We start from the raw sequence: 56926 nt of genomic DNA, 5'->3' as shown, positions 1-56926 counted from the left end.
GCGATAGACCGGCGCGGCTACCACCAGCAGGTCAGCCGCTTCGATGGTCTGCAGCGCCTGCTCCACCGCAGGCGCGGCCTCATCGCGCGACAGCGCCTGGCCCAGCGAGCGCGCAATCGGCGCCAGCTCCACCCACTCCACCCGCGCCTGCACCCGCTGCTGCAGCGCATCCAGTAGATGCCGCACCAGCAACGACGTACGCGATGTCGCCGACCCCGTCGGCGAGCCCACCAATGCCACCACGTTCACCACAGAAGACATAGAAACCCCCGCTTTACGAGCTCTTGTAGAGTCGAGCCACGCTCGACTGCCTTACACCTCAGAACCGATAGTTCACCCGCGCATACCACACCGCGCCCACCGTGCTCAGCACATCACCGGTATCCCAGGTGGTTTCAATGCTGGCCACATCGGTGGCACTACGCGCGTACTCGGGCACCTTGCGGGTGCGCTTGTCGAACACGTTGTTCACCCCCAGCGCGGCGCTCCAGCCCGCGCCCAGCTCCACCGCGCCAGAAATGTTGGTCACCAGCACCGGCGGCTGCGTGTAGGCCACGCCGTTGTTCAGACGCTTGATCGGCCCGTAGTAAGTGAAGTCCAGGTTCGAGCGCCAGCGCCCGTTCTGCCAGCCCAGCCCCGCCACCTGGGTGTGCTGCGGGGTGCGGTAGCGCAGCGCGTATTCGCTGGAACGGGTGAGCAGGTTGATGTTGGGCAGGCCCTGCAGCGCGGCCGGAATCGCGCTCACTTTCTGGATGGTGGTGCGGCCCACGTTGGCCGCGTACGTCCAGCGCAGCTTGCCCCACGCCGTGTCCTGGTTCGCCTCCAGGGTCAGCTCCACGCCGCGCGTGCGGGTGTCGCCCACGTTGGTGAAGTAGCTGGCGTAGAACGCATCGCCGGGCAGAATGCTGATGCCGGCCGTGCCCAGCAGCGCGTCAATGGTGTTCTTCTGCGCGGCGGTCAGCACGGTGCCACTGTTGTCGGTGACGCGCGCCGGGTCCTGCGCGTTGTAGCCAATCTGGCTGGACTGCCCCAGCTGCCCGCGGATATCGATCTGGTAGGCATCCACCGCCAGATGGAAGCCCGGGCTCGGGTCCCAGGTCACGCCCAGGCTGTAGTTGGTGGCCTTTTCCGGCTTCAGCGGCGTCGCGCCGAGTGCAACGGCGGCCGGCGAGCCGACCTGCGCCACCAGCGTAGTGCCGCACGGGCAGCTGCCGGTGGCCTGGTAGAACTGCGCACCCAGGCTGGGCGCATGGAAGCCATTGCTGACCGTGGCGCGCACGCCCAGCGCATCGGTGAAGTCGAAGCGCGTGGTCAGCCGCCCGGTGGACACCGTGCCGAAATCAGAGTGGTCTTCCCAACGCGCCGCCGCATCCAGGTACCAGCGCGAGGTGATGTTGGTGGCTGCACCGGCATACACCGCCTTGCTGTTGCGCGTGGCCTTCACCGCATCGGCAGTGGAATAGCCCACGAACGCCGCCGCGCCGAACCCGGTGTACGACTCCCACTGTCCCGCCCCACGCTCGTACTGTTCGTGCTGGTACTCGGCGCCTGCACTCACTTCCAGCGGCGACGCAAAGGCTGCCACCTCGAAGCCACGGCGCAGGTCCAGGTTGGCGATGCCCTGCTGGTAGTCCAGCTTGCCGTCGTAGAAATCGGTGGGCGAGCCAGGGTATGGCAGCGAATAGTTCACCGAATTGCGCGTGTAGGTGCGCACCGTGTTGCGGTTGCCGGTCAGGCTGGCGTCGTAGTCCCAGCCCGCAAGCTGGCCCTTCACCCCGGCCGTGCCGGTGTACTGCTTCTCCTTGGTTTCCAGCACCGGCAGGAAGCCATCGGGAAACACACTCAACACGCCCGGCGCTTTGTAGGTGGTGAAAGTGGTGGCCGGCAGACGGAAGTTCTGGATCGCCTGCGCAGTGCGGTCGCTGGCCGTGGCATTGGCATAGAACTGCGCGCTCTCGCCCAGGCCGTGCCCCACGTTCACCGCGAACGCCTTCAACGCGTAGGACGGCGAACTGAGGATGGTGTTGGCTTCGGCATCGCGCGTGGCCTCGGCCGGGTTCGGCGATGCACCGGCCGGCAGACGATTGTTCGGGCGCAACGCCACCAGGTTGCCGTTGGCATCCACTGCCGGGTAGCTCAGGTAGCCATCGATATAGCGACGGGTGCGAATCGCATGGTGCTGGCGCGTGGTTTCACCTGACAGATTGATGAAGCCATCCTCGCCCCAAGGCAGGCCCACATTGGCGCGCACGCTGATGCGGGTGCCATCGCCATCGAAGCTCTGTCCGCTTTCCACTGAAACATCGCCGCCGTGCGCCTGCGATTTCAGGATCACATTGATCACACCGGTAATGGCGTCCGAACCGTAGATCGCCGACGCGCCATCGCGCAGCACCTCCACATGGTCGATGGCCGACACCGGAATGAGCGCCAGATCGGCCCAGGCATGGCCGGGGTAGCCGCCGCCGTTGGCACCACTCACATAGGCGCTGGCATTGCGGCGTTTGCCGTTCACCAGTACCAGCGTGTAGCCCGGCGACAGATTGCGCAGCTGGTAGCCGCGAATCAGGCTTTCCTGGTCGCTCTGGTAGCCACCAATCTGGCTGAGCGACGGCAGGCTGCGCTGCAGCGCTTCCAGCAGATTGGCCTGGCCGGTGGAGGCCAGATCCTCGGCCGAGATCACATCGATGGGGGTGGAACTGTTCTTCACCGTGCGCGTGCTGGTGCGCGAACCGGTCACCACCACCGCATCCAGTGTGGACGCGGCCAGATTGGCCGAGGTGGCGCTGGCCGTGCTGGCCGGTGCATCAGCATCAGCATCAGCATCGGCGGCGTGGGCAGGTGCAGCGGCCAGCGTGGCCGCGATCAGAACCGCAAGGGTATTCAGGACAGGTGTGTGGGCGGCAGGCATGGGGGCTCTTGGGGGTGGGCCGGAGACACACCTCCATTCAAGAGCCCCCGCCCCCCACGCAACAGGCGAAATCGCGTCACCCAACCGTCATATCGCGCCAGCCACATGACCGCTGGTAATGACCTTACGCAGCCGGGGTCGGATCCCTTTCCGCAGGAAAGGGATCCGACCCCGCACGCAATCCCACACCCCCCACCGGGGTCAGAGCCCTTCCTCCGGAAGGGATCTGACCCCAACTCACTGCACCCGTCCGGGGTCGGATCCCTTTCCGCAGGAAAGGGCTCTGACCCCACACGCCATCCCACACACCCCACCGGGGTCGGATCCCTTTCCGCAGGAAAGGGCTCTGACCCCCCAGCAATCCCACACACCCCACCGGGGTCAGAGCCCTTCCTGTGGAAGGGATCTGACCCCACTGCACCCGTCCGGGGTCGGATCCCTTTCCGCAGGAAAGGGCTCTGACCCCATACGCCATCCCACACACCCCACCGGGATCAGAGCCCTTCCTGCGGAAGGGATCTGACCCCTGGCCCATATGCCGCCGCGGCATCACCACATGCCCGCACACCCCTGCGCGCACCGCCGCGCCTCGCTAGCATCACCCCATGCACAGCGAACCCGCCGCCCCCACTGTTGCCATCGTGGCCTGCCACGGCCAGGGGCTGTTCGAGTTTGGTTGCGCCGTCGGTCTGTTCGCGCCCATCCGCCCGGAACTGGGCGTGGCCTGGTACCGCACCCAGGTCTGCGCCGGCGAACCCGGTGCGCTGCGCATGCTTGGCAACGCGCAGGTGCAGCTGCCCTACACGCTCGATGCGGTGGAAGATGCCGACATCATCGTCATTCCCGGTTGGCGCGAACCCAGCGAGCGGCCGCCACAGGCGCTGCTCGATGCGCTCATCCGTGCTCACGCGCGCGGCGCACGCATCACCAGCATCTGCTCCGGCGCGTTCGTGCTGGCCTGGGCCGGCCTGCTCGATGGCCGCCAGGCCACCACGCACTGGCGGCTGACCGACACCCTCGCCCGCGAATTCCCGCGTGTGCAGGTGCGCGACGACGTGCTCTACGTCGATACCGGCGACATCATCACCTCGGCCGGTTCGGCCACCGGCATGGACATGATGCTGCACATGGTGCGTAAGGATTACGGCGCGCGCGTGGCCAACCTGGTGGCCGAACGCCTGGTGCTGGCACCGTGGCGCGACGCCGAACGCAGCCAGCGGGTCAGCCGGGCCATTCCCAATGGCGAACCTACGCGGCTGGCCAAACTGATGGAATGGATGCGCCGCAATATCCGCGATGCACATTCGCTGGCCAGCCTGGCCGAACAGGCCGCGCTGAGCCAGCGCACCCTGCAGCGGCAGTTCCTGGAAGCCACCGGCCTGTCGCCCATCGATTGGCTCATCCGCGAGCGCGTGGCGTTCGCCCGCGAGCTTCTGGAAACCACCGACCGGCCGTTGCAATGGGTGGCCGAACAGGCCGGGTTCGGTTCGCAGGAATCGTTCCGCCGGCACTTCCGCGGGCTGGTGGATGCCAGCCCGACCGAGTACCGCAGCCAGCATCGTGGGGCGGTCAGTGCGGATCGGCTGGTGGGGTGCTGATCGGGGTGGAAGCCAGTGACGCCTCCAGCCTGGCGGGGGCCCTATCCGCAGCGTAGCCTCGTCGCTGGACCACCAGCACCGCGCTGCACGTTTCGCGTGCACGTGCCGGCGGCCGAATCAGGACAGCAATGTGAGCGAACCAACTTCCACCTTCCGCGCCGATCCGTCCCCTGAGGCGGCCACTGGCAACGCAGCCACCGCCGTGGACGTGCGCATTCGAGAGCAGATCCAAGCAGGTCTGGATGCCGCGAATTCGGGGCATCTGATGCCCGCCGCCGATGTAGAGACCAGGTTCACTGCACGTCGTGCGGCGACCAAACGCCGCCTCGAGGCATTGAAGTAACGAGAGCGCTTGGCGCACGAAAGGCAGCTCTCACCCCTCCCCTCAATGCGACGAAACAAACACCGCCCCCTCCACCGGCGCGGGCAGCGCGAAGCTGCGCCGCATGCGCGCAACCTCAGCTGCAGGCGGCAACCCGAACAGCCGCTTGAACTCGCGGTTGAACTGCGAGGGGTTGGCATAGCCCACCGCCAGCGATGCCGCCTCTGCAGTCATCGCCTGCCGCAGCATCAGCAGCCGCGCCTGGTGCAGCCGGGTGGACTTTACGTACTGCATGGGCGAAGTGCCGGTAATGCTGCGGAAATGCTCGTGGAAGGTGGCCACGCTCATTTCGGCTTCGGCGGCCAGCGCATCCACATCCAGCGCGGTGGCATAGGCGGCGTGGATATGCCGCAGCACCTTGCCGATGCGCCCGAAGCGCCCGCGCATTGCCAACGCTTCGCGCATGGCCGCGCCCTGCGCGCCAGTCAGCACGCGGAAGTACAGCTCGCGCACCAGCGATGGCCCCAGCACATCTGCTTCCAGCGGGTCGGCCAAGGCTTCCAGCAGACGCAGCACGGTGGCCTGCAGGGCGCCCTGCATCGGGCTGGCCATCATGCTCTGCGCAGGCGATTCGCAGCTGCCCGCGCGCTCGCCCAGTTCAATCAGCAGGTCGGCGGCCAACTGCAGGTCCAGGTGCAGGTAGATCGCCAGCAGCGGCGCCTCGGCGGTGGCCTCGGTTTCCATGGTAAACGGCACCGGCACCGACACGGCCAGATAGTGCTGCGCGTCGTACTGGTAGACCTGCCCACCCAGGTAGCCGCGCTTCACGCCCTGGCAGACGATCACGATGCCCGGGTCGTACAGCACCGGCGTGCGCGCCAGTGGCCGGTCCGAACGCAGCAGCCGCACACCCGACAGCGCAGTCAGCGTGTAGCCCTCGTCCGCGGCCAGCGCCTGCAGCAGTTCCACCATGCGCGCCTGTGCCTGCGGCTGGGTCGGCATTTCGCGGGACATTGAGGCCCTCGTAGAAATAGGCAAGAACGGGCGAAACTTAGGCCTGGGCGGTGCCGGGCTCAAGCACTAACGTGCAAGCTCCTTCCCACGAGCCCTCCCCATGACGGCATCCCGCCTCCTCCTCATCACCGGCGTCAGCAGCGGCTTCGGCCGTGCCCTGGCCCAGCAAGCGCTGCTGGCCGGCCACCGCGTGGTCGGCACCGTGCGCAGCGCCGCTGCGTGCAGCGACTTCGAAACCCTCGCCCCCGGCCGTGCGTTCGGGCGCCTGCTGGACGTCACCGATGCACAGGCCATCGACGCGCTGGTCAGCGCTGTTGAAACCGAGATCGGCGCCATCGATGTGCTGGTCAACAACGCCGGCTACGGCCACGAAGGCATCCTGGAAGAATCCACGCTGGACGAACTGCGCAATCAGTTCGAAGTGAACGTGTTCGGCCCGGCCGCGCTGATCAAGGCCGTGCTGCCGCACATGCGCGCGCGCCGCCGTGGCCACATCCTCAACATCACCTCCATGGGCGGCTTCATCACCATGCCCGGCATTGCGTGGTATTGCGGCAGCAAGTTCGCGCTGGAAGGCATCAGCGAAGTGCTGGGCAAGGAAGTGGCCGCGTTCGGCATCCATGTCACGGCGGTGGCGCCCGGTTCGTTCCGCACCGATTGGGCCGGCCGTTCCATGGTGCGTGCACCGCGCACGATCGACGACTACGACGCACTGTTCGACCCCATCCGCAACGCGCGCGAGGCCAAGAGCGGCCAGCAACTGGGCGATCCGGTGAAGGCCGCACAGGCCATGCTGCAGGTAATCGACAGCCCCACCCCGCCCAGCCAGCTGCTGCTGGGCAGCGATGCCCTGCACCTGGTGCGCGGCAAGCTGCAGACCATGGCCCAGCGCATCGACCAGTGGGAGGCGCTGAGCCGGTCCACCGACAGCCCGGTTTGAACTGAATACGGGGCGCCGTTGACATGCAGGCAATTACCTGCCTATTCTCAGCTCCATGGACGGCCCGCGCCGTGGGCCGCCCTCCTACCGGAGGACGCTGAGATGGTCGAAATCGCGCACCGCGTTGGTATCAAGGCACCCGTCGCACAGGTCTACCAGGCCCTGGCCACCCCGCAGGGCGTCGCCGCCTGGTGGACCGAGGAAACTGCCGGCGACCAGCACCCGGGCGGCACGCTGCACCTGCGCTTCACCGCCCATGGCGAAGAACGCGGCGTCATGCAGATGAAGCTGCAGGAACTGCAACCCGACACGCTGGTGCTGTGGGAAGTGCTGGCCGGACCGCCGGAATGGATCGGCACCCACATCCGTTTCGCCCTGCGCCAGGAAGGTGAGTACAGCATCGTGCTGTTCACCCACGAAGGCTGGAGCGAGCGCGTGGAATTCACCCACCACTGCAGCACCAAGTGGGCCCTCTTCCTGATGAGCCTGAAATCCCTGCTGGAAACCGGCATCGGCCAACCCAGCCCACGCGACATCAAGATTGACGAGTGGAACTGACCCACCGCATGGATGCAGACAAGGTTTTCAAAGCCCTGGCCGACCCCACGCGCCGCACCCTGTTGGACCGGCTGTGTGCGCAGAACGGCCAGACCCTGGGCCAATTGTGCGACCACCTGCAGATGACCCGGCAGTCGGCCACCCAACATCTGGACCTGCTGGAAGAAGCCAACCTGATCAGCACCGTGCGCCGTGGCCGCGAAAAACTGCACTTCATCAACCCGGTGCCGCTGCATGACGTCTACGAACGCTGGGTACGCAAGTTCGAGCAGCAGCGGCTGACGCTGCTGCATGACCTGAAACGCGAACTGGAAGGAGAATGACCATGCCCACCGAGGCCACCCGCTTCATCCACGTGATCTACATCGCGTCCACACCGCAGAAGGTGTTCGATGCCATCACCCGCCCGGAGGTCGCGCGCACTTATTGGGGTCACGAAAACGTGTCGGACTGGCAGCCCGGTTCGCGCTGGCAGCATGTGCGCGCCAACGATGCACGCACGGTCGAACTGGTCGGTGAGGTGGTGGAAAGCACCCCACCTTCGCGCCTGGTCATCACCTGGGCGGCGGCATCGCAGGCAGATAATCCTGCCAGCTACAGCCGGGTAACGTTCGATATCGTGCCCTATGAAGACATGGTGCGGCTGACCGTTACCCACGACGAGCTGGAGCCCGGCAGCGGCATGGATACCGGCATCCGCCAGGGCTGGCCGATCGTGCTGTCCAGCCTGAAATCGCTGCTGGAAACCGGCACCGGCCTGGATGTGTTTGCCAAGCCGAAGGGGTGACCCTACGCCGCTACGCCCCCACCACGGCCCCCGCCACGCGGCACACCAGCATCGTGGCGGCCAGCGCCCCGGCGAATGCGAACAGCCAGCTCATCTCGGCGTTGAGCAGTCGCTCACCCGCTTCATCCAACAGACCCGCATCGCGCCGGCGGACCTGACGGTAGAGCAGCAGCATGCAAAGCGCCATCAGTACCAGCAGCGGCAGCCACGCGAACAGCAGCACGTTCAGTTGGCCCGCAAACGCGGGGCTCACGCTGAAACGGCTGACCCAGCTACCGAAGGCGCGCTGGTTGTCCAACGGCAGGAACACAAGCAAGACAAGTGCCATGCCGAGCACGTACAGCGCGGCATGGCGCAGCCGTAGCGACCACGGCCAACGCACATCGGCGTGCGGCGATGCCACGTTGGCGCCCAGTTGCAATGAACCGGGCGTGCGCCCGGCTTCAACCTCGCGCGCGTGATGCCAGAAGCCGCGCTGTATGCCCCGATGCAGCGCGGGTAGCAGCACCACGCCGCAGAACCCCACCAGCACCGTGTTCAGTGCCAGCGCGCCACCGTCCTGCCGGTCGCCGAACAGCAGGGCCAGGCCGAACCACGCGGCAAAGAACACGGTCATGCCGACCACGAACAGCACGGCCGCGACCAACAGGCGGCGCCCTGGCTTCGCGGCCATCCAGGCATGCAGCCCAGTGCTGTACTGCTGGTCCTTCATGGCAACCTCCTGTGGCGCCCTGTTTGCTTCAACGTTGAATCACGTGGACGAACATGCCCACCAGCATCAGCAACGCCACCGCCAAGGCGATATAGGGCGCGGTTGAAAACAGCTTCAGCAGCAGGTCAACGCCCGTGGTGCGCTTGCGCCCGCCAACGTGCTGATCCAGCACGCTGTACAGGCCGGTGAAGCTGGCCTTGTCCTCCTCGTCGGGTGCGTTGAAGTCGCGCCAGGTCAGCAGGCCGCAGTAACGGCCCGTGGCAGAATCCAGCCGCAACACATGGCCGCCCCGGCGGTTGATGAACGGGTAAGCGTTGTAGCTGCGAATTGCCGAGAACGGTGAAGCGAACAGCGTGCGCTCACCCTGGCGGATCGCAATGGCGCCCGGGGACAGCTCTATATCAATCAGGTAGGTGCCATGGCGCACGATCAGGTAGTTCACCCCACCCACCACCGAAAGCGTGGCGATCAGGAAAGCGGTCTGCGCGGATGTATGCTGGATGGCATCGGCGCACGGCACGATGACCGACAGCGGCACCACCACCGCGATCAGATTGATCAGCAGGGTTTTCCAGGCTACCTGTCTTACGGTCAGCGTTTCCATTCGCGGTCCTTCGCTGGTGGGGGAAACGGGGTCGGCGCGAACAACCAGCGGCCGGTGGGGGCATGCTAATCGGAAATGGGGTGACAGGTGCAGGGGCTGGTGGTGACGCCTTTGGCTTGGCCGAACCCGGGGACATCATGCAGCACCCCCTACTCCAGCTCGGGCATGCCGGCCGGGCGCAGACGCCGCATGAGGCTACCCGTCCTATATGGATAGAATCCCATGAAGGCCAACAGCGCGCCCAGGTAGGAAACGATGCCGTTCGTCAACGAGTACATTTCACCGCAGGATGCTGCCAAGTATCGCTTGGCTGAGATAGACGCGAAGTACAGGAGCGGAGGCATCCCTGGGCAGTGGACTGTCGATCACGAGCGCGACATCCATCTTCGATTGATGGCGCGAGGTCGCGAGCCCGAAACCAAACACGAAAGCCTGTGGACGTTCTACTGGAGGGGAGAGCTCCTGACATTGCAAATGGAACTGCTCAAGGTGACGGCAGAACCAGGAGGGCCCGCATGGCTGCACTGGCGACTGGTCCGGCTCAACGGCAGCAACGGGATGCCACCTGCCTTAAGGAAGAATCAAGCCGAGATACTGGAAGATCTAAACATGGCCCTTGTCGCTCATGGAGACGGCGGCGTCTTCTCCGTAAGTTCAGAATGCAGCGTCACTTTGGATTTTGGCGAAGAGTGTGTGCTTTGAGCGCGCCACGGACTGAACTTCGAGAAGTCGAATCTTCCGCCGCCATCGCGCCGCATACAACACGCGCGAGGCCCTGACCGGGCCTGTACCCACGACCTGTGCCAATTCAATCCGACCAAGCCCGAGGCACTCTCAAGGAGCACACGATGCCGTTCGTCAACGAGTACATCTCGCCAGAGGATGCGGCCAGATATCACTTGGCCGAGATTGACGCCAGCTTCAGAAGCGGGGGAATTTCCCGTCAGTGGACCATCGATCGCGAGCAGGACATCTATCTCAGGATCCTGTCGCGAGGCCTTGAGGCGGAGACAAAGCATGAAAGCGTGTGGTCGTTCTACTGGAAAGGAACGCTGCTGACGCTCCGCTTGGACCTGTTGAATGGGAACGGAAAGCCGGGAGAACCAGGGTGGTCGCATTGGCTACTGGTCAGACTGAACGGAACCAATGGCTTGCCACCGACACTTGGCCCATACAAGCAATCGATCAAAGAGAGCCTCAGGCAAGCGCTGGTGGCTTACAAGGACGCGGGGGTACTTTCAGGCAACACCGACTACACCATTACATTGGATGTTAGCGACGAGTGCGCGCTGTAAGCGCACCCTTCAATAGCGCATGTATCCAGTGACAACGGGCGATCACGCCACTGACTGAGGTAACGCCAAACTCTGCCCAACCCAATCAACCAGGCACCGTGTGGGGCGATGGATCGAGTATGAGCATACCCGTGCAAGCATGCTGCCCTTGGCTCGTAGCATTCAGCGGGAGCACCAGCTGGCGATGGAACGGCAGCGAAACCAGGATGGCCCCGGTGGCCGTGTTGGCCCGAGCTTCGGCTAAGTCGTGTGAAGACCTGCCCACGCGCCCTCCTGCCCCCGACTTGTAACCTGAGGCCCTACCAACTGCCTGGGGCGCAGGGTGAACGCAACGATCCGGCGGGTGAACCTGCAACGGCTGATCCTCGCGCTTGCCGCGCTCTCTGCCTTGGTGATGCTGGGCAATGCGGTCTGGGCCAGCTACCAGGTGCAGCGCCAGCAACTGCTTGAAAAGAGCCTGGAAGCCAACCGGGTGTACGCGCACTCGCTGGCGCAGTCCACCCAGCACTTCGTGCTGAACGCACAGCAGCAACTGGCGGTCGGCGCCGAACGTCTCAGCCGCAATGCCGCCCAATCCGCCGCGCACGACGATGAAGTGGAACGGGTCAAGCTGCAGACCGATGCCTTCAACAGCGTCATCTCGGTCAATGCCCAGGGCGTGGTGGTGGGTACCTCACCGGCCCTGCCCGAGCTGCAGGGCAAGGCCCTCACCAGCGCGGCCAACCGGCAGGCGCTGCAGCAGCGGGTGCCGATGGTCAGCGATCCGTTCGTTGCCCACACCGGCAACCTGGTGGTCACCCTGTCCCACCCCGTGTTCAACGCCGACGGCGACTACGCCGGCTACATCACCGCGTCCATCCACCTGCGCGACCCCAACGTGCTGCACAGCCTGCTCGGCACCCATCCCTACGACGATGGCTCGTACCTGTACGTGGTCAGCCGCGATGGCACCGTGCTCTACCACCCCGACCCGGACCGCGTCGGCCAGGCCGCCACCCGCAATGCCGCCGTGGAGGCACTCAGCCAGGGCCGTGCCGGCGCCCTGCACTCGCGCAACCGCCATGGCGTGCCGATGCTGGCCGGCTTCGCGCCCGTGCCCGCGGCCGGTTGGGGCATCGTCGCCCAGCGCCCGACCGATGCTGCCGTGGCCCCCATGGGCAGCCTGACGGCCACGGTGCTGCGCAATGCCGCGCCCCTGGGGCTGCTGACCCTTCTGCTGATCTGGCTGTGCTCGCGGCGCATTGCCTCGCCGTTGCAGGAACTGGCCCGGCACGCACAGGACCAGGATGTCGGCGCCGCCATCACCCAGGTCAAGGCGGTCAATTCCTGGTACCACGAAGCCGCCCAACTCAAGCAGGCCGTGCTGGTCAGCTTCCGCAACCTCAACGAACGTATCGGGCTGCTGGACAAGGCCGCCCTCACCGATCCGCTGACCCAGCTGCTCAACCGGCGTGGACTGGAACGCGCGCTCAGCGCACTGAATGCCTCGGGCGTGCCATTCGGGGTCATCACCCTGGACGTGGACCACTTCAAGGACGTCAACGACCAGCACGGCCACGACACTGGCGACCAAGTGCTGGCCGGCATCGCCCATTGCATGCGGGCCAACGCGCGCCCGCAGGACGTGCTCTGCCGCCTGGGCGGTGAGGAATTCCTCGCCCTGCTGCCCGAGGTCAGCGCAGACGTCGCCCTGCAGGTGGCCGAGCGCCTGCGCAGCGTGATCCAGGCGCACGCCTTCCCCACGGTCGGGCACGTCACCATTTCAGCCGGCGTCAGCCACTACCCCGAAACCCAAGGCGACGCAGACCTGGTCATCCGCCAGGCCGACAAGGCGCTGTACCGCGCCAAGCACGGCGGCCGCAACCGCGCCGTGCTGTACCGGCGTCGCAGCCAGCGGCGCGAAAACCCTTCTTGACGCGATGCTTGCCGTTTCTGCACAACGGCACCGCCCCACACCTGCAACCCTGTCACCACCGCCGTGCCGCCTGCACGGCCCTGATTCGGCTCTATGGCGCCCCTGTTCAACCGGAACACGCACATGGCCCCTACCCGTACCGAAGAACGCATGTCGACGCTGGGCAGCCTGGACGTCCTGGACGACGCCGCGGGCGCCTCGCTGGATCGGCTGACCGACCTGGCGGCGCGCACCTTCCGCACGCCGGTGGCCTTCGTATCGCTCATTGAAGAAGACCGCCAGCGGCTGATATCACGCCAAGGCCTGGACGTGGCCGAATCGCATATCCGCGACTCCATCTGCGCTCACACCATCGGCTCCCCCGCCGGCCAGGTCATCAACGACCTGCGCGTGGATCCGCGTTTTTCCAGCCTGCCGCTGGTGGCCGGGCCGCCGCACCTGCGCTTCTATGCCGGTACGCCACTGGTGGCCGCCAACGGTGTTCCCATCGGTGCGCTGTGCGTGATGGACAGCGTGCCCCGGCAGTTTTCCGCCGATGACCGTCGGCAACTGCAGACGTTGGGCATGGCGGTGATGAACGAACTGGAGCTGCGCACCCTCAGCGGTCGTCGCGATCCGGTCAGTGGCCTGCCCAACCGCCACCAGTTCGCCATCGATTACGCCGCGCGCGCGGTGCGCACGCCGGGCCAGCCGTGCTTCGCGGTCATGATCGACATCCTGGATCTGCCGCGCGCCCACGAGGCCGGCCAGGTGCTGGGCATGGTGCCGCTGGAAGCACTGATCCGCCGTGCGGGCGTGCGCCTCAACCTGGCCCTCGACGGCGTGGCCCAGGTCTACCATGTGGGCGCCACCCGCTTCGCCTTCGTGGTGGAACTGCCCACGCGCGAGGCCATCGAACGCCTGGTTCACCTGCTGCACGACGATCTCATCCGCCCGTTGATGGCGGCATCGGTTCCGCTGGCGCCGCAGTTCCATGCCGGCCTGTGCGAGGCCGCCCTGGGCCGTGACAGTGCCGACGATGTGCTGCGCAAGATGATGATCGCGCTCGGCTCGGCCCTTGCCAGCCAGGTTACCTGCTGCTGGTACTCGCCCAGCCGCGATGAACGCCTGCAGCGCAGCTACCGGCTGGCCACCGACGGCCAGCGGGCACTGCAGCAGGACCAGTTCCACCTGGTCTACCAGCCGCGCTTCCGCGCGCATGATCTTGCCCCGGTTGCGGCCGAAGTGCTGTTGCGCTGGAACCACCCGCAGCTGGGCGCAGTCAGCCCGGCCGAGTTCATTCCCGTATTCGAGCGCACCACGCTGATGGATGGCGTTACCGCCTGGGTACTGGAACACGCCTTCAGCCAGCTGGCGCAATGGCGGCGCGAAGGCCTCAGCCTCACCCTGTCCATCAACCTGTCCGCGCGCGATGTGTCCCGCAAGGGCATGGCCGATGCCTTCATTTCCGCGCTGCTGTGCAAGGGGCTGTCCTGCAGCGATGTGGAAATCGAGATCACCGAAGGCGAATGGCTGCGTGCCGATTCGCTGCCCGGCGAACAACTGCAGCAGCTGGCCGCGGCCGGCGTGCGCGTGGCCATCGATGATTTCGGCAGTGGCTACAGCAACTTCGGCTACCTCACCGAACTGCCCATCCACACCATCAAGCTGGACAAGTCGATGATCGACGACCTGCCCACCGATATGCGCGCCCAGTTGAAGGTGCAGGCAGTCATCAGCCTGGCCCACGGCCTGGGTTACAACACCGTGGGCGAAGGCGCCGAGACGCCGGAACAGGTGGCCCTGCTGCAGGCCTATGGCTGCGATGAGATCCAGGGGTTTGCCCTGTCCCGCCCGATCAGCGCGGCAGATCTGGCCCAGCAGCTGGACGCGGCGCCCTACGTCCAGACCTGACACCCGGGGGCACATGCCCAGCAGAAGCTGAATGTGCGCCTCGGCCTTCATCTGCCGCGCACACAACCGGGCATTCCGGCACGGCATTATTGCCGCGCATCAGCAGCGCCCCTTCCACCGGAATTCCCTTGCAGCCGCATTCCCCTTTGGCCGGTCAACCGGCCCCGTTGTCGCATGACTTTTTCGAATTCCTGGCCGTACGCGCGGGTGAGCAGTGGTTTGCCGTGGACGTGCAGGCCGCTGTCGAAATTCGTGGCCCTGAAACCTTCAGCCGTGCAGGCGGCAAAGGCCGCCCAACCCTTACCGTGCGCGAAGAAGCACTGAGGGTGGTCGACCTGCGTCGGCTGAGCGGGCTGAGTGCGTTCGAGTCCGCCTGCCCGGCAATGCTGCTGGTGCAGGCAAGCGCAGAAGTGCTGGCCTTGGCCGTGGACGAAGTGGGCGAGATCGAAAGCGTCCCCCGCGAGCGGGTGCGGGCGGTCAATCCGCTGGGGTTTGTGTTCTGCAGCCAGAGCATTGCGATGCCCGACAACGGCCAGATTCCGCTGATCGACCCGGTGTTGTTGATTGCCGCGTGATCGCGCCGCCGGGCATGGCCCGGCGCTACCCCACCGTGCCCGCGACGCCCTCCGGTAGCGCCGGGCCATGCCCGGCGAATTACACCGCGTCCAGAATAATCCGCGGCAACCGCACAATCGCCCGCGAAAACACCGCCGGCGCATCCATGCCGCGCGCCACCACAAGCGCGCCGTGCAGTTCCACCAGCATCTGCTCGGCCAGCAGTTCGGCCTCTTCATCAGCCACACCGTGCTGCCGCGCCACACCCGCCAGCGCGGCCTGCAACCGGTGGAACGTCGATGCAATTGCATCACCGCAACCGTTCTGCACACCACGCGGCGGCGACAGCATGTTCAACAGGCACGACTGCCGGCCGTGGTCGTACATCGCGTCCATCGCCGCAACGAAACGCGCCAGCTTGTCCGCCACCGGCGCATCGCCGGCCAGCACCGGGAAGATCTCCGCATCCAGCACGCGCCCTACCTGGGCAAGCACTTCCTGCGCCATTTCCTCTTTCCCGTTGGGGAAACGGTGGTACAGGCTGGATTTCTTCAGGCCGGTCGCTTCGGCAATCACTGCCAGCGACGCGCCCTCATAGCCAACGTCCTTGAACGTCAGCGCCAAGCGGTCCAGCAGGGCCGCGTCATCAATTTTCCTGACCTGGGGCATGGGTCACCTCCTGCCTGAACGATAACCGACCGTTCGGTCCAATTCAAGCTTGACGTGGACCGATCGTTCGGATTCAATTCAGCCCGTACCGACCGTTCGGTACATTTCAATCCAATCCGCTCAAGGAACTTTCCATGTCCCGTATCGCCCTCGTCACCCCCGAAACCGCCACCCCGGCCCAGCAGCCGCTGCTGGAACAGACCAAGGCCAAATTCGGCAAGCTGCCCATCATCATGACGGCGCTGGCCAACTCGCCGGCCACCATGAACAGCTACCTGGCCCTGTTCCAGAACCTCACCGACGGCCGCTTCAGCAAGCAGCTGGCGCGCAAGATCGGCCTGGCCATCGGTGAAGAAAACGGCTGCGAATACTGCATCTCCCTGCTGGCCGCCATCGCCAAGCTGCAGAAGCTCACCGAGGAAGACATTGAACTGGCCCGCCACGGCAAGTCCACCGACCCGAAGGAACAGGCGCTGCTCGACTTCGTGCTGCTGCTGGTGCGCCACAAGGGCGACGTAACCGATGAAGAACTGCAGGCCGTGCGCGCCGGGGGCTGGGGCGATGAGGACATCGTGGAAGTGTTCGGCCACCTGGCGCTGAACTTCATCACCAACTACCTGTGGAAGGTCGGCCGCAACGACGTCGACTTCCCGATCCTGCGCCTGTTCGACCAGGGCAAGATCTCGCGCGGCAGCAGCCACGCGTTCCAGCAGTTCGCCTGAGGAACCCACACCATGAACACCCCTGCCCGTCTGGCAACCGGCCTTGCCGGTGCCCTCGCCGTTGCCTCTGCCCACGCCGCCGCGCCGGCCGTCACCTTCCACTACGCCCAGGTGGACGACGTGCGCGTGTTCTACCGCGAAGCCGGCGACCCCAAGGCACCCACCGTGCTGTTGCTGCACGGCCTGCCCTCCTCGTCCTTCATGTACCGCGAACTGATCCCCATGCTGGCCGACCGCTACCACGTGATTGCCCCGGACCTGCCTGGCTTCGGCTTCACCGAGGCGCCGCCGCGCGAAAAGTACGCCTACACCTTCGCCAACCTGGCCACCACCATCGACCGCTTCACCGAAGTGATCGGCATCGATCGCTACGCCATCCAGGTGTTCGACTACGGCGCACCGGTCGGCTGGCGCCTGGCCACCCAACACCCGGAACGCATCACCGCCATCGTTTCGCAGAATGGCAATGCCTATGAAGAAGGCCTGGGCGAACTGTGGGCGCCGATCAAGCGCTACTGGAGCGCAGCGACCGCGGCCAACCGCGATGCACTGCGCAGCATGTTCAGCCCGGAAGGCATCCAGTGGCAGTACACCCACGGCGCGCCCGATGCGCTGCGCATCGCGCCGGAAACCTACACGCTGGACAACGAGCGTCTGGCGCGGCCAGGCAATCTGGATATCCAGCTGGACCTGATCCTGGATTACCGCACCAACGTGGCGATGTACCCGCAACTGCATGCGTACTTCCGCGACCGCACGCCGCCGCTGCTGGCGGTGTGGGGGCGCAACGACGCGATCTTCATCCCGGCCGGTGCCGAGGCGTTCAAGCGCGATCTGCCGAAGGCGGAGGTGCATTTCTACGATACCGGGCATTTCGCGTTGGAAAGCCATGTGCAGGAGATCGGGCCGGTGATCCGCGCATTCCTGGATGCGAACCTGTAAGAAGCGCGCTGCATGACGCATTCGGCACGTTCAACGGGCCGGATGCGTCACTCCACTTCATGTGTTGTGTCTAACACGCCCTCGTGTGGAATGACCGACACAACTATTCCTAAGCGGAAAACGTCACGTATTCCCGAGCATTGCGCGCTGTTTGCGCCATTTCATGTCGCGCCAACCCCGCCTGCGGCATGGGCGAGCGCTCTCGTGTCGCATGTGCCACGGATTGTGCGTGCGACAATCGTTTCCGCTCCCTCGATGCATCTGCACGTTTCGGATTTTTCTGATTGAAGCGAGCGTGCATGCGTAAACAACATGGCGTGCCACCGACAACGGGTGGCCGGGTCTGCAAACCCGTCTTGACGTAAGTGTCTGTTGTTTACGCTTGCCCGTCGGCACCGTCCTTAACCGGTGCCGGCGGGCAATCCGTCGGCCGTCTATGGCGGGCGGTGCGTGGGGATCTTCGGGTCCACCGGGTCAATGACACTACATCAACCGGGTTTGCAGCCACGTACCGTCCGCCACCCCGCCCAGCGCGGGTGGCGCTGCTGTGCCTCTGCCACGGAAGCCGACGCCATGACCGCACCGAACGCCCTGCCCTTCAGCGCCCCCGCTGATTCCATCAACGACGACCAAAACCCCTCGCCCGACCTCAGCACCCTGCTCGGCTGCCTCGACCGCATCCGCACGGGCGAAGGCGCCGACGGCCAACCCTGGCCCGAAACCCATCTGCCGCTCGGCCGCCGCATGGCCCTGGCCCGCATCGACCGCGCCGCCGCCGGTCTGCTCACCGTGGCCGAAGTGCCGCACGCCGCAGAGCGCTGCCGCGCCGTAGCCACACCCGACCGGCACCTGAGCGAAGGTGTGGTCGATGGCCTGTTCCTGGCCTGCCGCAGCCTGGCGGAACTGGTCTGCCAGGACATCCGGCCGCGCGGATGATCAGCGTCGTTCTCCGCTTCCAGATTGCCAAACACCATCACACTGATTACGACGCCGCCTACCTGCAGCTGGTCGAGATGCTGCAGCGCTTTCCCGGTAGCGACACCTGGTACTGCGAGGTAAACGCCCCCGGCCAGGTACCGCTGCGGCTGGACGATGCGCCCGCCGTGCTGCACCGCCTGCGGGTACGCGCGGAACTGGCGCCTGTGCGCACGTTCAGTGCATCGTTGTTGAACCGGCCAACCGGCCAGCGCTTGCCCGGGCTGATCAATGTTAATTACAGCCCGGGCGTCGGCACCATGACCGTGGTCGTCAACCGGCCCGCCGACGTGCAGCCCAACCCCACCGGCTGGATCGCCGGCATCATGCTGGCGGTGCTGGAAAGCGAAATGGGCACCCGCTACGCATTTGCCGATGTCTACGACCGGCTGAATGGTCGGTTCGTGAATTACCACGATGCCTGCGCAAGCTACCCCGGGCGGCACTGCCTGGGGTGGATGGCGTACGTGCGCCGGGCTGTGAGCGCTGCGGAGTTGCCACAGGCCGCTTTGATTCTGCCCGCGCCGGGGGGATCGATTGTGGTGTCGGTGGATGGGGCGTTCAAGCTGGCCGACAAGAAGCATGTGCGAACGGCGAATGCGCTGGAAATGCGGATGTATGAGTTGGGGTTGCTGCCGGTGTTCTAGCTGGTTGGGACGTCGGGTCTGCCGTGATTGCAGAAAGGCAGGGTTACTTGCACACCGCAACCTGCCTTCCCTGCCAGACTGCCAATGAAGGCGTCAGCGTTTCAGTCGATGTACCAGTCGAACTTTGCGCGCCGTCGAGATGGGTTACACGCAGTCCTCTGGCTTGCCGCTGCGCAGTGATCGACTCGATGTTCCCGTACATCAGAACTAAAGAATCGCCCCGTGGCTTGATCTTCATGACCTCAGGGGCGCTCGCTTCGCCCTCGTACCGTTGTACGACGGCATACCCACCATCCGCGCCGCCAACGAACGAAATCTCCAGCCCGAGTAGGTCGCCGGATTCGGGGTGCATGCAGACGTTCGAGTAGGTGGGGGGTTGCTTCGGGGAGCTAGCGCCGGCCGCAACGCTTGGTAAAAACGCCAGCGCCAGCACCAGAATGCATGGAAGCTTTGGGTTGATCATCTGCGGATCTCCATTCCTCAAGGCACGAACGTGGTGGGCAACTGGGAGTAAACGCGAGAGCAGCATTGGCCGACGGCTAGCGTGCCGTCCAACCTCCATCCATCGGCAGTGCCGTACCCGTAATCTGCGCTGCGGCGTCCGAGGCCAGGAACACCACCATGTCCCCCAACTGCTCCGGCGTCACGAACTGCAGCGAAGGCTGCTTCTCGGCCAGCAGCTCACGCGCGGCGGCCTCCTGATCGGTCCCTTCCCGCTCCGCCAGCGCGGTGATCTGCTGCTCCACCAGCGCCGTGCGCACCCAGCCGGGGCAAATGGCGTTGGCGGTGATGCCGGTACCCGCGTTCTCCAGAGCCGTCACCTTGGTAAACCCGACCACGCCGTGCTTGGCCGCCACATAGGCCGACTTGTTCACCGAGCCGACCAGCCCGTGTACCGACGCAATGTTGATGATGCGGCCCGATCCCTGCTGCTTCATGTGCGGCAGCGCCGCCGCCGTTGCATGGAACACCGCCGATAGGTTCAGCGCCAGGATCGCGTCCCACTTCTCTACCGGGAAGTCCTCGATCGACGCCGTGTGTTGGATGCCAGCGTTGTTCACCAGGATATCGATGCGGCCCATCGTTGACGCGGCACGGGCGATCATTTCCCGTACCGCGTCGCCGCTGGAAAGGTCCGCGCCATCGTGTGCCACCCGTACCCCGAACTCTGCCTCCAAGCCGGAGCGGATCCGTTCGATTTCCTGTGCATCCCCGAAGCCATTGAGCACGATGTCGGCCCCCTGCCGCGCCAGCGCGATGGCGATGCCAAGGCCGATACCGCTGGTGGAGCCAGTGACTACCGCAACCTTTCCGGTGAACATGGGCAAGCTTCCATGAGGCGTTGGCAGCAGTGTAACGACTAACGGGCACTTGGCCGCTCTGACGCGGCGCCCGAAAAGGACTGTCCAGCCACCGCGCTATCCCGGGGCGCACCCATCGCCTGCGACGGACAGGATGTCGCTAACGCCCCGCCTCAATGAGTAGAATTGGCCAAATTCTGTCGTATGAGGCCATGCCATGGAACATCCTCTTGTCGAGGTTCGGGGCGCTGCCCAAGCGCTCAGGGACTTCGCCGAAGCCCGAGATTGGGCACAGTTCCATTCCCCAAAGAACCTCGTCATGGCGCTCTCGGGCGAAGTTGGAGAGCTGAACGAGGTCTTCCAGTGGATGACGGAAGCCGATTCTTTCAACGCCGCATCCTCGGACGCCACAGCCAAGGCGGTTCGTGAAGAGATCGCCGACGTAGCCCTGTACCTCATCCGGCTGTCGGATGTGCTTGGCATCGACCTTAATGAAGCTGTCAGCAGCAAGCTGGCCACGAACGCTGTCAAGTACCCGGTCGATCTCTCGCGGGGCGTCAGCACCAAGTACAACAAGCTGCCTCAGCCATGATCGTCTACCAAGCAGACAAGGACGCCTTCCTTCGCCACTGCAACGATGAGGAAATCGAGGAAGTCATCCTTGCCAGCTACAAGGCGGTCACCAAGGGCCATGTGGGCGAGTCCGAAATCCGCTCTTGGCGCGAATCACTGAGATACGTCGCACGTGCGCTGAACCACCCATCCATTCCTGGTGACATCGGCGTGGCGGTTGAGTTCGTCCTGCCTCAGTCGCGGAAGCGTATTGACGTTCTCCTGACTGGCCACGCCGAAGACGGCTCCGCGCACGTCATCATCGTCGAGCTCAAACAATGGTCAGTCATCAAGCAGTCCAATCGCGACGCAATGATCGAGCTGCGGCCCGGAGACCTTCGAGTCCATCCCAGCTATCAGGCGTGGTCCTACGCTGCGTTCCTTGAGGGTTTCAACGAAGCGGTCCATGTGGGAAAGCTCCAGGTTCATCCCTGCGCCTATCTGCACAATTATCAGTCGGATGGCGTGATCAACTCCCCCCATTACCGGCCTTACATCCAACGCGCCCCGCTCTTCCTTAAGGGCGCGGGCGACCTTGAGGAGCTGCGCGCTTTCATCAGCCAGCACACCAGCAAGGGCGATGGTATCCCGGTGCTGGCCAAACTGGACGGCGCCACTATCCGCCCGTCCAAAGCGCTCGCAGACGAACTGCATCGATTGCTCTCGGGAAATAGTACGTTCACCTTGCTCGACGAACAGAAGCACGTGTTCGAAGCCGCCAAGGCGGCGTGCGCCCAGGCGCATGCGGAACGAAAGCCTCGAGTTGTCATCATCGAGGGCGGCCCGGGTACGGGCAAGTCCGTCGTTGCGGTGAATCTTCTGGCCGCGGTGCGCGATGGTTTGAACGTCAAGTACGTCTCGAAGAATGCCGCGCCACGTGAGGTCTACAAAAGCGCCCTCAGCAAGTCGAACGAAAGTGATCGCCTCCACCACTTCTTCGGTGGGTCCGGAGCGTACATCAATACCCCCGAGAACGAATTCGATCTACTGATCGTCGACGAAGCCCATCGGCTCACCGAGCAAGGCGGGTTCTACGGGAACGAGGGCAAGAACCAGATAATGGAGCTGATCAACGCTGCCCTGTGCAGCGTGTTTTTCATTGATGAAGACCAACGGGTCACGCTGAAAGATATCGGCACCAAAGAGGCCATTCGTGATTTCGCAGTCGCCCGCGGAGCGACGGTGGAGGAATACGCCCTGTCCTCGCAGTTCCGCTGTGCGGGGTCGGACGGCTATCTCGCATGGTTGGACGACGTGCTGCAGGTCCGCCCGACCGCAAACACAACCCTGGACGAAGACAGCTACGACTTCCAGGTATTCGATGATCCGGTTGCATTGCACGCGGCTATCGATGCCAAGAACGCCAATAACCGCGCGCGCGTCGTAGCTGGCTATTGCTGGCCATGGAACAGCAAGAAAAACAGCAAGGACATGGACATAGTCATTGGCAACTACCGACGGCAGTGGAACCTTGGTCAGGACGGAAGCCTTTGGATTGTCTCCCCCAACTCGATTGATCAGGTGGGCTGCATCCATACCTGCCAGGGTCTGGAAGTCGATTACATCGGCGTGATCATCGGGCCGGATCTGGTCATGGAAGACGGTGCCCTGAAGACCGTCCCTCGTGCGCGCGACAGGCACGACAAGACGATGAAGGGGTATGTAAAGCTATCCAGATCCCACCCCGCCCACGCTGCCGAACTGGCCGACACGATCATCAAGAACACTTACCGCACCTTGATGACCCGTGGGATGAAGGGGTGCTACGTCTACGCGACAGATCCGCAAGTCGCCGCGTACTTCAGGACTCGACTGCAGTGTCTGGCGGCCGTTGAAAAGGCCCAGGCGGTGGAGGCCTGAGCGCCTCCACCTGATCAATCTCAGCGGTGATCCTCGCACAACGCGCCGAAATCACCGGAACGGCAATTACGCGGAGGCGGCCGAACTACTTCAACCGCTCCACCAACCGCTGCCCCACCTCCATCGCTGAAGCCGGGTTCTGGCCGGTAATGAGCTCGCGGTCCACCACCACATGCCCGGTCCACGGCGTGGTATTGCTGCTGAACTTCGCACCCGCCCGCTGCAACGCCGTCTGCGGGTAGAACTTCATCTCACCGCCGCCTAGCATCGGCTTTGCCTGCTCTTCTTCCTGGTTGCTGATCACCGTCATCTGGTAGCCGCTGTAGATCCACTTCGGCGTGGCCGGCGTTGTACCCGCTTCCAGCTTCGCCACGAAACCCGCCGCATCCGGCAGCGTGGACAGCAGCGCGATCGGCCCGTGACAGACCAGCGCGGTGGTCTTGTTGCGCACGTGGAAGTCGGCCAGCAGCCGGCCCAGCGCAGGACTCTTCAGCAAGTCCTGCATCGGCGCGTGGCCACCGGGAATGTAGACCGCATCGAAACGTGCGTAGCCCTGCTGCTCCACGCGCGCCAAGCTGACCACCGGCGAGGCCGTCGGCGAGGTCAGCGCCAGTTTCTCCAGCAGCTCCTTGTGCAGCGACAGCTGCGCGGCATCGTTGCCGAAGTACGCCGGCGTCACCGAGGACGCGTCCACCGTCGGCGCCCGCCCCTGCGGCGTGGCGAAGGTCACCTCGTGGCCCGCGTCCAGCAGCAGCTTGACCGGCTGCATCAGCTCGTTGAGATAGAAGCCGGTGGACAGCACCTTGCCGTCCTTCAGGTCCAGGTGGTTTTCGTCGGACAGCACCACCAGCACGTTGGCGGCGTGCGCGCCGCTGGCGGCCAGGGTCAGGGCCAGCGCTGCGGCGAGACGGGTCATCAGGTTCATGGGGAGCTCCTATCAGGGAATGGCCGCCACTTTATTCATCGCCCCAGCGGCGATAAATTGGCCCCTTCGCAAAACATTTGTTCGCGGGAGAGCCAAATGAGCCGCAAGTTCGATTATCTGGGCGATGTGGAGGTCTTCCTGGCGGTGGTCGAGCACGGCTCGTTCACCGCCGGCGCCGTGGCGCTGTCCACCACGCCCTCGGTGCTGAGCCGCGCTGTCACCCGCCTGGAAGCGCGGCTGGGCCGGCAGCTGCTGCAACGGACCACCCGCCGCGTGGGCCTGACCGACGCCGGGCGGCTCTATCTGGAACAGGTGCGCACCGCCTTCGGCCTGCTGGACGACGCCGAGCGCGACGTACAGGGCCAGGACGGTGCGCTGGCCGGCCGCGTGCGCCTGAGCGTGCCCACCACCTATGGCCACTACCGGCTGCCGCCCGTGCTGGCGCACTTTGCGCAGCAGTACCCGCAGGTGCAGGTGGAACTGAACATCACCAACCGCAACGTGGACCTGGTGGCCGAAGGCTTCGACCTGGCCATCCGACTGGGCCAGCTGCCGGACAGCGGGCTGGTGGGGCGAAAGCTGGAGGATGCGCCGCTGGTGCTGGTGGCTTCGCCGGAGTACCTGCAACGCCGGGGCGCGCCGCAGACGTTGGAGGATCTGCAGCAGCACCTGTGCCTGCCGTTTGTGATGCCGCGTACTGGGCGGCTGGCGCCTTGGGTGTTTCGGGATGGCGGACGGGATGTGGATTGGGTGCCGCGGTCGCCAATCGAGACTTCTGACGATGTGTTGGGTGTGGTGTCGCTGGCCGAACAGGGCATCGGCATCTGCCAGAGCTATGAGTTCATCGTGCGCGAGCGGTTGTTGCGGGGGGAGCTGGTGGAAGTGCTGCCGCAGTTGCGCGGCAGATCAAGGCCGTTCTCGGTGATCTATGCGCCACATCGTCGGCAGTCGGCCGCGGCACGAGCGATGATTGAGTTGCTGGTGGGGAATGCGGGGCGTACTAAAGATTGTGCTGGTTCAATCTGCAAGGCTGTTTAGCCGCGTGCGGTTTGAACCGATCTTGGAGGTGTATGGTTAATTGCGCGCCGCTGCCTGTCGAGGCGAACTGAGAACTGTTGCGAAGAGGACTCTCGCGCGATTCACCTGTGGCGTAGGCGATTGCGGTAGATTGATAGGCCATCGGCAGTGGGTTTGCGCCATTGCATCTGATATCGTCGCGTATTGCTCGAACGGTGAGTGCAACATACTCGGTGGCACTGTTTAGCACGGCTACGGAAGTCGCCACCACGACCAAATTCGACACCGTCTCCACGTACACCGTCGTTGAAGCCATCAACGACGACACTCCCCTGCCCGACCTCAACTCAGTGCGCTGCATGCTCAAGCCGATGTGCGGATGCGAAGGCGCAGATGCGTACTGGTGGCCAGAAACCGATGTATCACCTGGCCGCCGCGTAAGCCTTTCGAGAACTAACCGCGCGTTGGTAGACCACTTCACAGTGCTGAAAGTGCTGCACTCAGCAAACCGCTGCCAATTGGCAGCGGAGCCAGAGCGGCATCAGAATGCGGGAACTGTTGATGAGTTATTCATGGCTTGCCGAGGGGAGGCTGAGTGGACTTGCCTAGAGACTAAGGCGGGATAATCCTCGTTGACCACCTTGCTCCCTTGGGAACTTGTCCTTTAATTTCCGCTTCCGGCCGAGAGCGGTCTGTCGTTTGGAATCAAGAGCGGACTTCACCGGTCCACTATCCTCGCCCAAGGCCAGATCGCACTGAGCGATGCTGCACTCCCCGAAAACCTATAGGCTTCCCTGACCGAGGGCCGACGAAGGGTTTAGGCGTGAAGCAGCGATATGAGAGTGTCAACGGAGAAGTCCTGCCGGGAATACTGTCGTTGCCGGTGGAGCATGTGCTGCAGCGCTATCGCGACGTATGGGTACCGATCAGCACGTATCCATATCTGGCTATCGATACAGAACGAGTTGATGCGCACTGCAAGAACATCAGCGAGTTCGCGGTGTTTGCGGGCGGCCGCCTAATGCAGAACCTCCGGCCTGAAGAAGGTAGCAGCCGTTTGATCTCGGGGATCATGGGCGGTGGCGTCGATGCCGGACTATCTCCCGAATCAAAGGTGATTGTTGAGGGCATGGCTAATCCGCGCGCGCATTGGCTCATGAACTTCAACGAAACGCTCGCCATCGGCATGCATCCGTTCGCGGCGCTTCGCACGCACTACATCTACGTCGACAGAAACGGCAGCTACCAGCGGAGTTTTGCCGAGCTGGTGATCGTCGACCGGCACAGCCGGCCGAGCTCCACGCTCGTTGACTTCGCCCCTCTGGCGGAAATGGTAATGACGCTTCATCTTGAGTATGTCAATGGCCCACACGACCGGGCGCGCGACATCGTTCGGCTGGCCGCGCTGCTCGATGCGATATTTGTCGAGAACGAAAAGATCCTCGCCGCAGCCACGGCACACCACCGCGCACTAGCGCCGCTGGAGAAGTCATTCGACTACGTCGCGCCGACGCTAACCCGGTATGGCCGCCTGACCCACGACGCTGGCGGGGAGCCGCGGATCGAGCTATCTTTCGCGCTGCTGCATTACGAAAAGGCGCTGCGCGAGTTCGATGCGCTGAAGGCGGCGGCGGCGAAGAAGGATACCGAGGCCGCGTTCTTCCACGGCATCTACTGCGTGGTTGCGGTGGCGGCCTGCGCCGAGGCCATCGGTAACCGTCTAGCGTTCCTGGAGACCGGCGCGCATCCCGACCACCGCGACAAGCGCCAGCCGTTAAAGAAGATCAACCACGGCGGAGCCGCGCTCGCACTGGCCGCATGCCGTACGTTCGTGCCACTCACGCCCGGACAACCAATGTACGACGCGCTTGATCGCGTGCGTGAGCTGCGCAACGCGTTCATGCACGCCAAGGAGCGCGACGAGAAAGTCGATCCCGTGGCCCTAACCTCGACAGTATTCACCGCCGTCGACGAGAACTGCTGTCGCGGCTACCTGCGAAACCTCCGCTTTGCCGTCGCCCATGTGTTCGATCAACTCGCGCCTGAGCATTCAGCGCCGATCGTCACGCGCGAGAACGTCGATTGGCTTGGCGGGATCGAGGTGCCCTAGAGGCCGGCGAGCAGGGCTGCGAACGGCCCCTCATTCCCCACTCCAATTATCCCCTGGTAGTCCATCTTGCTCATTGCTAATGCCGCTCTCGAGGAAATCCCATCCCACGAGCGTCAAAACCACGATCAGAAGCTTCTTCGAGGAAGTGCGTCCACCGCACAAAAAACTGCTCTATTTCGGCCATCGGCTTTCTGGGGCCGCCTACCAGGAAGTACGGCATAAGATCTGCAATAGCCTTCTCGCCGAATTCCCGGAGAGCATCGTCGTCCAACTGGCTTAGGTACGGATTAGCACGGTAGCTAGACCGCCAGCGCTGCTCGTTGGTAAGTGGTCCAGTGCGTTGCTCGGACTTTCGCTTCATTGGCAGGTCAGTCAAGAGCTTAGCGTCTGAGGTCAGTACGGGACTGTTATTAAAGATTCCCCACTGAGCGTTGAGAGAGGACAGGAACTCCCTAGCCCAAGAGAAGCGGTCAGCTTTGTCACTTCCAATGATGATGCATGGCTGCGCCCCGCCGACCAGATGAGCCTCGGACAACAGCCAAACGGCATCCACCGACCAAGTGTCACTTTGCCGCTCTTGCATGAGGCGACTGATCTCCTTTCCCACATCGATTGGATCCAACGACTCGACGTCGGGGTTCAGCAAGACCAAGATGCCTAGAGCATCATCCAACCCAAGAAGCCGCTTAGTGTTTGCGATCTGACCCTTGGCATCTCGAAATGCGGCCTCCACGGATCGCATGATCTTTTGACGAAGACGTCGCAGTTGCTCATCCCCGTCTGGAAGGTGGGCAAGCACCTTGTGTGCAGGTGCCTGACCAAGAATCACTGGGAAGTCATTGCGCAGTCTTAGCGTCTCGAATGTGCTGTTGATCTTGTGCTGCGGGTCCCCTTGCAGGACTTTCAATTCAACAATTACGGATCGAGATCGCCACAGGTAGTCCGCACGTTGGCCACCGCGGGTGTCCAGCCGTAGATCATCGATCGCCTCTGCGCCTTCGCCCATTAGGGCGAAACTATGAAATCGAGTCTCCATGTCAGAACTGGCCATTCCAAATTCCTATCCTTGAGCACTATTTTCTGCTGCCCAGCTACCTTCGTCGATTGCGTTTAGGTCCGGGGCTGAACTTCGAATCCAACCCCTTCCGCTCGCCGGCCACATCCGGAAAGACCTCGACGATCTTGTCTGTGGCTGCTTCTATAATACCGGCACTGATCAACATGGCAACGGCTAGATACAGGCGATCTGGATCGCATTCCAAGCCCGTGCCTCGGCCATTTGTCTCCATGCGCAGGAACGAGACGGGGTGAATGTGGGAATGCTGTGACCACAGGTCCCACAGAATATCAAAGCCAGCCTTGTCCATTCCTACTAGTTCTATCAACTGGGCCCTGTCTAGGAACCACGCTTTCTTGCCGACTAGGCACTGAGCCTGTACGGGGGGAGACAAATTCAGGAAGAATGGGATGGAGCGCAGGCGCGCTTGCAACTCATCGCGCTGCTGCTCGAAGCACAGCCGCTGTTGTTCACTGCCGGAAAACATCTTCAATCGGCTGCAGCAGTCGTTGAGTTGAAGCAGCGTGACCCGCGCCCTGCCCTCGTCAAGGGCCTCGTCCGTCGGCTGCATAAAGTAATGAAAATACAAATGGCCTTCCAGCAAAGCGCGGGCGTGGCAGGCTAGTACATTAAGCCCCCACTCCTGGTGATCGCTTCTCACCCAACGGGAATAGGGCATTGCCCGCACAGCAGCGACGCCATGCGAGCACATACGCGCGAATAGATATGTCCCGTAACCCACGCAAGGCGCGGCCATGCGCCCTGCTTGGGCTTGACCTACGGCGCACGCCTCGCACACCGCCTTGTCAAGACATTCGAGTGCCAACATGTAGTCTTCTCGCGTCGACGACTCCGCCATCATCAGGCGCTGGGCGAGCGCTTCAAGGTCAATCATCCAGCCTCACTCCTACGTACCATTTAGCTAGGCCAGTGGCGCACACTGGTGTGCCTTCAGGGTTCCTCCGAATAGCCTTGATCCTAAGACGCTTCTTGATCTTATCTGGGATTTCAGGCTCGCTCATGCCGTTCCTTTACTGGAAGTTAACTAATGCGACGCGTTGATTCGTCAATTCCCGCGTCCGGCCAGATGCGGACGTCTGAAACACCCGAGTTAGTTGCGGCTGTGAGCGGCGCCGGCATCAATGATCTATTAGTCCGCTGTTGCCGCCAATTTCAAGAGGTCAGCTACAAGCATGTACGTGTACACTACATAACGATCCGCCTCATCTCGTGTGGATATGATCCCATGCGAACCCTTCTGAGCGGCTCTAAAAAGTGAGTCGAGGCGATCGCCTAGGTACTTGAGTTGAGATCCTACGATCTCTTCAGAGCGCTCTGAGGCGGAATTGTCTTCTGTAAAGCATACGAGGCGATTGATGTAGTTATCTACGCCAAGAGAAACGCGAAGTTCCTTTCCATTTACAAGTTTCGTACGTGGCGTTGCCGTAGCCGGGAACAAGTGGTCGGCCAAGTCTTGCAGGATTCGGCGGCAGCTATGGACGGCGTTGGACCAATCTTCCGGGTTGTCGGACTGCAGATTTTCGTAGACAGCAACGAACTTCTGCGCAGCCGACGGCACTGTCCCGCCGATCAGATCATCTGCCACCAGACGAATTCTTGAGAATGCATCGCCCGCGATTCCCGAGAATTTTAGCTCCAGGTTCTTTTGGAGAACGTACGAGTAGACAAATGACCTTCGAGAACTCAGTGCAGCAGACGCCCCACTGATTGATTCTTGAAGCCTTTTTCGCTCCGCCCAGTTTCCAACTCCCGAGCCAACATATTGATTTGGATTGGAAGACGATATTGAAACGCTTGGATCCCTAGCCGCGTCGATCCCGAGCTTCAAAGAGTCTAACTGAGCCTCCAAACTCTCAATCGACTCGAGTCTTGCATATGTCTTGACTTCGTCCTTGCTCTTTTTCTGGTAGGTCCTTCCGGCAAGCATTGCAAGACGCCAAACCTCTGGTGAGACTCCCCCCGGCGAAGATGTATATCCGCCACACTCATACTCAAATATCTTCTGATGGTCGAAGTCGTTGAGAAGTCTAGCCAGGCGGGTAGCCATCAAAGCGACGTTAGTCAAGGGGATTTGCGATAGCTCGATCGCTTGGAGGAGTTTCTCCGACAAGCCTGTGGCCTCAGCTAACGCCTTTGCGGATGGTTTTACTTCGGTATCCAAGGGTGCTTCTCCTACTGCCCAACTCCGAGATTAAGCCGATTCGCGCACTGAGTTCAGCGCGGAAGAAATGTTAGCCCGTAGCCCGATGCGTGAGACGCCAGCCTAACCGGGCCTGAAAACCCCGCAACAAAAAGCTACGACGAAAAGCTCGCCCCACCAAGATAATTCAGACCGGCACCTATGGCCGAGCCAATAAGAGGAAACCACTGCTTGCCGCTTGCACAGAGGGCACCATCTCGCTTCCTTGTTTTTTCTAGTTTCCTCCAGACGATTTAGGTCTGGTGCCACGATGACCTGTGCGATTGCGCCCGGCTGTAACCGTTCCATCTCGCACGAGATCCTGCTAGCGACCTATTTTTTTGGTGGGCGGCCTCGTGAATCAGGCTGCACGACTTAAGCACAAAGCACCCGATGGCGATGTTGCCTGCCTACAACATTGATCCAAGCGATCTTAGGGGGCTTGGTCTGGCTAAAAAGCCGGCGTGTAGCGGGAGCTAGCAATAGGCTCGGGGGGTGGATCAATGTTCGCTATGATCGCAAGCAAACGTTATGATGCGACTAGTTACACCACCCCCGACTGAGCATCTGCTTCCGGCCAGCAGCGGGGGGGCGAGGCCTGCACTAGCCCCCAGTCGCCAGGCGGCGTCGGCATGAATGAATCGTTAGACTGATTGACGGAACCTTCCCAGCTGACGCACGATCACCAGAGGATTGCTCGACTCATACCCGAAAAGCATCAGCGCAGAAGGTGAGTAGGAGGAATAAGGCCACTCGGCAGTCCGTGCGCCGATGTAGCACTTGGCGAAAGCTGATAGGAACGCTTCTCTTTCGATCGCTCTCTGAAAATTACTTGCCTTACAACTGCTCCTGCCTGCAAAAGACTTTGATGCAACGCATGCAGGCATGTATGACAAAGCTTTTCCATCAATTAATGCATACCATGCGCCGCAATTGCCAAGCATGTAGGGCCGGAACTCTGGACAGTCATTGGAGCAACTCCCGATCAACTCCTCGAGTTGAGATTCGTCATTCTTGATCCTACCAGAGCCGTCTGCCCTCTTGTACTGAACGAGAACGTACTTCTCTCCCACGATCTCGAACAAAAGATCCGCGCCGGAAATGTCCGTGTCCGCGGCGCCGCGTCGATGAAGTATCGTTTTTTCGATTATTACGCCATCGATATTTTCTCTAAATACTTTCTGATTGTTGGTACCTTCGCCGTAGATGAAGTCTTCCTCGTGAGGATCTCTAGCCCGCTCATCGAGGGCCCTTCTGACGCTATCGATCGTCCTCTGTCGATCTATGATGCCGTCCACCTCATGCATAACGTGAGAGATGATCTCGTGTCGCTCCATTGACTCCCCCTGTGCCTTCTAGTTCTGGATTTGACCCAGCCCCTGAAGCGGGCTCGGATTAAAAGATTGGCCGCGCCACTCACCGGGGAGGGCTTCGACCTAAACACTTGATAGGTAGAACGCTCATGAACTAGCCATTTCTGGAAAGGCATTCCTTTAGCACTAGATCTTAGAGCGACCTGATCCGGCTAACAAGACCGCGAGTAGCCGGCGAGGAATGAGGACTCGGCGACAACTGCAAGCTCGGTCCGATAGAAGTTCAGATGCCCGCTTTAAGTCGCCTGGCATCCCGCGGCCATAGGCGGAAGCGCGTCGTTACATCTTCCACACCTCGCCGCCCAATAGAGTATCGCCTTCATCGACGTTGGTCAGGAACAGAGACAATTTGTAGCCGGCAAGCCGATCATGGACGAGCCTCGGCATGGCCAAAACTGCGATTAAAGTACCCAGGCCGTTCGACAGGAGAGGAATACTCATTGTCACAATCTATTCGGCTTATGGGTAGCGGACACAAAAACGAAAAGGGCGCCTCTCGGCGCCCTCGTTCTTTCAACTCATTCCCACTCAATAGTAGCCGGCGGCTTCCCCGAGATGTCATAGACAACCCTTGAAACCCCCCGCAACTCATTGATGATCCGGTTGCTCACGGTCCCCAGGAACTCATACGGCAGATGCGCCCAATGCGCGGTCATGAAGTCAATCGTCTCCACGGCCCTTAGCGCAATCACCCACTCATAAGCCCGCGCATCACCCACCACGCCCACCGACTTCACCGGCAGGAACACGGCAAACGCCTGGCTGGTCTTGTCGTACAGATCCGCCTTGCGCAGCTCATCAATGAAGATGGCATCGGCCTTGGCCAGCAGTTCGGCGTACTCGCGCTTCACTTCGCCCAGGATACGCACGCCCAGACCCGGGCCCGGGAACGGATGGCGGTAGACCATGGTGCGCGGCAGGCCCAGCTCAACGCCCAGGCGGCGCACTTCATCCTTGAACAGCTCGCGCAGCGGCTCCACCAGGCCCAGCTTCATGTGCTCCGGCAGACCGCCCACGTTGTGGTGGCTCTTGATCACATGCGCCTTGCCGGTCTTGCTGCCGGCCGACTCGATCACGTCCGGGTAGATGGTGCCCTGCGCCAGCCACTTGGCGTTCTTCAGCTTGTTCGACTCTTCGTCGAAGATCTCAACAAACAGGTTGCCGATGATCTTGCGCTTGGCTTCCGGGTCGCTCACGCCTTCCAGCGCGTTGAAGTAGCGGTCGGCGGCGTTCACGCGCACTACCTTTACGCCCATGTGCTCGGCGAACATCGCCATCACCTGGTCGCCTTCCTGCCAGCGCAGCAGGCCGGTATCCACGAACACGCAGGTCAGCTTTTCGCCGATGGCCTTGTGCAGCAGCGCAGCCACCACCGACGAATCGACGCCACCGGACAGGCCCAGGATCACTTCGTCATCGCCCACCTGTTCGCGCACGCGGGCGATCTGGTCGTCGATGATGTTGGCGGCGGTCCACAGGGTCTGGCAGCCGCACACGTCCACCACGAAGCGGCGCAGCAGCGCCTGGCCCTGCAGGGTGTGGGTCACTTCCGGGTGGAACTGCACGCCGTACCAACGCTTTTCTTCGTTGGCCATGGCGGCCACCGGAATGCGATCGGTGGTGGCGGTGATGGTGAAGCCCGGCGGCGCAACGGAGACATGGTCGCCGTGGCTCATCCAGACATTCAGCTTCGGCTCGCCGCCGTGGTCGCTCAGGCCCTTGAACAGCGCATCCGGGTTGATGACGTTCACTTCGGCGTGGCCGAATTCGCGCTGGTCAGCGGCTTCGGTGGCACCGCCCAGCTGCGCGGCCAGGGTCTGCATGCCGTAGCAGATGCCGAAGATCGGCAGGCCGCTGTCGAACACTTCCTGCGGCGCGGCCGGGGCGCCCGGCAGCGTGGTCGATTCCGGGCCACCGGACAGGATGATGCCCTTGGCGCCAAACGCCGCGATCTCGGCCGGGTTGTGGTCCCAGGCCCAGATTTCGCAGTAGACGCCCAGCTCGCGGATGCGGCGCGCGATCAGCTGCGTGTACTGCGCGCCGAAATCGAGGATCAGGATCTTGTCGTTATGGATGTTGGTCATGGCGCCCTGGCAATGCAGTAGGGAAAACGAAACTTCGAATGCTTTTTCAACAGCAGATAGAGAAAGAGGAACGGGAATCAGCTTCCTCGTTCCTCTTTGCCCGGCCCGCGTCAGGCGCGGTAGTTCGGCGGTTCCTTGGTGATCGTCACGTCGTGGACGTGGCTCTCACGCTGGCCGGCGCCGCTGATCTTCACGAACTTGGGCTTGGTGCGCATGTCGTCGATGGTGGCGCAGCCCACGTAGCCCATGGTGGCGCGCAGGCCGCCCATCAGCTGGTGGATGATGCCGCCCACCGGGCCGCGGTACGGCACGCGGCCTTCAATGCCTTCCGGCACCAGCTTGTCGGCGGTGGCAGCGTCCTGGAAGTAACGGTCCTTCGACCCCTTTTCCATCGCGGCCAGCGAACCCATGCCGCGGTAGCTCTTGTACGAACGGCCCTGGTACAGCTCGGTCTCGCCCGGCGATTCCTCGGTACCGGCCAGCAGGCCACCGACCATGATGGTCGAGGCACCGGCGGCCAGCGCCTTGCCGATGTCGCCCGAGTAGCGGATGCCACCGTCGGCGATCAGCGGGATGCGGTCCTGCAGCGCTTCGGCCACCAGATCGATGGCGGTCACCTGCGGCACGCCCACGCCGGCAACCACGCGCGTGGTGCAGATCGAGCCCGGGCCGATGCCCACCTTCACTGCGTCCGCGCCGCTGTCCAGCAGCGCCAGTGCAGCTTCGCCGGTGCAGATGTTGCCACCGATGACCTGCACGTGCGGGAAGTTCTTCTTCACCCAGGCCACGCGGTCCAGCACGCCCTGCGAGTGGCCGTGCGCGGTATCGACCACGATCACGTCCACGCCGGCGGCAACCAGCGCTTCCACGCGGCGATCGGTATCGCCACCCACGCCGACGGCAGCGCCGACCAGCAGACGGGTCGACAGATCCTTGGCAGCGTTGGGGAAGTCGGTGTTCTTCTGGATGTCCTTCACGGTGATCAGGCCACGCAGGGCGAAATCATCGTTGACCACCAGCACCTTTTCGATGCGGTTGCGGTGCAGCAGCTGCAGCACTTCATCGCTGGCGGCGCCTTCCTTCACCGTGACCAGGCGATCCTTCTTGGTCATGATGTGGCGGACCGGATCGTCCAGCTCGGTTTCAAAGCGCATATCGCGGTGGGTCACGATACCGGCCAGCAGGCCGTCGCTGCCCACCACCGGCACGCCGGAGATGTTGTGCGCCTGGGTCAGGGCCAGCACGTCGCGGATGGTGGTTTCCGGACCGACGGTGATCGGGTCGCGGATGACACCGGCCTCGAACTTCTTGACCTTGGCCACTTCCGCTGCCTGCTGTTCCAGGCTGAGATTCTTGTGGATGATGCCCATGCCGCCGAGCTGGGCCATGGCGATGGCCAGGCGGGCTTCGGTGACGGTATCCATGGCTGCAGACAGGATCGGAAGCTTCAGCTTCAGGTCGCGAGTCAACCGCGTTTCGAGGTTGACGTCCTTGGGCAGGATGGTCGAATGGGCGGGGACGAGCGAGACGTCGTCGTAAGTGAGTGCTTCAGCCTGGATGCGCAGCATCGGCATACCCGAGATGTGGGGAAGCGCGACATTTTACCCCTTTTTCACGCCCGATGGGAGGGGGTGGATGCGACGCAGTGTCGCGCGGGCAGCGATCGGTTCAGGGGGCATCCGGGCCGGCGGCATCCCGCCTTTGGTAGGTGCCAACCTTGGTTGGCACGCACCGTCCGGCACCGGCACCCCAGATGGGCCGATGGCCCCGACGGATGTGTGCCAACCAAGGTTGGCACCTACCAGGAGCGGGTCATGCAGGCCGACACCACCCCGGTAGCGCCGGGCCATGCCCGGCGAGCGCAGTGGCGCCGTTGGGATTGGTCAGGACGCTTCCGCCGCTTCCAACGTGTTCTGCATCAACCGCGTGTGATCAACCCAACCGGAAAACCGCCTTTGGTAGGTGCCAACCTTGGTTGGCACGAACCGTCCGGCACCCGTACCCCAGATGGGCCGATGGCCCCGACGGATGTGTGCCAACCAAGGTTGGCACCTACCAGGAGCGGGTCATGCAGGCAGACACCGCCCCGGTAGCGCCGGGCCATGCCCGGCGAGCGCAGCGGCGCCGTTGGGATTGGTCAGGACGCTTCCGCCGCTTCCAACGTGTTCTGCATCAACCGCGTGTGATCAACCCAACCGGAAAACCGCCTTTGGTAGGTGCCAACCTTGGTTGGCACGATCCGTCCGGCACCGGTACCCCAGATGGGCCGATGGACCCGACGGATGTGTGCCAACCAAGGTTGGCACCTACCAGGAGCGGGCCATGCAGGCCGACACCACCCCGGTAGCGCCGGGCCATGCCCGGCGAGCGCAGCGGCGCCGCAAACATCCGCCGGGCATGGCCCGGCGCTACCCTCAGGAGGCTTCCGCCGCTTCCAACGTGTTCTGCATCAACCGCGTGTGATCAACCCAACCGGAAAACCGCCTTTGGTAGGTGCCAACCTTGGTTGGCACGATCCGCCCGGCACCGGCACCCCAGATGGGCCGATGGCCCCGACGGATGTGTGCCAACCAAGGTTGGCACCTACCAGGAGCGGGCCATGCAGGCCGACACCGCCCCGGTAGCGCCGGGCCATGCCCGGCGAGCGCAGCGGCGCCGTTGGGATTGGTCAGGAAGCTTCCGCCGCTTCCAACGTGTTCTGCATCAACGTGGCCACGGTCATCGGGCCCACGCCGCCCGGTACCGGGGTGATCCAGCTCGCGCGCTCGGCGGCGGCTTCAAACCCCACATCGCCCACTAGGCGGCCGTCGTCCAGCCGGTTGATGCCCACGTCGATCACCACGGCGCCCGGCTTCACCCATTCACCCGGCACGATGCCCGGGCGGCCCACGGCCACCACCAGGATGTCGGCGTTGCGCACGGCCTGTTCCAGCACGTCCTTGGGGGTGAACTTGTGGCAGCTGGTGACGGTGCAGCCGGCAATCAGCAGCTCCAGGCCCATCGGCCGGCCCACGTGGTTGCTCACGCCCACGATGGTGGCGTTGCGGCCGCGCACCGGCTGGTCGGTGTGGCCCAGCAGCGTGGTGATGCCGCGCGGGGTGCAGGGGCGCAGGCCGAACTCACGCAGGGCCAGATGGCCGACGTTTTCCGGGTGGAAGCCGTCCACGTCCTTGCGCGGGTCGATGCGCTGGATCAGCCGGCGCGCATCCGGGATGCCCGGCAGCGGCAGCTGGATCAGGATGCCGTTGATCTTCGGGTCGGCATTCAGCTGGTCAATCAGGTCCAGCAGCTCGGCCTCGGTGGTGCCGGCCGGCAGATCGTAGTCGTAGGCTTCAATGCCGACCTTTTCGGCCGCGCGGCGCTTGTTGCGCACGTACACGGTCGAGGCCGGGTCACCGCCCACCAGCACCACGGCCAGGCCCGGGCGGCTGCCGCCGGCGGCGACGCGGGCGTCAACGCGCACCTTCAGGCTGTCGAGCAGATCCTCGGCAATACGGCGGCCATCGAGGATGCGGGCAGGAGGCGTTGCGACGGAATCGTTCATCGAATGCGGGGGCAGGCGGCGGCGGGGACGCTATTGTCCCTGATTCAGGCCCCCTCGCCCACCGCAGGATGCGGTCAGGAAGGGGTCGGATCCCTTTGCCGCAGGCAAAGGGCTCTGACCCCGCTGGCTGCGGAGTCTACGAGGCTTGGGGTCAGAGCCCTTTCCGTTGGAAAGGGATCTGACCCCTCCCCCCTCATTCCTCTTCTTCTTCCGGCACCTGGTCGGCGTTCAACGTGCGCGCCTTGCGCTTGGGTGCGGTAAACGGCGTCGGGGTCGGTACCCCCGGCAGTGCGCTGCCGAACACCATGTGCGCACCGGCGCGCAGGCTGCCGCCGGCCATTTCCAGCTCGAAGCGCTCGGCGTCGCGTTCGCGGATCTGCTGGGCGATTTCCTGGGCGTCCTCTTCTTCGGCACCCAGTTCCATCAGCGCGGCCTGGCCGAACAGCAAGGCCGATTCGAAGGTTTCGCGAATCTGGAAATCGACGCCGGCATGGATCAACCGCAGCGAGTGCTCGCGGTCGAACGAGCGCACCAGCAGCTTGGCCTGCGGGAATTCGTGCGCCACCAATTCCACGATGCGGTCGGCGTCTTCGGCATTGTTCACGCATACCGCAATGGCACGCGCGGTGGCCGCGCCGGAGGCGTGCAGCACGTCAAGACGCGTGCCGTCGCCGTAATAGATCTTGAAACCGAAGCGCTCGGCGTTGTGGATCATGTCCACGTCGTTGTCGATGATGGTCACGTCCACGTCGCGCGCCAGCAGCGACTGGCTGGCGACCTGGCCGAAGCGGCCGAAGCCGATCAGCAGCACGCTGCCGGACAGGCCGTCGGCGGTGTCCACGCCTTCCAGGCTGACTTCCGGCTTGGGCGCCACGCGCTTGTAAACCAGCACCACCAGCGGGGTCAGTGCCATCGACAGCACCACCACGGCGGTGAAGTTGGCATTGATGTCCATGTTGATGACGCCGGCGCTGGCGGCGGCACTGAACAGCACGAAGGCGAACTCGCCGCCCTGGGCCATCAGCACGCCACGGTCCAGCGCCTGGGCGTGGTCGCTGCCCATCAGGCGCGCCACCACGTAGATGCACAGGGCCTTGGCGGCCATCAGCGCCAGCACCAGGCCGACGATCAGCGGCCAGTTGCCGGCCACCACGCCCAGGTCCAGCGCCATGCCCACGCTGAGGAAGAACAGGCCCAGCAGGATGCCGCGGAACGGTTCGATGTCCGCTTCGATCTGGTGGCGGAAGGTCGATTCGCTCAGCAGCACGCCGGCCAGGAACGCGCCCATCGCCATCGACAGGCCCGACAGCTGCATCAGCAGGGCCGCGCCCAGCACCACCAGCAGTGCGGCGGCGGTCATCACTTCGCGCGCCTTGGCTTCGGCCAGCAGGCGGAACAGCGGGTTCAGCAGGAAGCGGCCAACCAGCACCAGGCCAATGATGGCGCCGGCGCCGATGGCCACCGACAGCCAGCGCGAGCCCTCACCGTCGGCACTACCGGCGCTGGGCGCCATCCACGCCACCAGGGCCAGCAGCGGCACGATCAGCAGGTCTTCGAACAGCAGGATGGACACGATCTTCTGCCCCGACGGCAGCGCGATGTCGCCGCGCTCGGCCAGCAGCTGCATCACCACCGCGGTGGAGGTCAGCACGAAGCCGGTGGCGCCGATGAAGGCGACCTGCCAGGGCAGCCCGAACAGCTTGGCGATGCTGGTCAGCACCAGCGCGCAGGTGACGATCTGCAGCGTGCCCAGCCCGAAGATTTCCTTGCGCAGGCTCCACAGGTGCGAGGGCCGCATTTCCAGGCCGATGACGAACAGGAACATCACCACGCCCAGTTCGGCGGTGTGCAGGATCGCCTGCGGGTCGGAGAACCAGCCCAGCCCGAACGGGCCGATGGCCAGGCCGGCGGTGAAATAGCCCAGTACCGAGCCCAGGCCCAGCCTGCGGAACAGCGGCACCATGACCACCGCTGCGCCCAACAGGGCGACGACCTTGACCAGTTCGCTGGTCGCTGCTTCTACCGCCATGCGGTGTGTTCCCCAGATGCGTTGATGGGGTCAACGATAGGGGAAGTTGGTGGACGGCAATAGCATGTGCGTTGCGTTTGATTGTGCCGAAAACGGAACGATTGCGGAAACAAAACCCATCATCGTTCCGAAATCGACCCTGCGGTAGCGCCGGGCCATGCCCGGCGGATCGGTCACCCGCCCCGGCAGAACGCCGCGTAATCGATATACCCGGGGAACACCACACCCGGCGCACACACTGGGCACGTCGGGTCCTGAGCAATGGATGGACCCCGCACCAGTAGATCCACGCCATGCGTGGATGACGCGCCGCCCGGGTTCACCCGCCCCGGCAGAACGCCGCGTAATCGATATACCCGGGGAACACCACACCCGGCGCACACACTGGGCACGTCGGGTCCGGCGCAATGCGGCTTTCCCGGAACCGCATCCCCAACGCATCGAACCGCAGCAACCGCCCGACCAGCGGCTCGCCAATACCCAGCAGCAGCCTCAGCACCTCGGTGGCCTGCAGCACCCCGGCCAGGCCGGGCAGCACGCCCAGCACACCGGCCTCGGCACAGTTCGGCGCGAACTCCGGCGGTGGCGGTTCCGGGAACAGGCAGCGGTAACACGGCGCCACGCCACGCTGGCGGCCGGCATCAAACACGCTTACCTGGCCATCGAAGCGTTCGATGGCCGCATACACCAGCGGCACGGCGTGCTTGATGCAGGCATCGTTGAGCAGATAGCGCAACGGGAAGTTGTCCGATCCATCCAGCACTACGTCCACGCCCTGCAGCAGGCGATCGATGTTTTCGGACGTGACCCGCTCGCGCACGGCGTCCACGTCGATGGTCGGATTCAGCGCCAGCAGACGCTCGCGCGCCGATTCAACCTTGGCTTGGCCGACGCTGGCTTCGGTATGCACGATCTGCCGCTGCAGGTTGCTGCGCTCCACGTGGTCGTGGTCAACCAGGCGCAGATGCCCTACCCCCGCAGCCGCCAGATAGAAGCTGGCCGGTGCGCCCAGCCCACCGGCGCCGAGCACCAGCACGCGCGCCTGCTGCAGGCGCCGCTGGCCGGCCTCGCCCACCTGCGGCAGCAGCAGGTGGCGCGAGTAGCGGTCGTAGAAATCTTGATCAGCAGCGGACAGCAGCGGTTGCACCAGCGGCAGCGATTGTTCGCGCCAGGCCACGGTGCCGCCCGTCACGGAAGCCACGTTCGAATAGCCCGCCGCGATCAGCGCCTGCGCCGCATCGGCCGAACGCTTGCCGGTCTGGCAGATCAGCAGGATTTCCTGATTTGGCGCGGGCAGGTGTGCGGCCGGTTCGGCCAGCAGATCGTCCTTGGCCACGCCGCGCGCGCCCTCGGCCATGCCACCGGCACGTTCGTGCGCAGCGCGCACATCGATCAGCACCGCGCCATGGGCCAGGCGCGCGTGCGCCTGCTGCGGGGAACGCTTGGGAATGCTCATGGCGGCATTATCGCGCAGACCCTGCGTGCGGGACTGCCCCGGGGTCAGATCCCTTTTCGCAGAAAAGGGCTCTGACCCCACAAACAAAAAAGGCGGCCCTGCGGCCGCCTCTCGTGCTACTTGCCCTTCACGTGCTTCATCAAGCGCCGCTTGGCCTTCACCTGCCGCTCGGTGAGGACGTTCTTCTTGCCCTCGTACGGGTTGGTACCCTCGCGGAAGATGAAGCTCACCGGGGTGCCGATCAGCTTGAAGCGCTTGCGGAAGAAGTTTTCCAGGTAGCGCTTGTACGATTCCTGCAACTCCTTCAGGCGCGTGCCGTGCACGATGAAGGTGGGCGGGTTGGAACCGGCCGGGTGCACGTAACGCAGCTTGGAGACGTGGCCGCGGATGGTCGGCGGCGGGTTGGTCTCGTACGCCACTTCCAGCGCCTTGTTCACTTCGCTGGTGGTGAAGGTCTTGTTCGCCGATTCGTGCGCGCGGTGCACGGCGCGGAACAGTTCGCGCAGGCCCGAGCCATGCTTGGCCGAGATGCGCACCGATTCGGCCCACGGCACGAAGCCCAGCTTCAGCGACAGCAGGGTTTCGGCCTGCTCGCGCTGGTACTCGGTCAGGCCATCCCACTTGTTGATGGCGATCACCAGCGCTCGGCCGGCATCAAGCACGGCGCCCAGCACGGTGGCGTCCTGGTCGGTCACACCTTCAGTGGCGTCCAGCATCAGCACGGCCACCTGGCACTGCTCGATGGACTGCATGGTCTTGACCACCGAGAACTTCTCGACCACTTCGTCCACGCGCGAACGGCGGCGCAGGCCGGCGGTGTCGATCAGGCGGTAGTCGCGGCCGTCACGCTCCAGGTCCACCGCGATCGAGTCGCGGGTGGTGCCCGGCACGTCCGAGGCGATCATCCGCTCTTCGCCCAGGATGCGGTTCACCAGGGTCGACTTGCCCACGTTGGGGCGGCCGACGAAGGCGATGCGGATGCGGTTCGGATCGTTGTCCAGCTCTTCGCCGCTGCCTTCTTCGGGCAGGCGCTGGATCACTTCGTCCAGCAGGTCGTCCAGACCCTGGCGATGGGCGGCCGATACGGTCAGCATTTCGCCGAAGCCATAGCGGGCGAATTCCGAACGCACATTGTCCTCGTCGGTGCCGTCGATCTTGTTGATCAGCAGCAGCGTCGGGCGCGAGAGCTTGCGCAGCCAGGCCAGGATCTCATCGTCCATGGCCGAGGTGCCCTCACGGGCATCCACCACGAACAGGATCAGGTCGGCTTCGGCCGCGGCGGCACGGGCCTGGCGCGTGGTCGCGCCAGCCAGGCCTTCTTCTTCTTCGGCAATACCGCCGGTGTCGACCACCAGGAAGTGGTTGTCTTCATCCAGGCGGCACACGCCGTAGTTGCGATCGCGGGTGACGCCGGGCTGGTCATGGACCAGGGCGTCACGGGTGCGGGTCAACGCATTGAAAATGGTTGACTTGCCGACATTCGGCCGTCCAACCAGGGCGACCAAAGGCAGCATCGCGATTACTCCGTATTAATTTGCCAACCGGAAGGCGGTCAGCTTGCCATCAACGTTCTGCACCAGCAGCAATCCGTCGGCCACGATTGGCTGGGCCAGCAGGGCGTCACCGCCGCTCTTGGCCCGCGCCGCCAGTGCGCCGTCGGACGTCTGCAGCCAGTGCAGGTATCCCTTGTAGTCACCCACCACCACGTAATCGCCCTGCAGGGCCGGGCCAGTGAGCGAGCGACGGGCCAGTGCGGTCTGCGACCACATGGCAGCGCCACTGGTCTTGTCCAGGCCGAACACCCCGCCCTTGTTGTCGGTTACGAACACATTGCCCGAAGACACCGCCACGCCACCGGCACCGCCGTGGTCACGCGCCCACAGCGGGCGACCGGTCGGGCCTTCGATGGCCATGGTCTGGTTCTTGAAGCTGCTGACGAACAGCGTATTGCCTTCCAGCACCGGGGCGCCGTCGACGTCGGCCATGCGCTCCAGCTCGGTACGGCCTTCGCCGCTGGCCAGGCTCTGGTCCCACAGGGTGCGGCCGTCCTGCATGGCCAGCGCGGACACGGCGCCGTCATCCTTGCCGATGAACAGCACGCCCGGGCCGGTGACCACCGGCGCGTTGCCGCGCACGGTCAGGGCCGGCAGTTCGCTGGGGTTGAACCACTTCTGGGTGCCGTTGCCGGCATCGAAGGCGGTCACCCGGCCGTCGTTGCTGCGCACGAACACCAGGCCGTTGGCCACGGCCGGGGCGGCGATGACTTCGTTGGGCACGCGGGCGCGCCACTTTTCGCTGCCATCGTTGATGTCCAGGGCAATGACCTGGCCATCCAGCGTGCCGATCACCACCAGGTTTTCACCCACGCCGGGGCCGCCGGACAGGCGCAGTTTCGGCTTCTTCTTTTCCTTGGTCGGTTCCCAGGTCCAGACCTTCTTGCCGGTCTGCAGGTCGATGGCATGCACGCCGCCGGTAATGGCCGCGGCGAACACGTGGCCATTGGCCACCACCGGGCCCTGGCGCACGCCGATGCGCTGCTCGCCCTTGCCCAGGTTCACCGACCAGGCCTTGTTGACCTTCACGGTCGGCTCGAACTTCACCAGCTCGGCCGGTTCCTGCGCCTTCTTGGCGGCGGCATCCTTACCGGCGAACCAGCCCTTCATGGTGCTGCAGCCGGACAGCGCCATACCGAGCAGCAGCACGGAAGCGACGCGCGTGATCATGACCTTCTGACTCATCAAACCGACTCCGCAGGGGCGGCGACGGTGCCGCCAGCGTCCATAACCTTGGTTTCCAGCAGGCGCCGCTGCGGCGCTGCCACGTCCAGCGTTTTCAGCGCCTTCTCATACTGTTCGCGCGCGGCATCGCGCTTGCCCTGGGCCAGCAGCGCATCGCCGTGGATTTCCAGGCTGCTGCTGTCGGTGGCACTGCCCAGCAGCTTGATGGCCTCATCGCTCTTGCCGGTGGCCACCAGCAGGCGCGCCACGCGCTGGTCGACCACGCGCTGCAGGTCGCCTTCAACCTTGACCGCGCGCAGGGTAGCCAGCGCTTCTTCGTTCTTGCCCGCATCCACCTGGGCCTTGGCCAGCTGCAGGGCGGCCAGATCGCCGTAGATGCTGGACGGGCCAGCCTCCAGCGCCTTCACCGCCTTGGCGGCGTCGTCCAGCTTGTTCTGCTCCAAGCCGACCAGGGCTTTCTGGTATTCGACATTGGCCGTGGCCAGCTTGCCGCCCTGTTGCTGCTGCCACCACTGCCAGCCGGCAATGGCACCGATGGCGATGACTACGCCACCGATGATGCTGGCGCCATTGCTCCGCAGCCAGCTGCGGACGCGTTCACTTTGTTCGTGCTCGTCGAGCAGATCGTCGATCGCCATGCGTACTCTCGCCCCGCCCATCGGGAGGGACCATTGGGATTATCGAAGGTGGTGAAACCGCGTCTCAGTGTGAAACCGGGACTACGGAGCCTTCAGAGGATACCTGAAAGCGGGCCACGTTGGCTCGCTGGTAGGGGCTCAGATCGACGATAGCGCCGTTCTGCTGAACCTGCACCGCCGAGGCATTGCCCAGGGTGACGCGGGTTACCTGGCCGGGGGTGAAGCTGCGGCGCTCGCCGGCCTTGATCAGGGCCTTCTCGACCGTGCCGCCATCGGGGCCGGCAATATCCACCCAGCTGTCGCCACTGAACTGCATGTCCAGGTTGGCGGCGGCCGGCGCAGCGGCCGGGGCCGGGCGCGGCACCGGGGTGAGCGAGGCCACGTACGGCGCGGCCGGCTTGGCAGCCGGGGCGGCCACCGGCGCGCTGGCCACGGCGGCATCGCTGCCTGACACCGGCGGGGTGACCGGCACGGCGGCCGGAATGGCATCCAGCGAGGCGGTGCTGGGCGCCGGCGCGCTGTCGTCGAAGTGGCCGCGGGTGGCGAACCACACCGGCACCGCCAGCACGGCGGTAATGCCGACGTACAGCGCACGGCGGCCGAGGTTTTCGGCAATGCGGCGCGCACGCGGGGTATGGGTATGGCTGACCAGGGTGGGCGGTACCACCGGCCCCACCTGGGCCTGTTCCAGCAGCTGGCTGATATCCACGTTCAGCAAGCGCGCATAGCTGCGCAGCTGACCGCGCACGAACACCGGCGCACCCAGCTTCTGCCATTGTTCCTCTTCCAGCGACTTCACCACCTGGACGGGCATGCGCAGGCGCGCGCCAACGTCTTCAAGGGTCAGTCCGGCCGCCTCGCGGGCCTGGCGCAGGCGGGTGCCGCAGCCGGCCGCAGTATCGAGAGCGCTCACAGTCTGGTCATCAATCACAATGCATCAACCCTGGAGTTTAGGAGCCCGCATCCTGCGGAAATTCCTGTCGAATCCGCTGCAGATAGCGATCAGATGCCGCCTGATCGCCCAGTCGCGCTTCGATGTCAGACGCAAGTTGTAACACGGAACGCGTGGCCGGTGCAGCCGCAATCCTACGTTCGGCGAAGGCCCGCGCGGCCATGTACTGGCCCTGGCGGAAGCTGAGCTGGGCCATCGCTTCCAGCGCCACCGGGTTCTGCGGGGCGTGCTGCAGCGAGGTACGCAGGTCGCGTTCGGCACGCTCGACCTGACCGGCATCGAGCGCGCAGCCCCCGGCGTTGGCCAGTGCGGCGGCAGGGGTGGCATAGCCCGGCGCCTGCAGGGCGCGGTCGAACCAGACCAGCGATTCGGCGGCCTGGCCATGCTGGCACAGCCAGGCGGCGTAGTTGTTCAGCACATCGCCGCGCTGCGGCGCCAGTTCGGCGGCGCGGCGGAAGCCTTCGCCGGCCTGCTGCTGGCGGCCACGGCGGTCGTCCACCCCGGCCTGCAACATCAGCGCATCCACGCCATTGGGCTGGATCTTCAGCGCCTGCCGGGTCTTGCGTTCGGCCTCGTCCAGATTGCCGACCTGCAGGTCACGGGCGGCCAGCGCCAGCATGTCGTCGTACTTGAACTGCTGGCGCACGTTGGGGTCGTCGCGCACGGTGTGCACCGGGGCCACGCCGCCGGGGCCGATGGGAATTTCAGAAGTGGTGGTACAGCCGCTGGCAGCCACTGCCAGCACGCCTGCGAACAGGGCCGGCAACCGGCGGTCAGGCCGCTGCATCACTCCCCTTCCCTGCCTGCAGCGTCTTGTTGAACTCTGCCTGGCGGCGCGTGCGGTCCATCACCTGGCCCTTCAACTGGCCACAGGCCGCGTCGATGTCGTCGCCACGGGTGCGGCGGACCATGGTCAGCACGTTGCTGTCCAGCAGGATCTTCTGGAAGGCGCGGATATGCGCTTCTTCGGAACGCTCGTAGCGGGTGCCCGGGAACGGGTTGAACGGAATCAGGTTGACCTTGCCCGAGTCCCGGGCCTGCACCGCGTTGTCGAACTGGTGCATCAGGCGGGCCAGCTCGCGGGCATGCTCGGGCTTGTCGTTGATGCCCTTCATCAGGGTGTACTCGAAGGTGACCGACTCGCGGCGCTTGTTGGCGCGCAGGTAGCGGGCACACGAGGCCATCAGCTCGGCAATCGGGTACTTCTTGTTCAGCGGCACCAGCGTTTCGCGCAGCGCGTCATTCGGCGCATGCAGGGAAACAGCCAGCGACACGTCGCTTTCGGCGGACAGGCGATCGATCTGCGGGACCAGCCCGGACGTCGAAAGCGTCACGCGCTTGTTGGCCAGGCCGTAGCCCAGGTCGTCGCGCATCACGCTCATGGCGCGCACGACGTTGTCGAAATTCATCAACGGCTCGCCCATGCCCATCATCACCACGTTGGTGAGGCGGCGCATCTGGTGCGGCACGTTGCCCAGATGGCGCGCGGCCACCCACACCTGGCCGATGATCTCGGCGGTGGTCAGGTTGCGGTTGAAGCCCTGGGTAGCGGTGGAGCAGAACGTGCAGTTCAGGCCGCAACCGACCTGCGAGGACACGCACAGCGTGCCGCGGGTCTTGTCGGGGATGTACACGGTCTCGATGGCGTTCTTGCCATCCACGCCCATCGCCAGCAGCCACTTGTGGGTGCCGTCGGCGGAGGGCTTGTCGAACACGATGTTGGGAACAACGACCTCGGCATGGGCCTGCAGCTTGGCGCGCAGGACCTTGCCGAGATCGGTCATTTCATCGAAATCGGTGACGTAGCGATGGTGGATCCACTTCATCACCTGATGGGCACGGAATTTCTTTTCGCCGAGTTTTTCGACGAAAAACTGTTCCAGGCCCGCGCGATCGAGGTCGAGCAGGTTCTGCTTGCCAGCCGTGGGTGCCGACTTCGGCAGCGGCTGGATGGCGGGGGACTGTACGACCTCGTTCACGGCATCACTCTCAGCGCGAAACGACTTCGGTGGCGGCGAAGAAGTAGGCCACTTCAATGGCGGCATTCTCGACCGAGTCCGAGCCGTGGGCGGCGTTGGCATCGATGGAATCGGCGAAGTCGGCGCGGATGGTGCCCGGCGCAGCGTCCTTCGGGTTGGTGGCGCCCAGCAGGTCGCGGTGGGCCAGGACGGCGTTTTCGCCTTCCAGGGCCTGGATCATCACCGGGCCGGAGATCATGAACTCGACCAGCGCGTTGAAGAACGGACGCTCGCGGTGCACGGCGTAGAAGCCTTCGGCTTCACGGCGCGACAGCTGCTTGTACTTGGCGGCCACGACCTTCAGGCCGGCCTTCTCGAAGCGGGCGTAGATTTCGCCGATGACGTTCTTGGCAACGGCGTCCGGCTTGATGATCGAAAGGGTGCGCTCCAGCGCCATGGGATGTCTCCAATGGAATCGGGCCGCTGATGGCCCGAAGGGTAACATGAAAAAAACCCGCGTCGGGACGCGGGCTTAGCCTGATAAACGTGCGCGGATTGTAAAAGATCCCGCGTAGTAGTGCCAGCCCATGGCTGGCAGCCGCCCGGCCGCCCGGGGTCAGATCCCCGCAGGGGCTCTGACCCCCTTCCCCAGCCCAGCCAAGGGTCCCACCCCAGGGGTCAGATCCCCGCAGGGGCTCTGACCCCACCACGACCCGCCCGGCCATGGGGTCGGAGCCCCTTCGGCATCCGACCCCACCTCCCGCCCCCTGCGGGTGAACGCCCTCTAACTCGTCCGGCAATTTTGCTGCACTGCAAAATGCCATACGCCCCCGTCTGGTCCTAGTATCAAACAATCGTTTGATTAAGGTCCGCCGCCCCATGGCCAAACCCGCCCACTTCTCGACCAAGGACCGGATCCTCGGTGCCGCCGAGGAGCTGTTCGCCCAGCACGGGTTCGCCGGCACGTCCCTGCGCCAGGTCACCAGCCAGGCCGATGTGAACATCGCGGCGGTGAACTACCACTTCGGATCCAAGGAAAACCTGGTCAACGAGGTGTTCCGCCGCCGCATGGACGAAATGACCGCCGCGCGCCTGGCCCAGCTCGAGCGCGCCCGCAGCGAACACCCCGGCCAGCTGCGCCCGGTGCTGGCCGCCTTCGTGGAACCGGCACTGGCCATGGCCCAGGACCGCCAGAGCGGCGGCGCCTTCGTGCGCGTGATCGCCCGCGCCTACGCCGAAAAGAACGACAACCTGCGCAAGTTCCTGTCCGACCACTACGGCCACGTGCTGCGCGCGTTCGGCAAAGCCATTGCCGAGTGCGTGCCCGGCCTGAGCAAGGAAGAGCTGTACTGGCGGCTGGATTTCCTGGCCGGCTCGCTCACCTACGCCATGGCCGACTTCGGGCTGATCAAGCGACCCGCCGGTGTCACCGAAGCGGCGCATCGTGCCCATGCCGCCCACGAACTGATCCATTTCGCCGAAGCCGGTTTCCGCGCCGCCGCACGCGACAGCGCCCTGCCCGCTTCCATTGATTCCACCCAGTAACTGCTGACCAACAAAGGCCCTACACCATGTCCAATTCCCTGCTAGTCCGCCGCGCCGCCGTGCTGGGTGCCGGCGTCATGGGTGCCCAGATCGCCGCCCACCTGACCAACGCCGGCGTCGATACCGTGCTGTTCGACCTGCCTGCCAAGGAAGGTCCGGCCGATGGCATCGTGCTGAAGGCAATCGCCAACCTGGGCAAGCTGAGCCCGGCGCCGCTGGCCAGCAAGTCGCTGGCCGAAGCCATCACCCCCGGCAACTACGAAACCAGCCTGGAACAGCTGAAGGACTGCGACCTGATCATCGAGGCCATTGCCGAGCGCATGGACTGGAAGCAGGACCTGTACAAGAAGATCGCCCCGTTCGTGGCCGACCACGCGGTGCTGGCCTCCAACACCTCCGGCCTGGGCATCAACAAGCTGGCTGACGTGCTGCCCGAGCAGCTGCGCCACCGTTTCTGCGGCGTGCACTTCTTCAACCCGCCGCGCTACATGCACCTGGCCGAACTGATTCCGGCCACCACCACCGACAAGGCGGTGCTGGAAGGCCTGGAAGCCTTCCTGGTCACCACCCTGGGCAAGGGCGTGGTGTACGCCAAGGACACCCCGAACTTCATCGGCAACCGCATCGGCGTGTTCTCGATCCTGTCCACCATCCACCACACCCAGCAGTTCGGCCTGGGCTTCGATGAAGTGGACGGCCTGACCGGTCCGCTGGTGGGCCGCCCGAAGTCGGCCACCTACCGCACCTCCGACGTGGTCGGCCTGGACACCATGGCCCACGTCATCAAGACCATGGGCGACACCCTGCCCAACGACCCGTGGCATGAATTCTTCAAGTCGCCGAAGTGGCTGGACGCGCTGATCAGCAAGGGCGCGCTGGGCCAGAAGACCGGCGCCGGCATCTTCCGCAAGGTCGGCAAGGACATCGTGGTGCTGGACCTGGAAAAGCAGGACTACCGCGCCGCCGATCGCACTGCAGCCCCGGAAGTGGTCGAGATCCTGAAGATCAAGAACCCGGCCGAAAAGTTCGCCAAGCTGCGCGAGAGCCAGCACCCGCAGGCGCAGTTCCTGTGGGCGACCTTCCGCGACCTGTTCCACTACAGCGCCTACCACCTGGCCGATATCGCCGAAACCGCGCGCGACGTCGACCTGGCCATCCGCTGGGGCTACGGCTGGTCGCTGGGCCCGTTCGAAACCTGGCAGGCCGCTGGCTGGAAGCAGGTGGCGCAGTGGATTGCCGATGACATCGTGGCCGGCAAGAGCATGAGCAGCGCCCCGCTGCCGGATTGGGTGTTCGATGGCCGCGACGGCGTGCACGCCGCCGAGGGCAGCTACAGCCCGTCGCGCAACGCCAAGCTGCCGCGCTCGTCGCTGCCGGTGTACCAGCGCCAGCGCTTCCCCGATCCGCTGCTGGGCGAGCAGTTCGCCCCGGGCGAGACCGTGTTCGAGAACGACGGCCTGCGCATGTGGCACGACGGTGATGGCATTGCCGTGGTCAGCTTCAAGACCAAGATGAACACCGTGTCCGACCAGGTGCTTGATGGCCTGCAGGAATGCGTCAGCCGCGCCGAGAAGGACTTCCAGGGCCTGGTGATCTGGCAGCAGAAGGAACCCTTCTCCGCCGGTGCCGACCTGGCTGGCGCGCTGGGCCTGCTGCAGGCCGGCAAGGTCGACCAGTTCGAAGAGATGGTGGCCAACTTCCAGCGCACCAGCCAGCGCATCAAGTACTCGCTGGTGCCGGTGGTGGCCGCGGTGCGTGGCCTGGCCCTGGGCGGTGGCTGCGAATTCCAGATGCACAGCGCCAAGACCGTGGCCTTCCTGGAAAGCTACATCGGCCTGGTCGAAGCCGGCGTAGGCCTGCTGCCGGCCGGTGGCGGCCTGAAGGAACTGGCCGTGCGCGCCTCGCAGGCCGCTGGCCCCGGCGGTGATGTGTTCGCCGAACTGAAGAAGACCTTCGAGACCGTGGCGATGGCCAAGGTGTCCAACTCGGCGGTCAACGCCAAGGAACTGGGCCTGCTGCGCAGCACCGACAAGGTGGTGTTCAACAGCTACGAGGCGCTGTACATCGCCAAGGCCGAAGCACGTGCGCTGGCCGAAGCCGGTTACCGCCCGCCGCTGCCGGCACGCCGCATCCAGGTGGCCGGTGACGTGGGCATCGCCACCTTCAAGATGATGCTGGTCAACATGCTGGAAGGCCGCTTCATCAGCCCGTACGACTACGAGATTGCCGAGCGCATTGCCACCGTGCTGTGCGGCGGCAAGGTCGACCGCGGCACCCTGGTGGACGAAGAGTGGCTGCTGACCCTGGAGCGCAAGCATTTCGTTGAACTGGCCCAGCAGGAAAAGACCCAGGCCCGCATCGCGCACATGCTGAAGACCGGCAAGCCGCTGCGTAACTGATCGCCCTGCTTCTGGTAGGTGCCCACCTTTGTGGGCACACCCTCTGCCCCGGTGGGTGCCGACCGTTGGTCGGCACTCCTCCGCCTCTGGTAGGTGCCCACCTTGGTGGGCACACCGGCAAAACCCATTCAAGAGATCACTGCAATGACCAAGCAAATCCAGGACGCCTACATCGTCGCCGCCACCCGTACCCCGGTAGGCAAGGCGCCCAAGGGCATGTTCCGCAACACCCGCCCCGACGACATGCTTGCGCACGTGCTGCGCAGCGTCGTCGCCCAGGCCCCGGGCGTGGACGTGAACCGTATCGATGACGCCATCATCGGCTGCGCCATGCCCGAAGCCGAGCAAGGCATGAACGTGGCGCGCATCGGCGTGCTGCTGGCCGGCCTGCCCAACACCATCGCCGCGCAGACCGTGAACCGCTTCTGCTCGTCTGGCCTGCAGGCCGTGGCGCAGGCTGCCGATGCGATCCGCCTGGGCAACGCCGACCTGATGCTGGCCGGCGGCACCGAATCGATGTCGATGGTGCCGATGATGGGCAACAAGATCGCGATGGCACCGAGCGTGTTCGACAACGACCACGTGGCCATTGCCTACGGCATGGGCATCACCGCCGAGAAGGTGGCCGAAGAGTGGAAGGTCTCGCGCGAAGAGCAGGACGCCTTCGCCCTGGCCTCGCACCAGAAGGCCATGGCCGCCATCCAGAACGGCGAGTTCAAGGATGAGATCAGCCCGTACGAGATCGTCTCGCACCTGCCGGACCTGGCCGATGGCCAGCGCATCATCACCCGCAACAAGATTGCCGACACCGACGAAGGCCCGCGGCCGGACTCGTCCGCTGAAGGCCTGGCCAAGCTGCGCCCGGTGTTCCGCAACGGCCAGTTCGGCGGCACCGTCACCGCCGGCAACTCGTCGCAGATGAGCGATGGCGCCGGCGCGGTGCTGCTGGCTTCGGAACAGGCGATCAAGGATTACGGCCTGACCCCGCTGGCCCGCTTCGTCAGCTTCTCGGTGGCCGGGGTGCGCCCGGAAGTGATGGGCATCGGCCCGATCGCCGCGATTCCGAAGGCACTGAAGCAGGCCGGCCTGACCCAGGACCAGCTGGACTGGATCGAACTGAACGAAGCCTTCGCCGCGCAGTCGCTGGCGGTGATCCGCGATTGCGGCCTGGACCCGAGCAAGGTGAACCCGCTGGGCGGCGCGATCGCTCTGGGCCACCCGCTGGGTGCGACCGGCGCGATCCGCACCGCCACCCTGCTGCACGGCCTGCGCCGTCGCCAGCAGAAGTACGGCATGGTGACCATGTGCATCGGCACCGGCATGGGCGCCGCGGGTATTTTCGAAGCGCTGTAAGGCTGACCGCCTGGGGTCAGAGCCCTTTGCTACGCAAAGGGATCTGACCCCGATCCACCCGCTTCGTCTCGCAGTAGATCCACGCCATGCGTGGATGGTTTCGGGTGTGGGGTCAGATCCACGAAAAAAGGCAGCCAATGGCTGCCTTTTTTGCTTTTGCCCCTGCCCTTGATTCCGCCCTTCCCGTCCGCGCGCGCAGGAAACCTGGCAGGCGGGATGGGTGGGCCTTTGCAGGACCGCTGGCGCCATGGATGGCGCCAACGAGCCCCCATGGACGGGTTTACGGCGTGTCCTGCAAAGGCCCACCCATCCCGCCCATCACGTATCAATCAAGGCGCCGCGAACGGAGCGCTCGAAAAAACCTTACTCCGCCAGCATCGCTGCCAGCTTCTCGCGGGCCGGGCCGGCCAGCTTCGGGTTGTCCAGCGCGAAGCGGATCGTCGCTTCCACCAGGCCCAGGTGCGTCCCGCAGTCGAAACGCGTGCCCTCGAAGCGGTAGGCATCCACCGGCTCCTGCGCCAGCAGCGCGGCAATCGCATCGGTCAGCTGGATCTCGCCACCAGCACCACTGCCGGTCTGTTCCAGCAGCTCGAAGATCTTCGGGCTCAGCACGTAGCGACCCACCACCGCCAGATCGCTCGGCGCGTCTTCCGGCTTGGGCTTTTCCACGATCTGCGAAATACGGCCCTTGCGGCCATCGAACGCCTCGGTGGCGACAATGCCGTAGCTGGCGGTCTTCTCATGCGGCACGTCTTCCACCGCAATCACGCTGGCACCGCTGGCCTCGTTCAGATCGGCCATCTGCTTCAGCGCACCGGCGCCGCGGTTCCAGATCAGATCGTCGGGCAGCAGCACGGCGAAGGGCTCATCGCCGATCACCGCCTTGGCGCACAGCACCGCATGGCCCAGCCCCAGCGCCTCGGCCTGGGTGACGAAGATCGCGCGCACGCCTTCGGGCAGCACGTGGCGGATCAGCTCCAGCTGTTCCTGCTTGCCGGCGCGCTCCAGCTTCTGTTCCAGCTCGTAGGCCTTGTCGAAGTAGTCGGCCACGGCGTGCTTGTAGCGGTTGGTGATGAACACCAGGGTGTCACAGCCCGCCTCGATCGCCTCGTCCACCGCGTACTGGATGAGGGGCCGATCGATGATCGGCAGCATTTCCTTGGGAACCGTCTTGGTGGCGGGCAGGAAACGGGTGCCCAGGCCTGCCACCGGGAAAACTGCCTTGCGAATGCGCTTGCTCATTAGTGCCTGCTGGCCTCTCGTGCGGGGAATGGCACGACTTTAGCGGACGACATGTAAGCGTCCTGTTCGATTGGCGAGAATTCGGGCATGGTCGCGAACAGGATTTCCTGGATGGCGCCGGTGTCGTAGCTCACCGTTGCCTCGCGCAGCTTGGGCACGTTGCCCAGCACCAGATCGCGCGAGAAGGTACGCACGCCGGCCTCCAGCACCTTCGGGTGCGAGGTCGGTCGGTAGTCTTCGTCGGAATAGAACAGCGTCTCGTGCAGCTTCTCGCCCGGGCGCAGGCCGGTGTAGATGATCGGAATATCCTTGTACGGCTGCTTGCCGGCCAGGCGGATCATCTGCTCGGCCAGCACGCGGATCGGCACCGGCTCGCCCATGTCCAGCGTGTAGATGGCACCGTGCGATGCCGACGCGGCCGCCTGCAGGATCAGCTGGCAGGCCTCGGGAATGGTCATGAAGTAACGGGTCACTTCCGGATCGGTCACCGTGACCGGGCCGCCGCGCAGGATCTGTTCGCGGAACAGCGGCACCACGCTGCCGGCCGAGGCCAGCACGTTGCCGAAGCGCACGGTCACGAAACGGGTATGCGTGGACTTCTGGTCCAGGCTCTGGCAGATCATTTCCGCATAGCGCTTGCTGGCGCCCAGCGCATTGACCGGGTCGACCGCCTTGTCGGTGGAAATGAACACGAAATGCTCCACGCGCGCTTCCAGGCAGGCGCGTGCCACGTTTTCAGTGGCCAGGATGTTGTTGCGCACGGCTTCGCGCAGCTGCCGTTCCAGCACCGGCACGTGCTTGTAGGCGGCGGCATGGAAGGCCGTATCGACCGGGTGCAGCGACAGCGCATGGCGCATCACTGCCGGGTCGCCACAGTCGCCCAGCACGGCCTCTACTTCGATATCGGGGAAGCTGCGGCGCAGCTCACCTTCGATGGTCAGCAGCAGCAGCTCGCTGATTTCCACCAGCACGATGCGGCCGGCGCCATGGCGCGCGCACTGGCGGCACAGTTCCGAACCGATGGAACCACCGGCGCCGGTGACCATGACGGTACGCCCGCCCAGCCAACCGCGGATCAGGTTCCAGTCCGGCATGATCGGCTTGCGACCCAGCAGGTCTTCGATCGCCACTTCCTTCAACTGGCCCGGCAGCGACTGGCCCTGCAGGATGTCGCTCAGCTTGGGCACGGTGCGGAACGGCACGCCGGTGCTTTCGCAGATGGCGACCACGCGTTGCATGCCCACCGCATCGAGCGAGGGAATGGCGATGACCAGCAGCTTGGCCGCGCTTTCGCGCACCACCGCCGGGGCATCGTCCAGGGTGCCCAGGATCGGCAGGCCCTGCAGCTTGGCGCCGCGCAGGTGCGGGGCGTCATCGAGCAGGCCCACCGGTTCGAAGTTGCCGGAACGGCGCAGGTCGCGCACCAGCGTTTCGGCAGCCTGGCCGGCGCCGAGGATCAGCACCCGGCGCGCGGTCGAATCGGACTGCAGCGACTGGTAGTCCTTCCATGCGCGGTACAGCAGGCGCGGCGCGCCCAGCAGGGCCGACAGTGCGAAGGGATAGATGACCAGCACCGACATGGGCACGCCGTTGAAGCGCTTCCAGGCCAGCACCAGCACGATGGCGACCAGGCCGATGAAGCTGGCCTTGAAGATGTTCAGCAGGTCGCTGACGCTGGCGAAACGCCACAGGCCGCGGTACAGGCCCACGCGCCAGAACACGATGCCCTGCAGGGCCAGGACCAGCGTGGTGTCGACATTCCACAGCGGCAAGGCCGGAGCGTCGGCCAGGATCGAGTAGCGACCGGCATGCAGCAACTGCCAACAGGCCCAGACCATGAACAGGTCGTGGCAGACGATGGCCGTGCGCGGCAAAAGACCGAGGATTCTGTCCCGCCAAGGTGAAGACATATTTCGCTTAATTCCTTATCGATTGCGCAATCCATTGCGCAGGAGGAGCCAGAGCAGAGTCAGCGCGGCAAACCACGCGACCGCTACGACAGCCTCCCACCTCGGCTGCAAGCTGGAGCAAACATTGAACACTGTAATACTGAACAGACCCAAAACAAAATACATCCCTGTGACCTGTGCGTGGCTGGCTCCTGCCTGCACTGCGCGCTGGTAGACATGCTGGGTGTGGGGTTCCATCCAGCGTTGCCCGGAGAGCATGCGCGCCAACAGTGTGAAGCCTGCGTCCACAAGGAAAGGTGAAATCGGCACCAGCAGCAGCATCCACTGGATGTTGGTCTTCAGGCTGGCGATGGCCAGCACGACAGATACCGCATAGCCCAGGGCGCCGCTGCCGACATCGCCCATGAAGATCTTCGCCTTGGGGAAATTGAACGGCAGGAAACCCAGGCAGGCCAGGCCCAGGGCAATGGCGGCCAATGAATAGGGCCACGGCAGCACCGGCGCCAGCCCCAGCGCGGCGATCACCGCCTGGCTGCTGGCGATGCCGTTGATGCCATCCATGAAGTTCCAGATGTTGATGAGCGAGGTGGTGAAGAACAGCACCAGCGCGGCCAGCAGCCAGCTGCCGCCATGCAGCTTCACCAGCCCGGCCAACAGCGCGGCGGCGACCACGTGCACGCACAGACGGCGCACCGCCGGCAGCGGGCGATGGTCATCCCACCAGCCGATACCGGCCACCAGCACCAGGCCCAGGCTGGCGATCAGCACGCTGCCTGCGGCGTCGGGCCAGGCCCACATCGCGGCACCTGCGGCCACCAGCAGGCTGATGACGATGGCGATGCCGCCACCGCGCGGGGTGGCCACGGTATGGCTGCGGCGTTCGCCCGGCTGGTCCAGCAGTTGCCGGCGCAGGGCGTAGCCCCGTGCGGCCCACGTCAATCCGGCGCTGAGCAGGGCCAGGCCCAGCAGCGCGCCCATCACCAGCCAGGGCATGGCTCAGAGCACCGCGTAGTTCAGCAGCGGCTTCACGGTGCCCCACTCCTTGCAGCTCGGGCACTGCCAGTGGTGGGTACGCGCGCCGAAGCCGCAGCGCGTGCAGCGGTAGGCCGGGTTGCGCACCAGCAACTGATCGGTGATGTGCTTCAGATCGTGCAGGGTGGCGGTGGAATCGGCGCCCTCGGCCAGGGTCAGATCGATCAGCGCCGATTCGCCACGCACCGACGGGCGGTCCTTCAACTGGCGGCCCAGATAGGCACGCGCCGGGGCCACGCCTTCCTGCTCTTCCATCAGGCGGGTGAGCGCCAGCACCGGGGCGATGCCACGGTAGTGTTCGGTCATTTCCGACAGGAACGCGCGGGCACCGCCGAGGTCACCGACCTTGCGGTAGTTCTCCATCAGCGCCGGCAGCAGCTCGGGCAGGTATTCGGGGTCGTTGCGGGCGGCGCGCTCGAACGCACGCACCGCCGCTTCGGCATTGCCGGCATCCGTTTCCAGACGGCCTTCAATGATGCCGGCGCGCACCGACATGGCATCGGCCTGGTAGGCACGGGCGATGGCTGCCCTC

53 protein-coding genes (2 of these 53 running past the window's edge) are annotated in these 56926 nt (G+C 64.4%); 23 read left to right on the top strand and 30 right to left on the bottom strand.

The window, feature by feature from the left end; genetic code table 11:
- Both msuE and C1930_RS08960 read right to left on the bottom strand, forming a co-directional pair.
- Window positions 1-261 carry the start of an FMN reductase gene (gene msuE, locus C1930_RS08965; RefSeq protein ID WP_108771528.1) on the bottom strand. The gene continues 321 nt to the left of window position 1, outside the view, so 261 of the gene's 582 nt are visible here — the first part of the coding sequence; the start codon lies at window positions 259-261; its stop codon lies off the left edge, out of view.
- 58 nt (window positions 262-319) lie between these two features.
- On the bottom strand, window positions 320-2911 hold the full coding sequence (locus tag C1930_RS08960; RefSeq protein ID WP_108771527.1) for a TonB-dependent receptor: 2592 nt from the start codon (window positions 2909-2911) through the stop codon (window positions 320-322).
- A 605-nt stretch (window positions 2912-3516) separates the two neighbouring features.
- Between C1930_RS08960 and C1930_RS08955 the strand changes: the two genes are divergently transcribed.
- Window positions 3517-4509: a helix-turn-helix domain-containing protein gene (locus C1930_RS08955; RefSeq protein WP_108761844.1), complete on the top strand. Its 993-nt coding sequence runs from the start codon at window positions 3517-3519 to the stop codon at window positions 4507-4509.
- A 130-nt stretch (window positions 4510-4639) separates the two neighbouring features.
- Window positions 4640-4852 carry a hypothetical protein gene (locus tag C1930_RS08950; protein WP_108756017.1) on the top strand — a complete coding sequence of 71 codons (213 nt, stop codon included), beginning with the start codon at window positions 4640-4642 and terminating at the stop codon, window positions 4850-4852.
- A gap of 42 nt (window positions 4853-4894) precedes the next feature.
- Here C1930_RS08950 and C1930_RS08945 read toward each other — a convergent pair whose 3' ends face one another.
- Complete coding sequence (locus C1930_RS08945; RefSeq protein WP_234412755.1) at window positions 4895-5845, bottom strand: AraC family transcriptional regulator; 951 nt, start codon at window positions 5843-5845, stop codon at window positions 4895-4897.
- A 100-nt stretch (window positions 5846-5945) separates the two neighbouring features.
- Between C1930_RS08945 and C1930_RS08940 the strand changes: the two genes are divergently transcribed.
- The 4 genes from C1930_RS08940 (at window position 5946) to C1930_RS08925 (ending at window position 8130) form a co-directional block, all read left to right on the top strand.
- Complete coding sequence (locus C1930_RS08940) at window positions 5946-6785, top strand: oxidoreductase (RefSeq protein WP_108771525.1); 840 nt, start codon at window positions 5946-5948, stop codon at window positions 6783-6785.
- A 102-nt stretch (window positions 6786-6887) separates the two neighbouring features.
- The gene (locus C1930_RS08935; protein WP_108756015.1) at window positions 6888-7343 is read left to right on the top strand and encodes an SRPBCC domain-containing protein; all 456 of its coding nucleotides are present in this window, start codon (window positions 6888-6890) and stop codon (window positions 7341-7343) included.
- Window positions 7344-7351: 8 nt separating this feature from the next.
- Window positions 7352-7666 carry a helix-turn-helix domain-containing protein gene (locus C1930_RS08930; protein WP_108772570.1) on the top strand — a complete coding sequence of 105 codons (315 nt, stop codon included), beginning with the start codon at window positions 7352-7354 and terminating at the stop codon, window positions 7664-7666.
- A 2-nt stretch (window positions 7667-7668) separates the two neighbouring features.
- The gene (locus tag C1930_RS08925; protein ID WP_108772569.1) at window positions 7669-8130 is read left to right on the top strand and encodes an SRPBCC family protein; all 462 of its coding nucleotides are present in this window, start codon (window positions 7669-7671) and stop codon (window positions 8128-8130) included.
- 10 nt (window positions 8131-8140) lie between these two features.
- Here the strand turns inward: C1930_RS08925 and C1930_RS08920 are convergent, their stop codons facing one another.
- Window positions 8141-8842, bottom strand: a complete 702-nt coding sequence (locus tag C1930_RS08920; RefSeq protein WP_108771524.1) for a hypothetical protein — start codon at window positions 8840-8842, stop codon at window positions 8141-8143.
- Window positions 8843-8870: 28 nt separating this feature from the next.
- Complete coding sequence (locus tag C1930_RS08915; RefSeq protein ID WP_108771523.1) at window positions 8871-9446, bottom strand: hypothetical protein; 576 nt, start codon at window positions 9444-9446, stop codon at window positions 8871-8873.
- Between the two features lie 255 nt (window positions 9447-9701).
- Between C1930_RS08915 and C1930_RS08910 the strand changes: the two genes are divergently transcribed.
- From C1930_RS08910 to C1930_RS08890, 5 genes are all read left to right on the top strand, one after another.
- Window positions 9702-10148 carry a hypothetical protein gene (locus C1930_RS08910; RefSeq protein ID WP_108771522.1) on the top strand — a complete coding sequence of 149 codons (447 nt, stop codon included), beginning with the start codon at window positions 9702-9704 and terminating at the stop codon, window positions 10146-10148.
- A 146-nt stretch (window positions 10149-10294) separates the two neighbouring features.
- A complete protein-coding gene (locus tag C1930_RS08905) occupies window positions 10295-10741 on the top strand; it encodes a hypothetical protein (RefSeq protein WP_108771521.1) in 447 nt (148 codons plus the stop codon).
- A 322-nt stretch (window positions 10742-11063) separates the two neighbouring features.
- The gene (locus C1930_RS08900; RefSeq protein WP_234412753.1) at window positions 11064-12656 is read left to right on the top strand and encodes a sensor domain-containing diguanylate cyclase; all 1593 of its coding nucleotides are present in this window, start codon (window positions 11064-11066) and stop codon (window positions 12654-12656) included.
- Between the two features lie 123 nt (window positions 12657-12779).
- Window positions 12780-14549 (top strand): sensor domain-containing phosphodiesterase, encoded by a 1770-nt coding sequence (locus C1930_RS08895; RefSeq protein WP_234412752.1) that lies wholly within the window; start codon window positions 12780-12782, stop codon window positions 14547-14549.
- Window positions 14550-14677: 128 nt separating this feature from the next.
- On the top strand, window positions 14678-15124 hold the full coding sequence (locus C1930_RS08890; protein ID WP_108771520.1) for a chemotaxis protein CheW: 447 nt from the start codon (window positions 14678-14680) through the stop codon (window positions 15122-15124).
- Window positions 15125-15203: 79 nt separating this feature from the next.
- Here C1930_RS08890 and C1930_RS08885 read toward each other — a convergent pair whose 3' ends face one another.
- On the bottom strand, window positions 15204-15773 hold the full coding sequence (locus tag C1930_RS08885) for a TetR/AcrR family transcriptional regulator (RefSeq protein WP_108756006.1): 570 nt from the start codon (window positions 15771-15773) through the stop codon (window positions 15204-15206).
- Between the two features lie 134 nt (window positions 15774-15907).
- Between C1930_RS08885 and C1930_RS08880 the strand changes: the two genes are divergently transcribed.
- The 4 genes from C1930_RS08880 to C1930_RS08865 all read left to right on the top strand — a co-directional run bounded on the left by C1930_RS08880 (window position 15908) and on the right by C1930_RS08865 (window position 19059).
- On the top strand, window positions 15908-16495 hold the full coding sequence (locus C1930_RS08880) for a carboxymuconolactone decarboxylase family protein (protein ID WP_108771519.1): 588 nt from the start codon (window positions 15908-15910) through the stop codon (window positions 16493-16495).
- Between the two features lie 12 nt (window positions 16496-16507).
- Complete coding sequence (locus tag C1930_RS08875; protein ID WP_108771518.1) at window positions 16508-17437, top strand: alpha/beta hydrolase; 930 nt, start codon at window positions 16508-16510, stop codon at window positions 17435-17437.
- A 573-nt stretch (window positions 17438-18010) separates the two neighbouring features.
- Entirely contained in the window at window positions 18011-18373 is a 363-nt protein-coding gene (locus C1930_RS08870; RefSeq protein ID WP_108771517.1) for a hypothetical protein, read from the top strand.
- Entirely contained in the window at window positions 18370-19059 is a 690-nt protein-coding gene (locus C1930_RS08865) for an Imm52 family immunity protein (RefSeq protein ID WP_108771516.1), read from the top strand. The genes C1930_RS08870 and C1930_RS08865 overlap by 4 nt, the downstream gene beginning before the upstream one ends.
- A 43-nt stretch (window positions 19060-19102) precedes the next feature.
- Here C1930_RS08865 and C1930_RS08860 read toward each other — a convergent pair whose 3' ends face one another.
- Both C1930_RS08860 and C1930_RS08855 read right to left on the bottom strand, forming a co-directional pair.
- Window positions 19103-19522 carry a hypothetical protein gene (locus C1930_RS08860; RefSeq protein ID WP_108771515.1) on the bottom strand — a complete coding sequence of 140 codons (420 nt, stop codon included), beginning with the start codon at window positions 19520-19522 and terminating at the stop codon, window positions 19103-19105.
- 76 nt (window positions 19523-19598) lie between these two features.
- Window positions 19599-20381 carry a 3-hydroxybutyrate dehydrogenase gene (locus C1930_RS08855; protein WP_108771514.1) on the bottom strand — a complete coding sequence of 261 codons (783 nt, stop codon included), beginning with the start codon at window positions 20379-20381 and terminating at the stop codon, window positions 19599-19601.
- A 196-nt stretch (window positions 20382-20577) separates the two neighbouring features.
- Here C1930_RS08855 and C1930_RS08850 point away from each other — a divergent pair, with 196 nt between their 5' ends.
- Both C1930_RS08850 and C1930_RS08845 read left to right on the top strand, forming a co-directional pair.
- Entirely contained in the window at window positions 20578-20952 is a 375-nt protein-coding gene (locus C1930_RS08850; protein ID WP_108771513.1) for a nucleotide pyrophosphohydrolase, read from the top strand.
- Window positions 20949-22832: a DUF2075 domain-containing protein gene (locus C1930_RS08845; protein ID WP_108771512.1), complete on the top strand. Its 1884-nt coding sequence runs from the start codon at window positions 20949-20951 to the stop codon at window positions 22830-22832. The genes C1930_RS08850 and C1930_RS08845 overlap by 4 nt, the downstream gene beginning before the upstream one ends.
- 85 nt (window positions 22833-22917) lie before the next feature.
- Here C1930_RS08845 and C1930_RS08840 read toward each other — a convergent pair whose 3' ends face one another.
- Window positions 22918-23757: a type 1 glutamine amidotransferase domain-containing protein gene (locus C1930_RS08840; RefSeq protein ID WP_108771511.1), complete on the bottom strand. Its 840-nt coding sequence runs from the start codon at window positions 23755-23757 to the stop codon at window positions 22918-22920.
- A 96-nt stretch (window positions 23758-23853) separates the two neighbouring features.
- On the opposite strand from C1930_RS08840, the gene C1930_RS08835 reads away from it, so the two are divergent.
- The gene (locus C1930_RS08835; RefSeq protein ID WP_108771510.1) at window positions 23854-24795 is read left to right on the top strand and encodes a LysR family transcriptional regulator; all 942 of its coding nucleotides are present in this window, start codon (window positions 23854-23856) and stop codon (window positions 24793-24795) included.
- Window positions 24796-25597: 802 nt separating this feature from the next.
- The gene (locus C1930_RS08825) at window positions 25598-26884 is read left to right on the top strand and encodes a hypothetical protein (protein ID WP_159093576.1); all 1287 of its coding nucleotides are present in this window, start codon (window positions 25598-25600) and stop codon (window positions 26882-26884) included.
- 76 nt (window positions 26885-26960) lie between these two features.
- Here the strand turns inward: C1930_RS08825 and C1930_RS08820 are convergent, their stop codons facing one another.
- The 7 genes from C1930_RS08820 to guaB form a co-directional block, all read right to left on the bottom strand.
- Window positions 26961-27935, bottom strand: coding sequence for a hypothetical protein (locus tag C1930_RS08820; protein WP_108771508.1), 975 nt, complete (start codon window positions 27933-27935; stop codon window positions 26961-26963).
- A gap of 40 nt (window positions 27936-27975) precedes the next feature.
- Window positions 27976-28836 carry a hypothetical protein gene (locus C1930_RS08815; protein ID WP_108771507.1) on the bottom strand — a complete coding sequence of 287 codons (861 nt, stop codon included), beginning with the start codon at window positions 28834-28836 and terminating at the stop codon, window positions 27976-27978.
- A gap of 255 nt (window positions 28837-29091) precedes the next feature.
- A complete protein-coding gene (locus C1930_RS20210) occupies window positions 29092-30123 on the bottom strand; it encodes a hypothetical protein (protein WP_199912420.1) in 1032 nt (343 codons plus the stop codon).
- Between the two features lie 662 nt (window positions 30124-30785).
- The gene (locus C1930_RS20205) at window positions 30786-31478 is read right to left on the bottom strand and encodes a hypothetical protein (RefSeq protein ID WP_159093575.1); all 693 of its coding nucleotides are present in this window, start codon (window positions 31476-31478) and stop codon (window positions 30786-30788) included.
- A gap of 315 nt (window positions 31479-31793) precedes the next feature.
- Complete coding sequence (locus C1930_RS20200; protein WP_159093574.1) at window positions 31794-31955, bottom strand: hypothetical protein; 162 nt, start codon at window positions 31953-31955, stop codon at window positions 31794-31796.
- 77 nt (window positions 31956-32032) lie between these two features.
- The gene (gene guaA / locus C1930_RS08800; RefSeq protein ID WP_108771505.1) at window positions 32033-33598 is read right to left on the bottom strand and encodes a glutamine-hydrolyzing GMP synthase; all 1566 of its coding nucleotides are present in this window, start codon (window positions 33596-33598) and stop codon (window positions 32033-32035) included.
- Window positions 33599-33708: 110 nt separating this feature from the next.
- A complete protein-coding gene (guaB, locus tag C1930_RS08795) occupies window positions 33709-35166 on the bottom strand; it encodes an IMP dehydrogenase (RefSeq protein ID WP_108747812.1) in 1458 nt (485 codons plus the stop codon).
- Window positions 35167-35920: 754 nt separating this feature from the next.
- On the opposite strand from guaB, the gene C1930_RS20195 reads away from it, so the two are divergent.
- On the top strand, window positions 35921-36061 hold the full coding sequence (locus tag C1930_RS20195; RefSeq protein WP_159093573.1) for a hypothetical protein: 141 nt from the start codon (window positions 35921-35923) through the stop codon (window positions 36059-36061).
- A gap of 205 nt (window positions 36062-36266) precedes the next feature.
- Here C1930_RS20195 and folD read toward each other — a convergent pair whose 3' ends face one another.
- From folD to ndk, 10 genes are all read right to left on the bottom strand, one after another.
- The gene (gene folD, locus C1930_RS08790; protein ID WP_108755993.1) at window positions 36267-37142 is read right to left on the bottom strand and encodes a bifunctional methylenetetrahydrofolate dehydrogenase/methenyltetrahydrofolate cyclohydrolase FolD; all 876 of its coding nucleotides are present in this window, start codon (window positions 37140-37142) and stop codon (window positions 36267-36269) included.
- A 193-nt stretch (window positions 37143-37335) separates the two neighbouring features.
- A complete protein-coding gene (locus C1930_RS08785; protein WP_108752883.1) occupies window positions 37336-39171 on the bottom strand; it encodes a monovalent cation:proton antiporter-2 (CPA2) family protein in 1836 nt (611 codons plus the stop codon).
- Window positions 39172-39490: 319 nt separating this feature from the next.
- Window positions 39491-40645 (bottom strand): molybdopterin-synthase adenylyltransferase MoeB, encoded by a 1155-nt coding sequence (gene moeB / locus C1930_RS08780; protein ID WP_267895994.1) that lies wholly within the window; start codon window positions 40643-40645, stop codon window positions 39491-39493.
- Between the two features lie 98 nt (window positions 40646-40743).
- Window positions 40744-42141 (bottom strand): ribosome biogenesis GTPase Der, encoded by a 1398-nt coding sequence (der, locus tag C1930_RS08775; RefSeq protein ID WP_108752881.1) that lies wholly within the window; start codon window positions 42139-42141, stop codon window positions 40744-40746.
- Window positions 42142-42156: 15 nt separating this feature from the next.
- Window positions 42157-43365 (bottom strand): outer membrane protein assembly factor BamB, encoded by a 1209-nt coding sequence (gene bamB / locus C1930_RS08770; RefSeq protein ID WP_108752880.1) that lies wholly within the window; start codon window positions 43363-43365, stop codon window positions 42157-42159.
- Window positions 43365-44003 carry a tetratricopeptide repeat protein gene (locus C1930_RS08765; RefSeq protein WP_108755991.1) on the bottom strand — a complete coding sequence of 213 codons (639 nt, stop codon included), beginning with the start codon at window positions 44001-44003 and terminating at the stop codon, window positions 43365-43367. The genes bamB and C1930_RS08765 overlap by 1 nt, the downstream gene beginning before the upstream one ends.
- A gap of 64 nt (window positions 44004-44067) precedes the next feature.
- The gene (locus C1930_RS08760) at window positions 44068-44934 is read right to left on the bottom strand and encodes a RodZ domain-containing protein (RefSeq protein WP_108771503.1); all 867 of its coding nucleotides are present in this window, start codon (window positions 44932-44934) and stop codon (window positions 44068-44070) included.
- Window positions 44935-44953: 19 nt separating this feature from the next.
- Window positions 44954-45742: a type IV pilus biogenesis/stability protein PilW gene (pilW, locus tag C1930_RS08755; protein WP_108771502.1), complete on the bottom strand. Its 789-nt coding sequence runs from the start codon at window positions 45740-45742 to the stop codon at window positions 44954-44956.
- Window positions 45729-46934 (bottom strand): 23S rRNA (adenine(2503)-C(2))-methyltransferase RlmN, encoded by a 1206-nt coding sequence (gene rlmN / locus C1930_RS08750; RefSeq protein ID WP_107232307.1) that lies wholly within the window; start codon window positions 46932-46934, stop codon window positions 45729-45731. Before rlmN ends, pilW begins: the two co-directional genes overlap by 14 nt.
- 10 nt (window positions 46935-46944) lie before the next feature.
- Window positions 46945-47370, bottom strand: coding sequence for a nucleoside-diphosphate kinase (gene ndk / locus C1930_RS08745; protein ID WP_108749396.1), 426 nt, complete (start codon window positions 47368-47370; stop codon window positions 46945-46947).
- Between the two features lie 422 nt (window positions 47371-47792).
- Here ndk and C1930_RS08740 point away from each other — a divergent pair, with 422 nt between their 5' ends.
- The 3 genes from C1930_RS08740 (at window position 47793) to C1930_RS08730 (ending at window position 52210) form a co-directional block, all read left to right on the top strand.
- A complete protein-coding gene (locus C1930_RS08740; protein WP_108752876.1) occupies window positions 47793-48458 on the top strand; it encodes a TetR family transcriptional regulator in 666 nt (221 codons plus the stop codon).
- A gap of 26 nt (window positions 48459-48484) precedes the next feature.
- Window positions 48485-50857: a 3-hydroxyacyl-CoA dehydrogenase/enoyl-CoA hydratase family protein gene (locus C1930_RS08735; RefSeq protein ID WP_108771501.1), complete on the top strand. Its 2373-nt coding sequence runs from the start codon at window positions 48485-48487 to the stop codon at window positions 50855-50857.
- Between the two features lie 144 nt (window positions 50858-51001).
- Entirely contained in the window at window positions 51002-52210 is a 1209-nt protein-coding gene (locus tag C1930_RS08730; protein WP_108752874.1) for an acetyl-CoA C-acyltransferase, read from the top strand.
- Between the two features lie 363 nt (window positions 52211-52573).
- On the opposite strand, the gene galU is transcribed toward C1930_RS08730, so the two are convergent.
- The 4 genes in view from galU to lapB are tightly spaced (at most 15 nt apart) and all read right to left on the bottom strand, a layout consistent with a single transcriptional unit that may run on beyond the window.
- Window positions 52574-53452 carry a UTP--glucose-1-phosphate uridylyltransferase GalU gene (gene galU, locus C1930_RS08725; protein WP_108752873.1) on the bottom strand — a complete coding sequence of 293 codons (879 nt, stop codon included), beginning with the start codon at window positions 53450-53452 and terminating at the stop codon, window positions 52574-52576.
- Complete coding sequence (locus tag C1930_RS08720) at window positions 53452-55362, bottom strand: nucleoside-diphosphate sugar epimerase/dehydratase (protein ID WP_199912419.1); 1911 nt, start codon at window positions 55360-55362, stop codon at window positions 53452-53454. The genes galU and C1930_RS08720 overlap by 1 nt, the downstream gene beginning before the upstream one ends.
- A 15-nt stretch (window positions 55363-55377) precedes the next feature.
- Complete coding sequence (locus C1930_RS08715; RefSeq protein WP_108755987.1) at window positions 55378-56355, bottom strand: glycosyltransferase family 4 protein; 978 nt, start codon at window positions 56353-56355, stop codon at window positions 55378-55380.
- Window positions 56356-56358: 3 nt separating this feature from the next.
- A protein-coding gene (gene lapB / locus C1930_RS08710; protein ID WP_108752871.1) for a lipopolysaccharide assembly protein LapB crosses the window boundary here: on the bottom strand, window positions 56359-56926 show its 3' portion. The gene runs 611 nt beyond the window's last position; the window shows 568 of its 1179 coding nt (coding positions 612-1179); its start codon lies beyond the right edge, outside the window — the gene reads right to left on this strand; the stop codon is at window positions 56359-56361.

Source organism: Stenotrophomonas sp. SAU14A_NAIMI4_8, from assembly GCF_003086695.1.
Lineage (GTDB): Bacteria > Pseudomonadota > Gammaproteobacteria > Xanthomonadales > Xanthomonadaceae > Stenotrophomonas.
The sequence above is the reverse complement of the archived record's forward strand: the minus strand, read 5'-3'. Positions and strand labels throughout refer to the sequence as shown.

Excerpts from the sequence above, each read along its gene's own strand:
- C1930_RS08960 (WP_108771527.1), bottom strand. The coding sequence starts at position 2,911 with ATGCCTGCCGCCCACACACCTGTCCTGAATACCCTTGCGGTTCTGATC.
- C1930_RS08955 (WP_108761844.1), top strand. The coding sequence starts at position 3,517 with ATGCACAGCGAACCCGCCGCCCCCACTGTTGCCATCGTGGCCTGCCAC.
- C1930_RS08945 (WP_234412755.1), bottom strand. The coding sequence starts at position 5,845 with ATGTCCCGCGAAATGCCGACCCAGCCGCAGGCACAGGCGCGCATGGTG.
- C1930_RS08940 (WP_108771525.1), top strand. The coding sequence starts at position 5,946 with ATGACGGCATCCCGCCTCCTCCTCATCACCGGCGTCAGCAGCGGCTTC.
- C1930_RS08935 (WP_108756015.1), top strand. The coding sequence starts at position 6,888 with ATGGTCGAAATCGCGCACCGCGTTGGTATCAAGGCACCCGTCGCACAG.
- C1930_RS08930 (WP_108772570.1), top strand. The coding sequence starts at position 7,352 with ATGGATGCAGACAAGGTTTTCAAAGCCCTGGCCGACCCCACGCGCCGC.
- C1930_RS08925 (WP_108772569.1), top strand. The coding sequence starts at position 7,669 with ATGCCCACCGAGGCCACCCGCTTCATCCACGTGATCTACATCGCGTCC.
- C1930_RS08920 (WP_108771524.1), bottom strand. The coding sequence starts at position 8,842 with ATGAAGGACCAGCAGTACAGCACTGGGCTGCATGCCTGGATGGCCGCG.
- C1930_RS08915 (WP_108771523.1), bottom strand. The coding sequence starts at position 9,446 with ATGGAAACGCTGACCGTAAGACAGGTAGCCTGGAAAACCCTGCTGATC.
- C1930_RS08910 (WP_108771522.1), top strand. The coding sequence starts at position 9,702 with ATGCCGTTCGTCAACGAGTACATTTCACCGCAGGATGCTGCCAAGTAT.
- C1930_RS08905 (WP_108771521.1), top strand. The coding sequence starts at position 10,295 with ATGCCGTTCGTCAACGAGTACATCTCGCCAGAGGATGCGGCCAGATAT.
- C1930_RS08895 (WP_234412752.1), top strand. The coding sequence starts at position 12,780 with ATGGCCCCTACCCGTACCGAAGAACGCATGTCGACGCTGGGCAGCCTG.
- C1930_RS08885 (WP_108756006.1), bottom strand. The coding sequence starts at position 15,773 with ATGCCCCAGGTCAGGAAAATTGATGACGCGGCCCTGCTGGACCGCTTG.
- C1930_RS08880 (WP_108771519.1), top strand. The coding sequence starts at position 15,908 with ATGTCCCGTATCGCCCTCGTCACCCCCGAAACCGCCACCCCGGCCCAG.
- C1930_RS08875 (WP_108771518.1), top strand. The coding sequence starts at position 16,508 with ATGAACACCCCTGCCCGTCTGGCAACCGGCCTTGCCGGTGCCCTCGCC.
- C1930_RS08870 (WP_108771517.1), top strand. The coding sequence starts at position 18,011 with ATGACCGCACCGAACGCCCTGCCCTTCAGCGCCCCCGCTGATTCCATC.
- C1930_RS08865 (WP_108771516.1), top strand. The coding sequence starts at position 18,370 with ATGATCAGCGTCGTTCTCCGCTTCCAGATTGCCAAACACCATCACACT.
- C1930_RS08860 (WP_108771515.1), bottom strand. The coding sequence starts at position 19,522 with ATGATCAACCCAAAGCTTCCATGCATTCTGGTGCTGGCGCTGGCGTTT.
- C1930_RS08855 (WP_108771514.1), bottom strand. The coding sequence starts at position 20,381 with ATGTTCACCGGAAAGGTTGCGGTAGTCACTGGCTCCACCAGCGGTATC.
- C1930_RS08850 (WP_108771513.1), top strand. The coding sequence starts at position 20,578 with ATGGAACATCCTCTTGTCGAGGTTCGGGGCGCTGCCCAAGCGCTCAGG.
- C1930_RS08845 (WP_108771512.1), top strand. The coding sequence starts at position 20,949 with ATGATCGTCTACCAAGCAGACAAGGACGCCTTCCTTCGCCACTGCAAC.
- C1930_RS08840 (WP_108771511.1), bottom strand. The coding sequence starts at position 23,757 with ATGAACCTGATGACCCGTCTCGCCGCAGCGCTGGCCCTGACCCTGGCC.
- C1930_RS08835 (WP_108771510.1), top strand. The coding sequence starts at position 23,854 with ATGAGCCGCAAGTTCGATTATCTGGGCGATGTGGAGGTCTTCCTGGCG.
- C1930_RS08820 (WP_108771508.1), bottom strand. The coding sequence starts at position 27,935 with ATGGCCAGTTCTGACATGGAGACTCGATTTCATAGTTTCGCCCTAATG.
- C1930_RS08815 (WP_108771507.1), bottom strand. The coding sequence starts at position 28,836 with ATGATTGACCTTGAAGCGCTCGCCCAGCGCCTGATGATGGCGGAGTCG.
- C1930_RS20205 (WP_159093575.1), bottom strand. The coding sequence starts at position 31,478 with ATGGAGCGACACGAGATCATCTCTCACGTTATGCATGAGGTGGACGGC.
- C1930_RS20200 (WP_159093574.1), bottom strand. The coding sequence starts at position 31,955 with ATGAGTATTCCTCTCCTGTCGAACGGCCTGGGTACTTTAATCGCAGTT.
- guaA (WP_108771505.1), bottom strand. The coding sequence starts at position 33,598 with ATGACCAACATCCATAACGACAAGATCCTGATCCTCGATTTCGGCGCG.
- guaB (WP_108747812.1), bottom strand. The coding sequence starts at position 35,166 with ATGCTGCGCATCCAGGCTGAAGCACTCACTTACGACGACGTCTCGCTC.
- C1930_RS20195 (WP_159093573.1), top strand. The coding sequence starts at position 35,921 with ATGCAGGCCGACACCACCCCGGTAGCGCCGGGCCATGCCCGGCGAGCG.
- folD (WP_108755993.1), bottom strand. The coding sequence starts at position 37,142 with ATGAACGATTCCGTCGCAACGCCTCCTGCCCGCATCCTCGATGGCCGC.
- C1930_RS08785 (WP_108752883.1), bottom strand. The coding sequence starts at position 39,171 with ATGGCGGTAGAAGCAGCGACCAGCGAACTGGTCAAGGTCGTCGCCCTG.
- der (WP_108752881.1), bottom strand. The coding sequence starts at position 42,141 with ATGCTGCCTTTGGTCGCCCTGGTTGGACGGCCGAATGTCGGCAAGTCA.
- bamB (WP_108752880.1), bottom strand. The coding sequence starts at position 43,365 with ATGAGTCAGAAGGTCATGATCACGCGCGTCGCTTCCGTGCTGCTGCTC.
- C1930_RS08765 (WP_108755991.1), bottom strand. The coding sequence starts at position 44,003 with ATGGCGATCGACGATCTGCTCGACGAGCACGAACAAAGTGAACGCGTC.
- pilW (WP_108771502.1), bottom strand. The coding sequence starts at position 45,742 with ATGCAGCGGCCTGACCGCCGGTTGCCGGCCCTGTTCGCAGGCGTGCTG.
- ndk (WP_108749396.1), bottom strand. The coding sequence starts at position 47,370 with ATGGCGCTGGAGCGCACCCTTTCGATCATCAAGCCGGACGCCGTTGCC.
- C1930_RS08740 (WP_108752876.1), top strand. The coding sequence starts at position 47,793 with ATGGCCAAACCCGCCCACTTCTCGACCAAGGACCGGATCCTCGGTGCC.
- C1930_RS08735 (WP_108771501.1), top strand. The coding sequence starts at position 48,485 with ATGTCCAATTCCCTGCTAGTCCGCCGCGCCGCCGTGCTGGGTGCCGGC.
- C1930_RS08730 (WP_108752874.1), top strand. The coding sequence starts at position 51,002 with ATGACCAAGCAAATCCAGGACGCCTACATCGTCGCCGCCACCCGTACC.
- galU (WP_108752873.1), bottom strand. The coding sequence starts at position 53,452 with ATGAGCAAGCGCATTCGCAAGGCAGTTTTCCCGGTGGCAGGCCTGGGC.
- C1930_RS08720 (WP_199912419.1), bottom strand. The coding sequence starts at position 55,362 with ATGTCTTCACCTTGGCGGGACAGAATCCTCGGTCTTTTGCCGCGCACG.
- C1930_RS08715 (WP_108755987.1), bottom strand. The coding sequence starts at position 56,355 with ATGCCCTGGCTGGTGATGGGCGCGCTGCTGGGCCTGGCCCTGCTCAGC.